Source organism: Pseudomonas bharatica CSV86 (genome assembly GCF_000319305.2).
Classification (GTDB): Bacteria; Pseudomonadota; Gammaproteobacteria; order Pseudomonadales; family Pseudomonadaceae; genus Aquipseudomonas; species Aquipseudomonas bharatica.
The window spans coordinates 2,843,103-2,900,773 of record NZ_AMWJ02000001.1 but is presented as its reverse complement, the minus strand read 5'-3'; the positions used below and the strand labels follow the sequence as shown (position 1 = coordinate 2,900,773).

Here is a 57,671-nt window from a genome sequence, read left to right as displayed (position 1 = left end):
GTAGCGGCGGCAAGCAGCTGGCTGGACGGGCCATTGCTCCAGGTCCGCGGCGGCAGGTCGAAGGGCGCCGCCGGATCGAGCAGTTCGCTGGATTGGCCCAGGCCGGTGCCGTCGGCTTCGAACAGTTGGCTGCTGCTGCCGAGGTTGAACAGGCTGGCGATCGCATCCAGGGTTTCGCCGCTGGCGGCCTGGTGCAGCAGGGGGCCCAGGTCGACGCTGTCGAGGGCGAAGGCCTGGCTGGCGTTGTCCTCGGCCAACACCTGCGGGGCGATCCCGAGCTTCACCGGCACACGGCTGCCCACCGCTGCGGTGTCCAACCGGCGTTGCAGGCCGGGATTGAGGAACAGCAGCTCGGCGCTGCTGGCGCCCAGGGCAAGGGCCACGCTTTCCACGGTATCCCCGGCGCGTACCGGATAGTCGATGGTGGCGCTGGCAAAGGTGGCCGCCAGTTGCGCCAGGGACTGGCCCTTGCCGCTGCCATTGTCGCCGACGCTGAGCGTGGTGCTGGCCAGCAGGTCTCCGGCTTCCTGCACCGCAGCCTTGGCCAGCATCAGGCAGTAGTCGCGGAAGATGAAGGTCGGGAAGGACTCGTAGCTGGCCGGGTCGTCCTCGGCCGGGCGCGGCCCGCTGGCGCCGCCCACCGGCAGGTACTGGCCCATGTAGCGGGCCAGGTCCCACTCGTACCAGGGCCCGACCGGATTGACCTCGGCGAAATTCAGCGTGCCACCCGGCGTACCGCTACGGGTCAGGCCCGGTGGCAGCGGTGCGACCATGCCGCCGACCTCGGTCACTGCGCCCGGGTCGGCGCCCAGCAGCAGGTGCAGGTTGGTGGCGAACAGGGTGTCCAGGTTGCTCCAGGCAAACGCTGCGTCGGCGCTTTGCGGATCGTCGAGCACCGCAGCCAGCAGGGCCAGCTGGCCGGCGGTCAGGCTATCGGTTGCGCTGCGCGGGCCATCGGGAATGGCGTACAGCGCATAGAGCAGCACGGTGCGCACCCACAGGTCCGGGGTCAGGCTGGCGGTGTCCTCGGCGCTGGCGGCCAGGGCGTGGTGCGACGCCGAGCGCCGGGCTTCGGCGCGGGCGTTGGGAGCCAGCGGATCGACCCCGGAGTTGGCGCAGAGGATGAAGGCGGCCCGGTAGTTCGGCGACGGGTCAGCCTCGGCCGGGCCGTTCCAGGACACCGGCAGCTCGCCGATGGAGATGCTTGGCAGCAGGTACAGCAAGGCGGTGCGCGGCTGGCCGTCCGGCCACTGGCTGCGGCCCGGGTTCCAGTCCCAGTCGCTGTCCTCGGTCTGCGCCAAGGTATTGGCCAGGCGCTTGCGCTCCAAGACCTGGTACAGGTGCTGGGCACCGAGCACTTGCAGGCGTTGCGCGCGATTGCGCCGTGCCCGCGGGCCCTGGCCGCCGGACAGGCTACCGGCGCGGCCCGGCGCCGTCAGCAGGCGAGCGTCCTGGAAGCCCTTGGGGTCGCCGCCCGGGGCGACGATCCAGGGCGTCTGCTGCACCGAACCGAGGGTGAAGGACAGTTCCAGGGACACATGGAAGCTGAAGGAGATCTTGATGAACAGGATCTTCACCTTGGCCTCGGCACGCACCGAAACCTTGAGGTCGAACTGCGTCGGCCGGTAGCACTCGAACAGCGCGCTGACCTGGGCATAGGCTTCCAGGCTGACCGACACCTTGATCACCTTGAAATCCACGTAGCCGTAGACCTTGCCGTGCAGTGCGGCGATGCCCAGCGCGCGGAAATACTGGGCCGATGGCAGCCCGGCGCTGGACGGGTTGAACCAGCCAAGCACGCCCTGGAAGATCACCTGCACCTCGACATAAGCGCCGCCGCCGAGGATCCCGGCACGGATCTCCTTGCCCACCCCCACCGCCAGGCCGATGCCCAGTTCCAGCACCGGCGAGAAGGTGCCGTTGCTGATGCGCGGCACCTGGCTCGAGGTGACGCCATCGAGCAGGCCGAAATACACCCCGCCGCGGCCGATGAACACGTAGGCCTGGACCGAGAACGAGCGGCTGAAGTCCTGGTTGTAGGGGAAGCCCAGGTCCACCTTGAAGTTGCCGTTGGTATAGACCTCGATCACCACGGTGCCGAGGGTCAGCGACGCGATGCCGATCTGGAAGGTGCGGAAGGCATCGGGCAGGCGCAGTTCAACGCGGAACATGCCGACGTCGTCGGAAATCTTCTTGTACAGGATTTCGAAGCGCAGCCCGGCGAGGCTGCCGGCCTTCTCGCCGTTGAGGCCCACCGACAGGCCATAGAGGATCGGGTCGTTGAACAGGAAACCGAGGTCCAGGGTATTGCCCATCAGACCGATGTCCAGGCCGATCAGCCATTGGCTGTCGGTGGAGAAGGCGATGCCGCTGCCGCCGGTGGTGGGCAGGTTGTCCGGGTTCTCCACTGGCTGCATGAACTGCTTGAGCAGGGCCAGGTTGCCGGCCACGGTATCCACCGGGTTCTGCAGGCGTATGCGCTGGCCGATACTGAGGTAGCGCAGTTCCACCAGGGCCGAGCCGGTGCCGGGTACCGCAGGCGGCGGGTCATTGACCACGTCCCAGGCCAGCGCATCGTCGCCGGTAAAGGATTTGCCCAGCAGCGTGCCTTCGAGGATCAGCTCGACCTTGCCGGCCCCGGCGCGGGTATAGCGCACGCCGATCGCCGAGAGGCTGCCGAAGCCGACGTCGACCTTGGCCTTGTAGACGAACTCGACCACATTGTTGGTCGGGTCGAGGGTGAAGACGAAGCTCGACAGCTCGATGCGCTTGAGCACGTCCCACGGCGCGTCCAGGGTGAAACCCAGGGTCGGCGCGGCCAGGTTGACCAGGTATTCGAGCATGTCGCCCAGGGTGGTGCCGCCCAGTTGTACCGAGATCACCTGGTGCCGCGGATTGCTGGTGCTGTCCTTGTCGCCGCGCCAGGCGGTGATGGCCTGGACCCAGATGGTATCGACGTACACCTTGAGCAGGTAGGTCGGCTCCTCGACGCCCACGTCCATGCCCACTTCGACGCCGATGCGGTTGATCGAGAACTCGCCGCTCAGGCGGCCGGAGGCGGGCTTGTCCGCCGCGGCGCCGCCGTCCCGGGCGATATCGATGCTGGCGGCCGCCGAGATCTTCAGCTCGGTGCCGAACAGGGTCGGGGTCCAGCGCATGGAGATGGTGCCGCCCAGCTCGTAGGATTTGTCGCCGGTGGAGAACCTGACGTCGAGGCGATCCACCATCAGCACCGGTACCGAGTCGGGGGCCTTGCCCAGGCCGAGGAACTGCGCGACCAGATCGGTGAGGTTGATGCTGGTGCCCTGGTAGAGGCCGCCGGCGAAAAGCCAGCCCTCGGGGGACTCCGGGTCCTGTACCGGGTAGTCGGCGCTGAAGACCAGGCGTGGGCTGTCGTAGTCGTCTTCGGCGGCAGCGGGGAAGAACGAGAACACGCCGTTCAGGCCCCCGCCGACCTTGCCGTTCTGGGCCTCGATCCAGAAACCGATGGCTTCCAGGCGCAGGGTGATAACCACCAGATTGATATCCCAGCCTTGGTTCAGGCTCGGGTCGTCATTTTCCGGATCACCGAAAACCACCAGCGTTTCTGCTGAATAGTTCTGCAGGAGGGGATCGGCGGCGAAGCCAAGCTCGCTGACTACGGCACTTTGCAGGCCGCCCACCGCGGGCCCCGGAGCACCGAAGAAATAACTGAAGGCTTGGCCAATGGGAATGTAGTCGCCGCTGCGCATCTGTCCCTGGATATACAACTGCGGCAGGCTGACCGAGACATCGATATCCACTTTCTGCCCGGTGTTGGCGTTCTCGCCGAAGCGCAGGGTGCCGAACACCGACCCGCTGACCGTACCGGTATCGCGCGTCGCACCGCCATCGGCACGAATTGCGCCCCAGCCCCAGACCCAGCGGGTGCCGACATCGTGCAGCGTGACGAAGGGCACCGGTGGCGACCACTGCTGGTCGGAGCCGATCGTTACCGCAAGGGCCTGGAGCTGGGGTATGCCGCCGCCTTCGGGCGAGGTGAAGGTCAGGTCCACCTCGCGGAACTTGAACGTTTCCAGCAACGGGAAGTTGTCCGGCAGGGGCAGGGCGGGCAGGCCGAAGATGGTGCTCAATTGCGCCATGCCGCGCACGATCGAGGCATGGGCTGGATCGAAGGTCGCGGTCAGGCGCCACTGCGGACCGGTGACCCGCAAGGGCGTATAGAGGTTAGCGACCAGGGCCGCGCTATCTCGTCCAAGACTGACGGTGCCGATCAGATTGATTACCGAGAAACTGCTGCGGTTCCACAGGGCTTCATCGAGGTCATCGCGTACCAGCAGTTCCAGCCCGAGATTATTCAGCGCCAGGGCCGATGGACCGCCGCCTGCAGGTGCCGGTGAGCCAACGTCCAGCGCGGGTGAGCCGGCCGCCCTGGCCAGCAGATCCATGACCGGTACGTCGGTCCAGGAGGCAGGCATTTTCACGCTGCCACTCAACGCCAGGGGCCAGGGTGCGAGCATGTCCAGTGACCCGGCGAAGGCATCGCTGGCCGGCAATCGCCCGGAGAGTGTCAGGCTTGCATCGCTGCGGCTGTCTGCCTGGAACACCGGAGCCTGCAAGGCCAGCCCTTGCAGGAACGAGGGTTTCCAGACCACTGAATTGCCGCCGTCGAGGGGAGCATCCTGGGTCTGCGGCAGGCAGTCGGGGTTGAAAAAGTCCGAAAAGGTCCAGCCTGTCGACGCGATCGCAAGGCTCAGCTGGAACAGGCCGCCGTCGCTGTCGGTCTGGGTGTAGAGCAACTGCCCGTGCACCTGGAAACGCATGCCTTGCGGGTCGCCGGGCTGACCGAAACGGCCGCTGCCGGTCAGGGTGACCCGGTCCAGGCCCTGGCTGAGGCTGACGCCGGACAGCAGCCAGGCAGCCTTGATACCGAACAACTCGAGCACACCCCGAAGTGGCGTAAGTGCGCTTTGCGTCGAGGCCTGCCAAAGATCGATGGCGTCGTCGTGGATCGAGGCGCTCAGCGCGGAGTAAACGGTGGCGACAGACATGGATTACCTCGGAGATAAAGGCTGGGACACGACGAATCAAGGGCGCGGTTTCAGGCGTCGCAGGCTGCGCTGGGGATGAGCTGGCGGGCGGGCAGCGCCGTCGCCGGGCGCGGGGGAACTGGCGCTGCCTGATGGGCGGCGGCGACTTCGCCAGCCAGTGGCAAGGCGGCGAAAGCCTCGGCGAGCTGTCTTGGGTTCTTCGGCAGGCGGTTGCTGGAAAAGCCGACGAACTTGATGTTGCGTTGATCCACCGAAGATTCCGCCGTGATCTCGTAGCCCCAGTTCATGCCTTCGGCGAACGCAGTGGTCGGTGCCGTCACGGTCTTCGCGGGAGGGAAGCTGAAGTTGCCCTTCTTGGTTTCACGTCCCCAATACAAAGTGGTGTAGTAGTTCTGGTCGGTTTGGTAGGTGTAGTTGGTATTAAGCGCACCCTGGGTGCTGGACAACGGTACGTCGAAGTAGGTCGAGACCAGGTGGTTGGGCTTCACGGAGTCGTCCGCCCACCATGGGCCGCGATGATCGGCAAACTGCAGGAAGGCGTTGATGGTGTCGAGGGAGGGATGGTCGTGGCTGGTGTCGGCGCTGACGATGATGGTTGCGCCATAGGTCAGCGAGGCAAAGGTCTTGACCACTTGCGCGGCCTGGTCGGTGATGAGTGCATCGGACAGCTTCAGGCCGAAGGTAGTGGAGCGGCTTCCGTGGTGCGGTGCCTGAAGCATGAAAGAACTGGATAGCCAGACCTCGCGCTCGAGGAAATGCCGATTGACGAATTGGAAGGTGGAAAAGGTCGCATCGCCGAATATCACCGCGCCGACGTTGTACATCTGCAGATAGATGCCTAGCGACGTCGAGTTGGCCAGGTTGCCGTCCGGCTCATCGTGGGCGGCATAGGCGACATCGACGTGCTCCCCCTGCTTGGTGTCGGACATCGGTGTATTCACTGCGATCACATAGGCATTCACGGTTTCATTGCCCCAGATCGAATGCCACTGTTGCGGATTGCCGCTGGGGAAACTGCTGGTGCCCACGGCGAAGTTGAGCACATGGGTGCTGGCATCCGGTGTGCGTTTTCCCAGTTCGCCCAGCACGTTGGCGGTTTTCTTGCCGGCGTACCAGCTGTAGCGGCCGCTATGGAATATCCAGCCGATCTTCATCTCCGGCAACTCCGCCAGCAGGCCGCGGATCAGGTTGATATGGTCGGCGTCCTTGTGCGAGAGAAAGACCGCATCCAGGTAGCCTTTGCCGTCGTCGCTGCGCTCGATGATCTGCTGCTTGAGAAACTGGATGGTCGGTTTGCCCGCCCGCCGCCGGGATTTGGTCGAGCCGAGGTCGAACAGGGCGTTGGCAATGACATCGTGCTCCTCGTCATAGCCTTCGAAGTAGGTACACATGCCTTGGCCGACATCCAGGCAGTACAAGCGTTGATAGCTCATGGGGCAGTATCCCTTGCCGTTACGCTTCAGATAACCGGCGGCGTACGCCGCCCGGAACGTGCGAGGCGCTTGCTGTCCGGCGCGCGCCGTGTCACCTGGCGCGGTGCCGGGGTCGCCAGCAACGCCTGCTGTTTCTTCTTGTCCTCGTCCTTGAGGTACGCCGCATACCAGCCCAGCGAGGTCTTCGGGCTGCCCGGTGCGCCGAACAGCATCAGGTCGGCATTGCCCGGCGGGAAGCTCCAGGCCAGCACCGAGAGGGCGAAGCGGCGCATGCGCAGCAGGTAGTTGAGGCGGTTGTCGCTGTCGCGCCAGGTTTCGAAAAGGAAGTTGCGAAAGCCCAGCTTGAGCACGCCCTGCAAGGGCAGGCTGCCGTTGAGGGCGTTGGACATGCCCAGCTTGATCCCGAGGTACACCGGCGGTTCGCCGGCCACCGGCTCCGGGCCCCAGGCGGCGAGCAGGGTGATCTTCAGGCCGATGGCGCCGCTGAGGGCGCCGAGGGTGCCCATGTCCAGCGCCAGGCTCAGGCCGAACCAGGGCGCGGCCAGCGGCTGCTGGTCCAGCGGTGCGCCGATCGAGGTGAAACCGAGGCTTTCCGGGGTTGCCCCTTGCGGCGGCTGGCCGGCCGGGGCCAGGTCGGGGGCGGCGACCAGGCCTTCGAGGCGCAGCGGGAAGTTCTCCACCAGCGACGCCGGTCGCGCCAGCGAGGCGCCGGGGCCGGTGTCGAAACCCACCCCGGCCTCGCCCGAGGTGAAGTGCTGCGCGGATGGGTCCTCCATGGCGAAGGACATCGCCACCACCAGGCCCTGGAAACTCAGGTAGCCATTGACCACGTCACCGGCGCCATAGCCGAACAGGTCGAACCCGGGGATCTCGACGAAGCCGAGGCGCCCGGACAGCACGAAATTGGCCGTGAGCAGGCCGTCCACCGGAGCAGCGGCGGTTTCCAGGCGACAGTCGCGGATATCGATGGACGACAGCGCCGCGCCATTGCTCTGGAACACGTTGTCACCGAGCAGGCTGAACGAGTAGCTGGGCTGGCCGCCGATACGCTGGTAGCTGCCGGTAAGGATCAGGTTGTTGCCGCGGGCGCGATCGACCTTGGCCAGCCACGAGGCGAACAGGCGGTTGACCATCAGCTCGGCTTCGGCGGAGAAGTCCACCACCCGTGCGTTGTCGAAGCGCACGCGCATGGACAGGGTCTTGTAGCCGAAAGGGATGGTGGTGGAGGCCACCAGGTCGTCCGGGTCGTTGTAGTCGATCAGGCCGAATGCTGCGGTCTGGCCCAGATCGATGACACCGTCGCGCGGCGTGTAGGGCGTCAGCGAGAAACCGATGTGGTGGGCATAGAAGCGTGAGCGGTCGACCCCGGCGGCCATGAAGCGCAGGGCCGAGGGCATGTCCTGGAAGTCGATCGGTGCATTGAGGAACAGCACGCCGTTCCACTGCGGGTTGTCCAGCACCTCGTGGTAGAACAGCACCAGCGGATCGGCGTCGCCGATGTCGGGGTCGAGCACGGCCAGGCGCGCCTTGGCGATCACCGCGTCGAGGGCGGCCCGGGTCGGTGCCAGGCTTCCGTCCGGGGCCTGCGCCACTTCCGGCCAGGACCAGGCGCCGGTGTCGGCCGCCAGCTCGGTGATGGCCCTGCCGCAGTATTTGAACAGCATCAGGGTCGGCGTCAGGGCGTCACTGCGCCAACTGCGCGGCGAGAGCTGGAAGGTCCAGCCTTCGATGTCCGCGCGCAGCAGGCCCGCTGCTGCCTGGGCCTGGGCCAGGTAGTCGCCGGCACTGGCCGCGACCGCTGCATCGAAGGCGGCTTCGTTGGGGAACTCCGGGTAGCCGAGGGCCTTCAGCGCCGTGTCGATCGCCTGGGCCTGGGCGACCGGCACCCCGGCGGCGAGCAGGCGCGGGACGGCGTTGGCGGCGGTCAACTGGTAGGCCACCGAGCTGCCCTGGTCCATGAAGGTATCGACATCGGCCACCACCATGAACAGCTGGTTGGATTGCAGGGCCGCCTGGAACGGCGGCTTGACCTCGGTGAGGATCAGTTGCCCGGTATCCGATTGCGGCATGTTGGCGAACAGCACCCCGGCCCAGGCGGATTGCGCCTGGTCGAGCACGGCGATCAGGCCGCTGGGGGTGACGCCCAAGGGCGGGGTATCCGCGGCATTGGCCTGGACACCCAGGCGCAGCCGGCCGGTGGGGGCCAGGCGCGGTGTGTCCAGTGGCGGCAGGCCGATCAGGCTGCGCCGGGTCGGTGCCAGGGCGGCGTCCTCCAGGCGCGCGGCCTGGTCGATGGCGCTGGCGGCGATGCGCCCGTACACACCCATGGGCCACACCGTTGGCGGGCTCTGCTGGCTGGCCTGCAGGGTCGGCAAGGTGGCGGCATTCATGTTCAGGTAGGCCAGGAAGCCCGCCACCGGTACCCGCGCCGCATTGAACAGCGGCGAGCGCGGTGGTTGTGCTTCGTAGCTGCGGCCATTGCCGCCATCGGAGAGCACGGTGGCCCAGGCGGTGGTGCCGAGATCGCTCAGGGTGCTGCCGCCGGCATCCTCGACAGCGGGCGGCAGGTAGGCCGCACCATTGGCCTGGAACAGCAGCAGCGAGGTGCCATCCTGCGGCAGCACTACGCTTTCGGTGCCGGAAACACCGAGGATCAGGCGGGTGTTGCCGTCGCTGCTGCGCGCCTGCTGGGGCGTGCCGAGGTCGAACAGGCCATCCGGCGCCAGGTGCCAGACCAGGCTGGCGCTGGCGGCATCGGGGGCGTCGAACAGCGGGGTGCGGCCGAAACTCAGGCGTGCGTCCGGCAGGTCGCCGCTGCCGGCGCGGGGCGTGGCCTGGGTGGCATGTCCGGTATTGCTGAGCTGGGCAAAGCCGAGGGTCGGTGCCTGGTTCCCGGCAGTGACGAAAACCAGCGCACTGCGCTGCGGCAACTCCGGGTTCAGTGGATCGAAGGCCAGGGTCAGGCCGAAGGGCGTGGCATCCAGTTGGCGGAACAGTGGCATGTCGATGATGCTGACTTCACCCACCGGGCTGTCGGCATCGGCCTCGCCGTAGCGCAGCATGACGCCGAGGCGCTGCATGTCGTCGGCATCGTCGCTGCCGCCATTGCCGGCACGGATGCCGAAGGTCAGGCAGCCGAGCTGTCCGCCGGCCAGTGGCAGCGGGCACTGCGTGTCGATCGGCGCATAGATCCCGCCAGGGGCGTTGAAGGCCAGGCCGTTGGCGGCGAACAGCAGGCTGTCGCTGCCTGCCTCGACCAGGGTCGCACCGCGTACGGTCACGGCGTAATCGCCGAGGGTGAATGCCGAGTCGCGGACCACGCGCCAGGTCCCGGCCGGGTCGCCGGCGCTGGCGGGCAGGGCGTCTATGCCGCGGGTCTGCCATTGGCTGGCCGGGTCCGCCGGGTTGCTGATCCACAGCAGGCGCAGCCAGCCCTTGGGCGACAGGCGCGGCCACAGGGCACGCAGGTCGCTGACGAAGCTCGCCGGATCGGCCGGCGCACTGCCCAGGAACAGATAGGCGCCGCCCAGGTCGGCCCAGGTCTGCGCCAGGCTGGCGCTGGCGCCAAGGTCGCTGCCGGGGCTGGCCAGATAGCCTGCCCAATACGCCTCCAGCCCGCTTTCGGCGAGGGTGGAAAGGCGGTACAGGCCCGCCGTGACTTGCTCGAACACCGGTACGCTCATGACGGCTCCCTGTCGCGAGGCGGTGAAGGGTCAGGGCTGGCGGGTGGTGACGCTGTCACCCGGCAGCAGCGGCACGGACAGTTGCGTCCAGCCCGGGCCGTAGTTGCCCAGCCCGCTCCAGTCCAGGCGCAGTGGCCAGGCCGTGGTACCCAGTGGCGCGTTTGCCGCCAGTACCGCCGCGCCCAGTCCACGCAACAGCTGCACGCCCTGCACCGGCAGCGACGCAGGCACCGGCATGCGTCCGGCCTGGGCCAGCAGGTTGGCCACGGTAGTACCGACCGGGACCACCAGCGGCGTGCCGTCGAGGGTCACCCGCAGGCATGCCCTGGGCACCACGCGGCCGCGGAAATAGGCGACCGGCACGCTACCGCCCGGCACATTGCCGGCACTGCTGAGGGCGGTGAAGCTGGGGGCGGCGGCGAGGGTGAAGTTGTTGGTCGTGGTGGTTACCGCCGGGTCGCTGGCACTGGCCAGCGCCGAGGGCGAGAACAGCCGGTAGAACGGCGTGACGAAGGCCGGGAAGTACAGGTCGGCGGCATCGGCGACCCCGCCCATTTGCTGGGTGGTGTCATGGGACGGGGGCGGGTTGACCGACAGCGCGCCGCCGCTGACCAGTTGGCCGATGAACGAGTCCCAACCGGTGCTGATGCCGCCGGAACTGTCGACGAACTGTCCCACCGGGTAGTCCACCGTCGGCCCGGTCACGTAGCCGTTGCTCCACTTCAAATCCGAGGTCGATTGGGAAATGGTCTGGAACGGGCTTGCGGCGACCCGCAGGATCATCCCCGGGCGCAGGTCCACCGAGCCGAGCGTGGCGCCGGTATCGGGCGACGGGAACGACAGGCCGAAGGCGTAGTACAGCGACTCCTCGAAGGTTTGTGGCATGGTCCGGGCCAGGGCGTCCTGCACGGCGATGATGCCCCAGGCGGCTGCACCGGCACTTTCCAGCGCCTGGAGAAAGGCCACGTAGGCCTTGAGCAGGCCGCTGCGGATGGGCTGGGTGTCGAAGGTCCAGGGCGAATCGGTGCCGCCGGAGGCGATCGCCAGGCTGTAGGGGTAGGTGCTGCCCGAGGCGGCCGACAGGGTGAAGGGGCCATTGCTGATGGGCAGGTTGGCGAGGCTGCCGGTCTTGCCGATCTGCGGCAGGTACAGGGTCAGCGCAGTGTCGGGTGCGGTGCCGCTGAGGGCGGTGCTCAGCGCTGCCGCCGGGATCAGGTGCGGGAAGCTGGTGGAGGCGGCCTGTGCCGAGGGAATGAAGGCGCTGCGGTACAGGTCCGGGGCCTGGCTGGCCGGGCCGATGTTGGCGATGCCCAGCACCGGCTGGTTGGCCTGGACCACCACGCTCAGGCCCGCCGCCGGGTTGCCCGGGGTATAGGCCCAGCTTTGTTCGAGCACCCCGGCGCTGGAGGTGAAGGCCTGGTCCACCGAGGTCGTGCCGTCCACGGTTTTCAGCACCGATACCCGGTAGCTCTGGCCGTCGCTCACCGCGCTCCAGCGGGCGCTGAGGGTGGCGCCGTCATACTCTACCCGCACATCCCGCACCGGCGTCGTGGCCAGGGCGAACGCTGCGCTGGCCGGGCCGACCAGGGTGCAGCCATCGACCACTCCGGCGCTGCGCAGGGTGGCCAGGGCCGGATTGCCGCCGCTGGCCAACTGCGCCGGGGTGAGGGTGGTGCTGGTGCCGGTCAGGTCCAGATGCTGGCCGCCGGGCAGGCTCAGGCGGTAGCCGGGCGCGCCACTCAGCGCGCCCCAGCTCAGGGTACCGCTGCCACTCACCGCATCGGTGTCCCAGCCGCTGATCTGCGGGATGCCCAACGGGACGCCGAGGGCGCTGGTGCAGGTGTTGCGCACCACGCCCCTGGCCGGTGCCAGGCCGACGCTCAGCGCCGCACCGGCGGCGTTGACCGGCAGGGCCAGGCGCGCGGTATTGCCATTGACCGCGAAGGTGCTGCCGACAATGCCGTCGAGCAGCAGGCTGACCGTGGTCAGCTCCGGGCTGGTCAGCGACGCCGGTGCTTGCCAGGTGATATCGAGACTGCCGCCATCGGCGCTGACCACCAGGCTGGTGAAGCTGGCGCTGCCGGTGATCAGCGGCAGCAGTTCGCCCTCGGCCCCGACGCCATCGCCGGCGTTGTTGGCGATGATCTGCGCCACCCAGGCCTGGGTAGTGTCCAGTGGTGCGCCCAGAGGGATGCTGCCCGAGGTGGCCCCGGCGTTGCTGACCGTGGCGGAAAAGCTCTGTCCGCTGGACAGCGACAGCGCCTGCAGGGTGTAACCGGTTACCGCCGGGTTATAGGGGATCACCCAGTCGAGCTTCAGGGCGCTGCCGTTGTAGTCCGCTGCCGTCAGCACCGGGCGGGTCGAAACGATGGCGGCGAGGGGACTGACCAGGCCGGCGCCGCTGGCGGTCAACGCCGTCACCGAGAGCTGGAAGCTGGCGCTGTCGGCCAGCGGCGCGGGCAGGGCGAGGGTGGCGTTGTTGGCGTTGGCCCCCGGTACTTCGACGCTGTAGCGGGTGCCACTGGCCGCATCGCTGGCACTCAGGCGGTAGCCGACGATCTGGCTGGCACCGCTACCGGTCCAGCGCGCGATGATGCGATTGCCGTCGCGATACAGGTTGGTCTTGCCCAGCACCGGACGGACCATCGAGGAGGGCGGGAAACTCGCGGCGGCAGAACGCGCGCTGGCACTGTTGGCACCGACCGCAGCGACGTACACCACCCATTCCGAGTTGTCGCCCAGGCCGCCGCCGAGCTGGGCGTTGTCGACCACTGCCGAACGGGCCCCGGTACCACTGACGGGAATGCTGTAGGTCGTGCCGATGCTCTGTGATACCACCACGATCTCGTAGCCGGCCGCCGCCTGCCACGAAGGTTGCCAGGTCACCTGCAGCGCATGGCCGTCGTACAGCGCCTCGTCCAGGGTCGGCGCCAGCGTCGGCAGCAGCACCGCTGCGCTGTTCTGCCCGGAACTGCTGCCCCACTGCGCCTGGACCACCACCTGCCAGGCGACGTCGGTATTCAGCGGCTGGCTCAGGGGCAGGTTGCCGATCCCGGTGTTCTGGCCCTGGAAAACCTGGCTTTGGTAGGCGACCACCGGCTCGCCGCCACCCAGCCAGGCTAGCTGGATGATATAGCCGGTGACCCCGGTATCGCTCGACGGGGTCCAGATTACCCGCACACTGTTGCCGTCGTAGATGGCGGACTGGATAACCGGATCGGTGCTGTTTTGCGCTTGCGCGTGGGCGGCCATGCGAGCCTCCGGAAGAAGGGCTGGAAAGAGGAAGCCGGACAAGAGGGGCGTCGGGGGATACGCGCGGACGCATCCCCGCTGGCGTCACGGGTCGGGGCTGTTGTCGAAATCCTGCAGCCATTCCTTGGGCAGGCTGGCGCGGATTTCGGCGCGGCTGCGCAGCGGCGTGCGTTCGCCCACCGAGGCCAGCGATTGCTGCATGTTGGCGTCGCCGGTGAGCAGGCCGCCGGCGTAGTAGGTACCGGAGGTTGGATAGGGCTGGGTCAGCAGGTTGTGCACCTTGCCCTTGTAGTCCTCCAGGGTCAGCAAGGTGACCCGGGCCTTGCCCTCCAGGCTGGCCAGTTCGTCGCCTACCCGCAGGTAGCGAGCCTGCAGGGGCAGGCCGTTGGCGAGGATCATCGGGTGGGTGCGGGTCACCAGGAGGTCATGGCCGGCATCGGTCTTGATGCGGATCATCGGATGGGGCTCGGTGCCCTGGGTGGTGCCGTGTACCTCGCTGGTCTTGCCGTCGGCGCTCTTCACCGACTCGCCGCCCTTGCCGGTGAAGGCCTCGACCGGGCGCTTGCTGCCGTCGGCCAGGGTGATCTCGGTGCCCTCGGCCAGGCAGCCCTGCATGATGTACAGCGGCGGAATGATGTTGACCCCCGGGGTGCCGAGGTAGGTGCGGTCACTGGTGAAGTTCAGGGTGCCGAACGGTGGCTCCTGGCCCTGGCTGCCGTTGAGCGCGACATAGGCGGTGACCCAGAGGTTGGCGGCGGTGCCGTCGTAGTAGTTGATGCAGTTGCCGGTGTTGGGGAAGGCCGAGGCCGGGTAGTTCCACGAGATGGTCTGGCCATTGGCCGTCCAGTATTGCTGTTCGAGCACCGTGCCTTGCTGGAAGTACACGTTGCAACCGCCGCCGGCGGGGTTCTGGATATAGATCGAGGTGACCCCGGCCGGTGGCGAGACCACGGTGTTGGCGAAGGTGGCCGATCCCGACAGCGGGAAGACGAAATTGGTCGGGTGCGCCGTGGAGTTCCAGTAATCGCATTCCTGCTGGCTGCCGCGGTACCAGCACAGCTTGATCGGCGTGGTGTTGGCCTTGGTGTTGGTGCAACTGGTCTCGTAGCTGCCGGTGCAGTTGCCGCTGGCGTTGCGCACGCAGTAGTTGGGCTGGTTGAGGCAGGCGCTGGTGGGGTTCAGGGTGTCCTGAAAGGTCTGCACGTAGACCACCGGCGGATCGGTCGGGCCGGCATTGGCCGGGTAGTAATAGAACAGGCCCTTGGCCTGGGTGGTCGGGTTACCGTCGGCGGCCGGCACCTGGCCTTCGACCTGCACGCGGAAATCCGTGCCCTGGCTGAACTGGCTGCCGGACTTGGTGGCGTAGACCTTGCCGGTCTCGACTTCGTACAGCTCCATGACGATGGAGGTCGAGGTGGTGCCGCCCGCCACCGAGGAAATACCCGTGGCCTGGTAGCCCGGCTGGGTGGCCGAGAGGGTCGCCCGGGCCTTGGCCGGGCTGCTGCCGGTGCCGTTGTCCTGGGAGAAGGTGGCGATGAAGTTGAGGTTCTGGATACCGTCGCTGGCGGCGGCGTTGACGGCCAGCGCCCGGTTGGGGCGGGTAGCGTTCTTCTGCAGCGCGGCAGTGGCGATGTCGCGGCCGTTTTCCAGGGTACGGAACAGTTGCGGTGAATTCTCCGGGGTTTTTCCGGCGCGCTTGAAGGTTTCCGTGATGTAGCGGTAATGCAGCGGATTGGCCAGGTCGAGGCGGTGCGGGATGCCCGGTTTTACCTCGGCGTCGAGGGCCTTCATGTCGGCCTGGGCCTCGGCCAGCAGCGCCTGGGGAGCGGCCAGGGCCGGGGTGGTCGCCACGGCGGCGAGCACGGCCAGCATGAGAAAAGCGTTACGCACAGCTCGAACGAAATCGCGAGTCGCCATGGTGATCTTCCCTGAGTGGTAGCTGGCGGCTCACTGGCAACGGGTACCAATTCCTTGTGAGCGCCGGGTGCTCGAACCATAGTTGCGGGCTGGGCAAATCGCAAATGATTATTTCGGCGTTTTTTATCCCGCCAAATAGCGTTGCGTGCTGAGCAAGTGCCCGGAAATGCGGGTTGTCGAGGAGTTTCGTGACTGATTGGTCAGATTCCGGAGGGTGCATGCCGGCCGCTTTTTCACGCCAGCATGCCCGTCAACCTTCCAGTGCCCGCCGTACCTTCTCGAGCAACTCGCTGATCTGGAACGGCTTGAACAGCATGTCCATCCCCGGCGCGAGGAAGGCCTGGCGGTTCAAGGCGGTTTGCGCATAACCGGTCATGAACAGCACCGGCAACCCGGCCCGCCAACCGCGCGCCACGTCCGCCAGTTCCCGCCCGCTCATGCGCGGCAGGCCGACATCGGTCAGCAGCAGGTCGATGGAGGCGTCGCGCTGCAGATGCTCCAGGGCCAGCTCGATGCTTTCCACCGTGGTGCAGCGATAGCCCGCGTCCAGCAGCACCTCGCTGACGAACAGGCGCACCGAGGCCATGTCCTCGACGATGAGGATATGCTCGCCCTGGCCCTGGGGATCGACGCTGCCCTGCGGCTCCGGCGGCAGGTCCGGTACGTCGCTGCCGGCCGGCAGCAGCAGGGTCACTTCGGTACCACGGCCGATGACGCTGCGGATATGCGCATCGCCGCCGGACTGGCGGGCGAAACCGTAGATGGTCGATAGCCCCAGCCCGGTGCCCTGGCCCAGCGGCTTGGTGGTGAAGAAGGGTTCGAAGACCTTGTCGATCACGCTGTGGTCGATGCCGATGCCGTCGTCGCGCACCGACAGCGAGACATAGGCGCCGTCCTGCATTTTCGGATTGCCACGTGAATAGGCAGCGTAGGTGCTGATCCAGATATGCCCGCCCTGGGGCAGGGCATCGCGGGCGTTGATCGCCAGGTTGAGCACCGCGCTTTCCAGTTGCACCGGGTCGACTAGGGCGATGGCCGGCTGGTTGGTCAGTTCCAGCGTGAGCACGATGCGTTCGCCGATGGTGCGGATCAGCAGCTCTTCCAGCGAACGCACATGCTCGTTGATGTCCACCGGCCGGGTGTCCAGCGGTTGCTGGCGGGCGAAGGCCAGCAGGCGGTGGGTCAGGGCGGCGGCGCTGGTGGCCGAGTTGAGCGCCGCCTCGGCGTAGATCTGCAGCTTGGGCGACGCCTGGGTGCCGGCCTGCTTGCGGATCAATTCGAGGCTAGTGATGATCCCGGTGAGCATGTTGTTGAAGTCATGGGCGATGCCGCCGGTGAGCTTGCCCAAGGCATCCATTTTCTGCGCCTGGAGCAGCTGCTCCTCGGTGCGTGCCCGTTCGGCGACTTCCTTGGCCAGCTGGATGTTGGCATCGTCCAGTTGGGCCCGGTGCGAGCGTTCGCGGTGGCGGTGTTCGGTGACGTCCTCGACGAACACCAGGCTGGAGCCGGGCGTACGGTACGGCGAGATCTGCCACTCGGTTTCGCGCAGCTCGCCCTTGACCCGCATGTTCAGGGTGCCTTTCCAGCGCTCGCCTTCGGCCAGGCGCAGGCGCAGTTCGCCGACCACCGAGGCGTCGTTGTCCTTCAGCGCCGCGTCCAGGGTCTGCGGGGCCTTGATGCCTTCGAGCAACTGGGTGAAGGCATGGTTGCACTCATGGATGTTGAGGCTGGCGTCGAGCACGGCGATGGGCGCCGAGACATTGGCGAAGATCTCGCGGAAGCGCGCCTCGCTTTCGCGCAGGGCGTTTTCCGTGTCGCGCACCCGCAGCAGGGTGCGCAGGGTGGCGAGCAGCACGTCGGGATCGATCGGGTGGATCAGGTAGGCATCGGCGCCGGCGTCGAGGCCGGTGATGATGTCGCCGGTCTGGATCGACGCCGCCGACACGTGGATCACCGGCAACAGCGCGGTACGCGGGTCGGCGCGCAGGTTGCGGACGATATCGAAGCCGCTCATGTCCGGCAGGTTGACGTCGAGGATCAGCGCATCCAGGCGCTCCTTCTCGATCAGCGCCAGGCCTTCGCCCCCGGTACCGGCCTCCAGCACCGTGTAGCCCTGGCGATCGAGGCGGCGGCGCAGGGCGTAGCGGGTGGCGCTGTTGTCATCGACGATCAGCAGGCGCAGGTTACGTTTCATCGACGGCCTCCGTGGCCATGGCCAGCGGGATGATGACGAAGAAGGTCGAGCCGACCCCGGGTTCGCTGCACAGCCCGACCTGGCCGCCGAGCAGCTCGGCGAAGCGCTTGCACAGCGACAGGCCGAGGCCGGTGCCGCGCAGGCGTTTCTGCAGGGGCGAGTCGACCTGGGAGAAGTCCTCGAACAGGGCACCGTGCAGTTCCGGGGAGATGCCGATGCCGGTGTCGCTGACCGCGAAGCGGATGCGGTCGTTGCCTTCCAGGCTGGCGGAGACCCGTACCTCACCGCTGGTGGTGAACTTCAGCGAGTTGGAAATGAAGTTGCGCAGGATCTGCGCGAGCTTCTTGTCGTCGGTGTAGAGCCGTGGCAGGCCGGTGGGCTCTTCGAAGATCAGGTCGACGTTGGTGCTGTTGACGATCGGCCGGAACATGCCGCGCAGGGCAGAGAACAGGTCGAGCATGTCGAACCAGCCAGGTGAGATGGTGATGCGTCCGGCTTCGATCTTGGCCAGGTCGAGCAGGTCGTCGACCATGTCGCTGAGTTCGCGGGTGGCCGTGCTGACGAAGGCCACCTGCTTGTGCTGCTCGGGGCTCAGGGGGCCGTCCAGCTCGTCGGCGAGCAGGCTGGTGATGCTCAGGATCGAGCCCAGAGGGGTGCGGAACTCGTGGCTCATGTAGGAGAGAAAACGGCTTTTCAGGTCCGAGGCCTGGCGCAGTTGTTCGGCCTGGGTGTCCAGCTCGGAGTACAGGGCCAGTACGCCCTGGTTGGTTTCGTCGAGTTCGGCACGCAAGGCATCGGCCTCGCCCTGCAGGCGCTCGAGCAGCGCACGCTGTTCGGCATTGAGGTTGGACAGGTCAGTCATCGACGGTCTCCAGGGCCACCACCAGAACGGTCACGTCGTCGCGACCACGGTTGAAATCACGGTGCAGCACGGTGGCGATCACCGCCGGGTGGCGCTGCAGCAGGCCGGGGTAATCGCGCAGGTTCCAGCGTGATTGCAGGCCGTCGCTGTGCAGGATCAGCAGGTTGCCGGTTACCCCAGCGTAGTCGAAGGTCTGCACCTTGCGGTACTGGGCGCCGACGATGCCCGGATGGGAGGTCAGGCCGCGGTTTTTCTCCGGGCTGACCAGGCTGGCGGCGATATTGCCGATGCCGGTGAAGTGCAGGTCGTCCCGTACCCCGTCGAACTGGGCGATGCCCACGGCGCCGCCACGGCTGTGGAGCATGGCTTCGTGCATGTCGGCAACCAGGCGCTCGGGGTCGGCGAAGGGCGTGCGGGCAAAGGCGGCGCGGCCGGCGAGGGCGGCCTGTTCGGCCTCGCTGCCATGGCCGAGGCCGTCCAGCACCAGGGCGCTGATCTGCGCGCCGCGCACCACCAGTTGCCAGGTATCGCCGCAGGCCGGGTCGTCGAGCAGCGAATGATGGCTGACGCCGAAGCGCAGGTCGCGCTTGCGCTTGCCCGGGCCGCCGTTGCGGTAGAAGCGCGCCAGCAGCACGGTGCCGCGTTGGTCGGCATACATGTCGAAGACATCGGCCTGGCGCTCCACCGCGCCCAGGCCGATGCCCTGGGTACCCCGGGTGGAATAGCCATCGGTCAGGCAGGTGTCGCGATCGAAGCCGCCGCCACGATCCACGGCCAGCACCTCGATGCCTGCGCCTTCGGGATGGGGCAGCGCGCGCAGGTGCAACTCGCCGCGGGCGGCATGCTTCAACAGGTTGCTGGCCAGTTCGGTGGTCACCAGGGCGACACGCCCGGCATCGCTTTCGTCCAGCCCTTGCTGCGTTGCCAGCTTCTGCGCGGTACGCCGGGCATGTCCGATCTGGGAATCTTCTTCGATCGCCACCACCAGGGTCGGCGATCCTTCAACGCTCAAGTCCATCGGGTGATCGTCACGCAGGTGCCCTCGCCGGGCGCGGTTTGCAGGTCGAATTCGTCCACCAGGCGCCGGGCCCCGGTGAGGCCCAGGCCGAGGCCGCCGCCGGAGGTCCAGCCGTCGGTCAGGGCCAGGCGCACATCGGGGATCCCCGGGCCCTGGTCGCGGAAGCTCAGGCGCAGGCCGACGCGGCCGATATCTTCCAGCACCTGCCAGTCCATATCGCCGCCACCGCCGTAGACCACGGTGTTGCGTGCCAGCTCGCTGACCGCAGTGACCAGCTTGGTCTGGTCGATCAGGCGCATGCCGCATTCGGTGGCCAGCTTGCGCGCGGTCTGCCGGGCCAGGACCACGTCCTGTTCCAGGCGTACCGGTTGGGTACCGCTGCTGCGCAGGTTCATGAGCGTTCCACCCGGTCGCGAAGTTTCTGCATGCCGCGCTCCACGTTCAGCGCCGTGCTGACCCCCGGCAGGGTCATGCCCAGCTCGACCAGGGTGATCGCCACCGAGGGCTGCATGCCCACCAGTACGGTCTGCGCGTCCATGATCCGCGAAAGCCCGGAAATGGTGCCGATCATCCGGCCGATGAAGGAATCGACCATGTCCAGCGCCGAGATGTCGATCAGCACGCCCTTGGCCGAGGTGCGGCTGATGCGTTCGGCCAGGTCTTCCTGGAGGTTGAGGGCGAGCTGGTCATGCATGTCGACCTGGATGGTCACCAGCAGGTACTCGCCCATTTGCAGGATCGGGATACGTTCCATGGGCTCAGCCCGCTTTCACGGTGCTGACGCCAAGGCGCGACAAGGCCAGCTTGAGGGCGTCGGCCAGGTTGGCCTTGGTGGTCACCCCTTGCAGGTCGAGGCCGAGGTGGACGATGGTCTGGGCGATCTGCGGACGCACCCCGCTGATGATGCAATCGGCGCCCATCAGGCGGATGGCGGTCACGGTCTTGAGCAGGTGCTGGGCGACCAGGGTGTCCACGGTGGGTACGCCAGTGATATCGACGATGGCGATTTCCGCGCCGGTATCGACGATGCGTTGCAACAGCGACTCCATCACCATCTGGGTGCGCTGGGAGTCCAGCGTGCCGATCATCGGCAGGGCAAGGATGCCGTCCCACAGCTTGACCACCGGCGTCGAGAGTTCCAGCAGCTCTTCCTGCTGGCGCTTGATCACCGCTTCGCGCGAGCGCTGGAAGGTGCGGATGGTATGCATGCCCAGGGCATCGAGCAGTTCCGAGACCACCCAAAGCTGTTCGGCCAGGGTCGCCGGTTCGTCGCTGAAATGCTTTTGCAGAAGCGCGAACAGCGGGCCCTTCAAGGTGAAGATGAACGAGGCCGTCTGTTGCGAGTCATGGCCGAGCAGGGCGCGGCTGTTGGAGAGTTTTTCGAGGAACAGGCGGATCTCGTCCCAGCCGGCTGTGCCGATGTTCTCCCCGGTCCTGCTTTGCAGGCTGCTGATCAGCAACTGCAGGAATTCCTGGGTCTGTTGCTGCAGCTCCTGTTCCTTCAGGTTGCGGGTGGCGCCTTTATCCTCGAGGTCCCGGGTCCACTCGGCGAGCAACTGGGTGCGCTGCGCCTGGATCGCTTCTAGCGTGCTGGAACTGAGTGCTGCCATGTGAGTGTCGCTCCTGGGATGGGGCCGGTTCTGTTGGATGAACTGCCGGCTTGTGGACAGTAGCACTGCCCTTGGAAAAATGTTTGGCGGATTGCCAGTATGCGGCGGATTGGAACTCCGATCCTTGCGTTGCGCAAATGGTTCCGTGGGGAAGCGGGGATTTTGTTCATATTTTGGCGGCTTGCCAAAAAACCTGTGGGAGCTGGCTTGCCAGCGATGAGTCCGGCACTGGCAGAGCCGTTGTCAAATCTGGCCAAATCGCTGGCAAGCCAGCTCCCACAGGGGCTTTGCAGCGCTGTCAATGATCGTGGATGCGCCCGGCGCGAACGGTCAGTGGCCAGGTCACCCGTCGCCGGGTCGCCGCATCGCCCCATTCCTCGCCCAGCGCCTGGGCCAGCACATCCACCGGGTTGATCCCCTGTGCCTGCTGCGCTGCCTTCACCGCCGACCAGGTGTTCAGGTAGCCGACCAGTTGCGCCAGGGTCCAGTGCATCTCGATCACTTGCGGCGGTATTTCGATCGGGGCGAAGGGAAACGGCAGCTCGCGGTAGCCGCTTTCCACATGGCGCCGCTCCGGCGGCCAATAGGGGGCGAGGGTCTGGTAATAGAACGCCTGCAGATGACGATCCAGTTCACCCTCCAGATGCAGCACGCCGTAGGTGATCAGGGCGATGGCCGCCTGGGGGCGGGCGATGCGCCGGGCTTCGGCGTAGAACGTGTCGAGGTCCAGCCAGTGGGCGGCCTGGGCCACGGTCACCAGGTCAACGCTGGCGTCAGGCAGGCCGCTGTCCTCGGCCAGGGCGGTGCGGTAGATCACGCCCTCGCGTGGTTCGGCGTCGGCGATCTGCGCGGCGCTGGCGTCGGTGGCTACCACTTCGTCGAAACGTTCGGCCAGCAGCACCGACAACTGCCCGGTGCCGCAGCCGCAGTCCAGCACCCGGCCGGTGCCGGGGCTGATGCTGGTCAGCTCATCGATCAGCTCCAGCGGGTAGCCCGGACGGTAGGCCGCGTAGCCGGCCGAGCCGCTGGAGAAATGATCCTTGAATGTCGCGCTTGTCATGAAACCGGCCTCTGTCTTTCTTTTTGGATGTGCCGATCCTAGCGAGTGGTTCCCTTGCCGAACATTCGACCTTTTTCTGCCCCGCTGCCGATAAAGACGATCAGCGGTCCTTCACCGCCCGCACATGCTTGACCAGCAGCTTCTCCAGTTGCTCCCACAGCGCCGGATCGGTGCTGAACGCCACGTTGAACCGCATCCACCCGGTCGCCTGGCTGTCGACCATGAACAACTGCCCGGGGCCGAGCATGATGCCCTGGTCCAGCGCATCGTCGAGCAGCGCGGCGCTGTCCGGGATGGCCGGATGGCGGGTCCAGATGTACATGCCTTCGTCGCTGTCGATGAAGCGCTCGAAGCCCAGCCGCGCCAGTTGCCGGCCCACCTCCTGGTGCGCCTCGGCCAGGCGCTGGCGCAGGCGCTTGAGGTGCTTGCGCCAGCGGCCGTCGGTGATCGCGGCATAGACCACCCGCTCCATCACCTGGGAGGTGGTCAGGCCCGAGCGCATCTTCAGTTGCAGCAACTGCTGCATCAGCTCCGGGTTGGCCAGCATGTAGCCGACCCGCACGTTGGGCGAGATGCTTTTGGAGTAGCTGCCGACATACACCACCTGTTGCAGCTGGTCGAGGCTGGTCAGGCAGGGCAGGGGCTCCTCGATCATGTCGGCGTAGAGGTTGTTCTCCACCAGGCGGAAGTCGTGCTGGGTCGCCAGTTGCAGCAGGCGGTGCAGTTGTACCAGCGGAGTACGGGTGCAGGTCGGGCTGTGCAGGTGCGGCTGAGTGAAGAACACGCTTGGCCGGTACTGCTCGAGCAGCCGTTGCAGGTGGTCCAGGTCGTAGCCGTTGGGCGTGCGCGGCACGCCCACCAGGGTCGCGCCCTGGAAGCGCAGGATGCTCATCAGGTTGGGGTAGCCCGGGTCGTCCACCAGCACCACGTCGCCCGGGCGCACCAGGGTGCGTACCGCCAGGTCCAGGGCCTGGCTGGCGCCGTGGGTGAGCATCAGCTGGTTCGGCGGCACCACGATGCGCAGGTCCTGCTGCAGGTTCTGCGCGGTCAGGGTGCGCAGTTCGGCCAGGCCCATGGGATCGCCGTAGCCGCTCAGTTCCAGCACGCTGCTGGCAACCTGGCGCAGCCCGCGGCGTAGGCCGTCCTCGAACATCCAGTCATTGGGCAGCCAGCCACAGCCGGGCTTGAACGCCAGTTGGCGGCTTTCGAAGATCTGTTGCAGGTACCACTCGGAATTGAACGCCGGCTTGGCCGTGTCCGGTTCGCTGGCCTGGGCCTCCAGCAGGTCGCCGGCGGCGCGGTTGACGAAGAAGCCGGCGGTGCCACGGCTGACCAGCAGGCCCTGGGCCACCAGGCGGTCGTAGGCTTCCACCACGGTGAAGGTGCTCACCGAGTATTTCGCGGCGAAGGCGCGGATCGACGGCACCTTGGCGCCTGGCTTGAGGGTCTGGTTCTCGATCGCGTCGCGCAGTCCGTTGATGATCTGGTTGACCAGGGGAGGCGAGGCGTCGGGGCGGAGTTCGAACATGGGAAAACGGTGCCTTCGGGTGAGCATAACGCCGGCCGCGCATGCGCTGTATTGCATTGGCGACCTGTACAGTGCTGTGACAATCAGTGGGCACTGTGCATGGCTCTTGAGGTCGGACATTTTTACATTAGGTATCAGTTACCGCTAGATCAAAGCCGTGAAGCTTCATGAACAACCGCTCGTCGAACCACAAATTCCCGAGGCGGGGCTCAGTCTCCGCGTCTCACTCGCTGTCGTCGTGCCCGCAAGGCCGGTGCGCAGTGTCTTCGCAGTAACTTTCCAGGCTTAGCGGACGAGCCTGGGCACGACAACACACTGCCAGCACATAGCCGTTCGTCGGCTCGGGCAGGGTCGTGCACGTCGAATCAGAGCAGCTGATGCAACAGGGGGCGCGATGCCATTTCGCGCCCCTGTCGAGTTTCCTTGGATAAAAAGAACACGGGGTAGACCACTGATGGACGCAACATCCACATCGACTTCGGCAGCGAAGTCGGAGCACGAGAGCAAGCTGGCGGCTTCGCTCAAATCGCGCCACCTGACCATGATGTCGATCGCCGGAGTGATCGGCGGGGCATTGTTCGTCGGTTCCGGCAGCGTGATCCACAGCGCCGGCCCGGCCGCCGTCCTGGCCTACCTGGCCGGCGGCATCCTGGTGGTGCTGATCATGCGCATGCTCGGTGAAATGGCGACGTCCTCGCCGGACACCGGCTCGTTCTCCACCTATGCCGAACGTGCCATCGGGCGCTGGGCGGGCTTCACCATCGGCTGGCTGTACTGGGGCTACTGGGTGATCCTGATGGCCTGGGAAGCCTATGTCGCCGGCAAGATCCTGCATGGCTGGTTCCCTTCGGTGAGCATCAACGAATTCGTGTTGATGGCCACCCTGGCGCTGATCTGCGTGAACTTCTTCAATGTCAAGCACTACGGCGAGTTCGAGTTCTGGTTCGCCCTGATCAAGGTGGTGGCCATCGTCTGCTTCCTGGTGGTGTGCACCGCGGCGGTGATGAACCTGTGGCCGACCGGTGAAGTCAGCGGCATGGCCAACCTCACTGCCCACGGCGGCTTCATGCCCAACGGCATCGAGTCCGTGGTAGTGGCGATGCTCGGTGCGATGTTCGCCTTCCTCGGTGCCGAAATCGTCACCATCGCCGCGTCCGAGTCCAAGGACCCGGCCGGTCAGATCGTCAAAGCCACCAACTCCGTGGTGTGGCGCGTGTGCCTGTTCTACATCGGCTCGATCTTCCTGATTGTCTGCCTGGTACCGTGGAACGACCCGCTGATGGGCACCTCGGGCTATGGCTCGTACCGCCGCACCCTGGAACTGCTGGGTATCCCGGGCGCCGAGTTCATGATGAACTTCGTGGTCCTGACCTCGGTCAGCAGCTGCCTGATCTCGGCCCACTACACCGCGTCGCGCATGCTGTTCTCCCTGGCCACCCGTGGCGACGCGCCGAAGATCTTCAAGATGACCCGCGCGGGCACCGGCGTACCGGTCTTCGCCATTATCGGCTCGTGCTCGATCGCGATCATCTGTGCCCTGATCAACTTCAACGAAGCCCTGCGTCCGAAGGATGTGCTGGACACCCTGATGAACACCACCGGCATGATCGCCATGCTCGTCTACCTGGTGATCGCCTGCTCGCAACTGAAGATGCGCCGCAAGCTGGAAGCCGAAGGCAAGCAGATCCGCCTGAAGATGTGGCTGTTCCCGTGGCTGACCTACCTGAGCATCGTGTTCATCGTTGGTTGCCTGGTGACCATGGCCTTCGTCGAGGAGTACCAGGTGCTGGTGGTTTCCACCGGTGTCGCGGCGATCGTCGTAGCGCTGATCGGTGTGATCGTGCACCAGCGCGCGCTGAAGCAGGCTGCTGCCTGATCGCCCACTGTGGGAGCTGGCTTGCCAGCTCCCACAGTGTTTTTTGCAGACCCTGCAATCTCAACGCTGCTTGACCATCGGACGCAATGTCGCAGGTCAGGATCAGGCGTTGTTCAACTGCCCGGCGGTGCTTTTGCTGCTGCGTCGGCGATACATCAGCAGCAGGAACACGAACCAGACCGGCATCGCCAGTAGCGCCGCGCGGGTATCGGCTTCCAGGGCCAGCAGGGACAGCACGAACAGCAGGAAGCCCAGCGTCGCCATCGCCATCGGCACGCCCCCCGGCAGCTTGAAGCTGGAACGTTGGTGCGCCGCCGGATTGGTGCGGCGATAGGCGAGATAGGCGATCAGGATCATCGACCAGGTGAACAGCACCAGCACTGCCGACACGGTGGAGATCAGGGTGAACACTCTCATCACTTCCGGAATCACGAACAGCAGGGTTAGCCCCACCAGCATGCACGCCCCCGAGAACAGCAAGCTGTAGACCGGCACGCTGAGTGTCGACAGGCGTCCGAAGATCCCCGGGGCATTGCGCCGTTCCGCCAGGCCGAAGAGCATCCGGCAACCGGAATACACGCCGCTGTTTGCCGAGGACGCCGCCGAGGTCAGCACCACGAAATTGATCATCCCGGCTGCGGCGGGGAAGCCGGCGAGCAGGAACAATTCAACGAAGGGGCTGCGGTTGGCCGGCACTTCGGCCCACGACACTACGCTGATGATGCACACCAGGGCGAGGATATAGAACAGCAGGATCCGTGCCGGAATGGTGTTGATTGCCTTGGGCAGGGTGCGTTCCGGGTTCTTCGCTTCGGCGGCGGTGGTGCCGATCAGCTCGGTGCCGGCGAAGGAGAACACGGCAATCTGGAAACCGGCGAAGAAGCCGCTGAGACCATGGGGAAGAATCGCCCCCGGCGTAGCCATATGCCCGAGCGACGCCTGTACGCCGTTGGGCGAGGTGAAGCCTGTGGCGATCATTACCAGGGCGGTGAGGATCAGGGCGATGATGGCGATGATCTTGATGATCGCGAACCAGAACTCCACCTCGCCGAAGATCCGTACCGCCAGCATGTTCAGGCCAAGCAGGAGGAACAGGGTGAAGAACGCCGGCATCCATGCCGGCAGGTCCGGGTACCAGTACTGCATGAAGCCGGCGACCACCACCACGTCGCCGACCACCGCCACGCTCCAGCTCAGCCAGTACGACCAGCTCAGCACGAAGCCGGCCCGTGGCCCGAGGTAGGCTGCGACGATATCGGCGAAAGACTTGAAGCGCAGGTCGCTGAGCAACAGCTCGCCCATGGCGCGCATCACGAAGTACAGGAAGAAACCGATGATGGCGTAGACCAGGATGATCGAGGTGCCGGCCAGGGCGATGATCTTGCCCGAGCCCATGAACAGCCCTGTGCCGATCGCCCCGCCGATGGAGATCAGCTGGATATGGCGGTTTTCCAGGGTGCGCTGCAGATGCCCTGCAGCCTCCGGGCGTGCGGATGACGTGTGCATTGATCGAACCTCTTTTTTGTTGTGGGTATACGGATTTAATGGTTGATGGGGCACCTTTACCCCACCAACCTGATACCATTATCAGATGGTTGATAGATCGACTCCGTAGTTGAGTTCCTCTGCGAAGTCCGGCAGTCCGTAACCGATGGTTTTCTTGTAGAAAGGAGAGACCTTCGCAGTCGGTGCCTTCTTCTTGTGCTTCGTGGTGTAGAGCATTCGTGCCCGCATCACCTCGAAGGAGTAACCGCGCCCTTCACGGTTCTTGTCCTTGGCCAGTCGGTTGATGGACTCCGTGTAAGCGTTGGTGACGGGCATGTCCGTCTCGAAGTAGGTCATGGTCTCTTCGCGCCAGTTTCCCACTGCCCTGACCAGATCGCTCCAGACTTCCTTTTGGCCCTTCGGGATGGTGGCTATCCACTCGTCCAGGGCGGCTTCTGCCTGGAGCCGTGTGGTGGCGTCCCAGATGCCGTAGAAGCGCTCCTTGTGCTCGTAGGCGGCCAGCAGTTGCGGGAACGCGCCTGTCCAGGTCTCCATGATGAGGCGCTCCCGGTCTGAGACTTCGTGAGCGCGTTTCAGCAGGATTTTCCGGTCTCCCTTGAGAGTCCGGCTCTGGGACGGTTTCAGCTCCTTTCTGAGGCCCTTGCGCACTCTCTCTAGGGCATCGTTGGCCATGCGCACCACATGGAACTTATCGACCACGATACGGGCCTGGGGCAGCACAGCCTTGACCGCTGCCCGGTAGGGGTTCCACATGTCCATGCTGACGATCTCGACCTTCTGCCGGTCTTTCAGCTTCATCAGGTAGTTGGTCACCACGTCCTGGCGGCGGGTGGCCAGCAGGTCGAGCAGGGTTCGCTCCTCAATGTTGGTCAGAATGCAGCGGTAGCGCTTGTTCAGGTATAGCTCGTCAATGCCCAGGATGCGGGGCGTCTCGAAGCGGTGCCAGCGCCCCAGGAACTCGGCGCGGGCGTTGAAGATGTCGCGCACCGTCTTCTCGTCCAGGCCGGTCTGTGCCGCCACAAAGGTGTAGGGGTGGTTGAAGGATTCCTTCTCCACGTACTCATGCAGCCGCAGTGTCATACGGAATCCGTCCACCATCTCCGGTAGCTGGGGCCTGAATGTTGTCTTGCAGGCCCGGCAGGTGTATCGGCGGCGGACCACCCAGAGAGTGACCCGCTTGCCGTGGATGGGCAGATCACGATAGGGAACGTCACGCTTGCCGAACCGCACGAACTCACCCTGCACGCCGCACCCCTCGCAGGCTACTGGTGTAGGTGCTTCAAGCCGAAAATGTATGTCTTCATTCTGCTCATCAGAATCCACCAACTGGTACCCAGGAAGGCTTAACGAATTAATCATCTCCCGCCTTGATCAGAAAAACAGGTAGGTGGCGTAACCGGCAATCATCGCCATAGCAAAAATGACTGCTAAAAACGCCGCTAAAAGCTTCAGCGTGAACAAAGAGCGCAACAGAATGAGCTCAGTCAGGCTGGCTCCGGCACTGCCGATGATCAACGCTAGCACCGTCCCGGCACCCACGCCTTTGGCCATCAGAGCCGCTGCCAGAGGTATGACGGCTTCAGCGCGAATATACAACGGCACGCCGATGACAGCGGCAACTGGAATGGCAAAGGGATTATCTGGGCCTGCATACTGCTCCAATAAGTCAGTGGGCATGAAACCATAGATCACGCTGCCAATCGCAATACCGATGAGCAGGTAAGGCAACACATCGATAAAGTCCGACCAAGCTTCCCGCCACACACCACTGTACTTCCCTTCTTTCTTAACCGTGACAGTGGGTTGACTGTCACAGCATTCGCTAGACGTAGAGACTGTTGTCTTCCTATCAGCCCCGCAAGAAGCCGTCTTCGGAGTGGTGTCGCAGCTGTTGGTGCCGCAACTCGATGCGGTCGATGTAGCACTGCACGGGCTTGCTGATGAACTACATCCACTGCTCTCTTGTGTCGCCGTCCGGCGCACATAACGCTCGAAGCCAAGCGTGTGAAGCAGCCATCCGGCACCTACCGCGACCACCAAAGCGGCGAGCACATAGATAGCAGTAAGTGTCCATCCAAACGTGGCAACCAGCAGGCCGACGACGATAGGATTCAGCAACGGAGATGAGAAAAGAAACACCATCATCGGCCCAAAACCGGCCCGTGCCCGAATCAACCCTTTCAACATGGGGATAGTCGAGCAACTACAGAAGGGCGTTATAGCTCCTAAACCAGCAGCAAGAAAATAGCCTCGCTTCCCACTGGAAGTCAGTAACGCTTCCACCTTGGATGGTGGGATGTGACGTTGAAGAACTCCGACCAGCAAGCTAATGCCAATGAATAAAACCGATAGCTCGATAGCGAGAAAGGCGAACATGCCTAGAGCGTCTTGGAGTTGAGATGACATTCAATATTACTCCTATATTTCTAGTATTGTCGAAATGATGTACGCAGCCTACTTGCGTTTATCCGACCTGTCAACTATAATTCTAGAAACATCGAATTATTGGGGCGTGCTATGGATCACGAAAAGGTTGCAGCCAGCTTAGCTGAGCTAGGGAATAGTCACCGACTGTCCGTGTTCCGCTTTCTGGTCAAAGCTGGCCATGATGGGGCTTCGGTCGGAGATATCCAGAAGGGGCTGGGTATTCCTGCTTCGACGCTATCACATCACCTTGCGCGCATGGCCAAGGTAGGGCTGATCCGGCAGGAGAAACATAGCCGCACGATTGTCTGTATACCCGAGTATGGGCACCTAGAGAATTTGATCGGTTTCTTACAAGAGGAATGTTGTGCAGGTGTCCGGATTGCGCATGAACCAGAACCGCTTTGACGCTTGCCCAGCTCTCGCTGTCCTCCCTAGTCAGCATCGCTATGAAGACTCAGGCGAAGGTGGAAACAGAAAATTGGCAGTAGAGTAGGCTGAAGAGGATCAATCAGATAATCCGCTGAGAAAGATTTTCTTCTTTACATCTTTGGCATTTTATCAACCAGAAATTCCGGATACCCTTTGTTGTTTTGCTGGATCGCTGAAGCCCCGCCGTGCGGGCGGGGCGGGGTACGTCAGGTGTTGGCTTCGAAGCCCTGCAGGGTATTCACCGCGTTGATGCCGATCTCGTCGACCATGTAGCCGCCTTCCATCACGAACAGGGTCGGCAGCCCGGCCCCGGCGATGCACTGGCCCATGCGCAGGAAGTCCTCGCTGGTCAGGCGGAAATGGCTGATGGGGTCGTCCTCGAAGGTGTCGACGCCGAGGGAGATGATCAGTTGCTCCGGACGGTAGGCGACGATCCGCGCCAGGGCATGCTCCAGCGCTTCGCGGAAGCGGCTCCATGTCGTGCCGCGGGCCAGCGGGTAGTTGGCGTTGCAGCCTTCGCCAGCACCGACGCCTGTTTCCTCGGCATAGCCGGAGAAGTAGGGGTAGGACACGTGCGGGTCGCCGTGGATCGAGGCGAAGAACACGTCCGGGCGGTCGTAGAAGATGTTCTGCGTGCCGTTGCCATGGTGGAAGTCCACATCGAGGATCGCCACCCGCTGCGAGCCCTGGGCCAGGCAGCGCTCGGCGGCGATGGCGGCGTTGTTCAGGTAGCAATAGCCACCCATGTATTCGCGCGCGGCGTGGTGTCCGGGTGGCCGGCACAGGGCGAAGGCGCTGTGATGGCCGTCGAGCACCTTGTCCATTGCGGTCAGCGCCACATCGGCACTGGCGCGCACCGCTTCCCAGGTGCCGGCGGTGATTGGCGAGCCGGCATCCATGGCATAGAAGCCCAGCTTGCCGTCGATGAAGCCCGGTTCCGGGGCACTGGCCAGGTCGCGCACCGGCCAGACCAGGGGCAGGGCGTCGTGGGTCTTGCCGGTGGCCGACCACTCGTCCCAGGCGTTTTCCAGAAAGCTTACATAGCGCTCGCTATGGGCGGCGACGTAGCAGGCGCGGTCATGACGCTGCTCGCCGATCACCTCGCCCAGGCCGCTGCTGCGCACCCGGGCCAGGACGGTCTCGGCCCGCTGCGGTTTTTCGAAGGACGGTGTCAGCGCGCCATCCTTGAGCTCGGTGCCGTGGTGCAGGCGGTGGCTGGAACTGAAAACGGTCAGCACGGGAGTGTCCTCTTCGGGGTGTTGTTGTGAAGACGATTTTCGCGCTGGATCCGGGAAATTGTTTTGCTTTATTTCCTGATAATCGGGTTAAGTGAGCAAATTCATTTCTAGAGGTGAGCGGTATGAGCAAAGACAGTTCTTTTGACTCGCTGGATGGTGTCGACCGTACCTTGCTGGGCCTGTTGCAGGACGACGGCACCCTGTCCAGTGCCGCCTTGGGCGAGCGCCTGTCGATGTCCGTCACGCCGTGCTGGCGGCGGCGCAAACGCCTGGAGGACCTGGGCATCATCCGTGACTACCAGGCCAATCTGGATCGCAGGAAGCTCGGCTATGACGTCATGGCCTTTGCCCAGGTGCGCTTCGGCAATGTCTCCGACAACGCCCCGGACCAGTTCGAACGGGCGATCAAGGCACTGCCCCAGGTGCTCTCGTGTCACAAGGTCACGGGGGAGGCGGATTATGTGCTGACGGTGGTGGCGACGGATCTGGAAAGCTACGGGCGCTTTGTCGAGGACGTGTTGCGGCGCCAGCCGGGGATTGCCTCGATCCAGTCGAGCCTGTCGTTGCGCGAGGTGAAGGCGGTGACGCGTTTGCCGGTGCCGGAATGAGGCGGGGCTGCGAGCTCTGGACTGCGGAACTGTTCGGGAGAGCTGTTGCCTGATATTGCTGGAAGTGATTTTCATTCGAACCTTCCACCGGATTTTGTCTAAGCTCTCAAGCGATTTTTTCTGCTAAACAAGGAACGCGCCCGATGAAAAAGTGGATTGCTTTGTCAGTAGCCCTGTGTGCCAGTGCCGCAGTGCAGGCCGCCGACTCGATCAAGGTCGAACTCAAGGAAGCCACCGCCCAGGGCGAGGGCAAGAGCGTCGGCTTCGTCACCATCACCGAAAGCCCGTACGGCGCGGTGTTCACCCCTGAACTGAACGGCGTGGCGCCGGGCGTGCATGGTTTCCACGTGCACGCCAACCCCAGCTGCGCGCCGACCGAGGCCGATGGCAAGCCGGTACCGGCCGGCGGCGCCGGTGGCCACTGGGATCCGAAGAACACCGGCAAGCACAGCTTCCCGTGGGATGACGGCGGCCATCTGGGCGACCTGCCGGCTCTGATCGTTACCGCCGACGGCAAGGCTTCGCAGCCGCTGCTGGCGCCGAAGATCAAGAAGCTGGACGAGCTGAAGGGGCATGCGCTGATGATTCATGCCGGTGGGGACAACCACTCGGATCATCCGGCACCGCTGGGTGGCGGGGCGGCTCGGTTTGCTTGTGGGGTGATCAAATAAGCCTGGTGTAGACATGAAGATCCCGGTCATCTGGCCGGGATTTTTTTTGGGTTTTGCGGGCCTCATCGCTGGCAAGCCAGCTCCCACAGGTTCAGCAGCGACCCGGACCTTGTGGGAGCTGGCTTGCCAGCGATGAGGCCCTGGAGGACACCAGAACATCAGGCCACTGCCAACCTCCGCCCAGGCACCGCCTCCAGCAATTCCCGGGTATAGCTGGCCTGCGGCTGCTCCAGCACCCGACCTGCCTCCCCTTGCTCCACCACCTGCCCCTGCTTGAGCACTACCACCTGGTGCGCCAGGCTGGCGACCACCGCCAGGTCATGGGACACCAGCACGTAAGCCACGCCCAGTTCCGCCTGCAATTCCCGCAGCAGGTCGAGGATCTGCGCCTGCACCGAGACGTCCAGCGCCGACACCGGCTCGTCGAGCAGCAACAGGTCGGGCTTCAAGGCCAGTGCCCGGGCAATGGCCACGCGCTGGCGCTGGCCGCCGGACAGCTCGCGGGGCAGGCGGTCCAGGTAGCTGGCCGGCAACTGCACCTGCTCCATCAGGCGCCGCGCCGCCTGTTCCAGCTCGCGACCCTTGAGCCGGCCGAAGGACACCAGCGGCTCGACCACGCTTTGGTAGATGCTGAACTTCGGGTCCAGCGCGGCGAACGGATTCTGCTGCACCAGTTGCATGCGCTGGCGCAGCGGCCTGAACGCCTTCCAGCTCAAGCCGCCGATATCCTGCCCGGCAAAACGCACCCGGCCCGAGCTGGGTTGCTCCAGCCCGAGCGCAATCCGCAGGCTGGTGCTCTTGCCCGAACCCGACTCGCCGACGATGGCCAGCGTCTGCCCCGGGTAGACCTCCAGGCTCAAGTCCTGCAGTGCCTGGAAGTGCTGCCCGTGCGGTAGCTGGAAGCGCTTGCCGACCCCTTCGAACTCCAGTAGCGGCTGTGCGCCGAGGGTTGAAACCGACACCGGCCGTGGCGTTTCACCAAAGGCTGGCGCTGCTGCCAGCAGATCGCGGGTGTAGCTGTGGCCGGGCGCTGAAAGCACCTTGCTGGCGACGCCGCTTTCCACCAACTCGCCCTGGCGCATCACCAGCACCCGGTCGGCACGATCCGCCGCCACACCCAGGTCATGGGTGATGATCACCAAGGCGATGCCGCGGGCTTTCACCAGTTGCTCCAGGTGATCGAGGATGCGCTTCTGCACCGTGACATCCAGGGCGCTGGTAGGCTCGTCGGCGATGATCAGCCGGGGCTCGCCGGCCAGGGCGATGGCGATCAGCACGCGCTGGCGCATGCCGCCGGACAGCTCATGGGGGTACTGGGCCGCCCGCAGGGCCGGGTTGTCGAGCCCTACCTGTTCGAGCAGTTCCAGCACATCCGCGTCCAGGCCCGGATAGCGTTTGCCATGGCGCAGGACCAGGCTCTCGGCGATCTGCTTGCCGATGCTCAGGGTCGGGTTGAGGCTGACCATCGGATCCTGCGGCACCAACCCGACCACCCGGCCGCGCAGTTGCTGTTTGCTGCGCTCGCTGGCGTGGCTGATGTCGTGATCGGTCACCTTCAGCACCCCGCCATCGATCCGTGCCGTCGCCGGCAACAGGCCGAGCAGGGCGCTGGCGATGGTGGTCTTGCCCGAACCGGATTCACCGACGATGGCCAGGGTTTCCCCTGGGTCCAGATGAAAGCTCACCCCACGCACCGCCTCGGTAACGCGGCCGGCACTGTGGTAACTGACCCGCAGGTCCTGCACGTCGATCAGGCGGCTCATCGCTGGATCTCCTCGAAGGTGCGGGCGATATGGTTGAGGCTGAACACCACCAGCACCAGGAACAGCCCCGGCAGCAGCGAGACCCAGGGTGCGGTGATGAGGAAGTGGCGACCGTTGGCGATCAGCGTGCCCCATTCGGCGGCGGGCGGTGCGGCGCCGAAGCCGAGGAAGCTGAGGCCGGCGGTGGCGAGGATCGCCGCGCCGATATCCAGGGTCGCGAGCACCGCCACCGGCCCCCAGGCATTGGGCAGCACATGGCGCAGCAAGGTCCGGCCCCAGCTTGCGCCGCCCAGGCGCGCGGCCTCGACGTAGGGCAGGGTCTTGATCCGCAGCACCTCGGCGCGGGTGGTGCGGGCGAAGCCGGGAATGATGCCGACGCCCACGGCGATTGCCACCGGAATGGTGCCGAAGCCGATCGCGGTGACGATGGCCAGCGCGAGCAGCAGGCCGGGCAGGGCCAGCAGCACATCCACCAGGCGCATGATCAGCGCGTCCACGCGTCCGCCGATAAAGCCCGAGACGATGCCCAGGCCCAGGCCGCTGACCAGCGCCAGCCCGACCGCGAGCAGCGCCGCCTCCACCGACAGGCGCGCGCCATACAGCACCCGCGTGTACAGGTCGCGCCCCAGCTCGTCGGTGCCGAACCAGTGCGCGGCACTCGGTGGCAGCAGTTTGGCCGAGGGCTGCGTGGCGTAGGGATCGACCTGGGTGAACAGGCCGGGCCAGAGCGCGGCCGCCAGGGTAAACAGCACCAGGACCAGGGCCACGACGAAGCCCGGCCGGCGCAGCAGCGGCCCGGCCTGGTCCAGCAAGCGTTGCAGGCGCCGCCGCGGGCGCCACTGGGAGGCCTCGCCGGCCACGGGGATCAGGCGTTGCAATACGGTCATCTCAGCTCACCTTGGGCGCATGGGTAATGCGCGGATCGAGGATGGGGTAGAGCAGGTCCACCAGCAGGTTGACCAGCACGAAGGCGGCAGCGGACACCGTCACCACCGCCAGTACCAGCGGGATGTCCTGGCGCAGCACCGCCTCCTGCACCAGCCGGCCGACGCCGTTGCGGGCGAAGATGGTTTCCACCAGCACGGCACCGGACACGGTGTTGCCCACCTGCAGGCCGATCAGCGTCAGCAGCGGCAGGGCGGCATTGCGCAGGCCGTGGCGGGCCTGTACCTGGGCGCGGCTGAGGCCCTTGGCGTAGGCGGTGACGATGTAGGGCTCGCGCCAGACATCCTGGAAGCCGCGTTGCAGCACCTGGGCGTAGACCGCCGCGCTGGGAATGGCCAGGGTCACCGCCGGCAGTACCAGGCTGTCGAAGCCGGTGCTGCCGGTGGCCGGGAACCAGCCCAGGCCGAAGGCGAAGATCTGAATCAGCAGCAGGCCCATCCAGAACACCGGCACGGAAAAGCCCAGCGCCGGCAGACGCGACAGCGCGGTCTTCAAGGGTTGCCAGCGCACGTAGGCGGCCAGGTACGCCAGGCCCACGCCGCCGATCAGCGACAGGACGATGGCGAACCCGGCCAGGGCCAGGGTTTGCGGCAGGCGTTCGGCGAGGATCGCGGTGACCGGGCGGTTCAGGGTCAGTGACTGGCCCAGGTCGCCTTGCAATACGCCGAGCAGCAGGTTGACGTAGCGCTCCAGCAAGCCCTGGTCCAGCCCGTAATAGGCCTTGGCTTTCGCCAGTTGCTCCGGCGACAGCGCATCGATCTCCATGCCCGAGGCGCTGAGCATGATGCTCAGCGGATCACCCGGCAGCAGGTAGAGAATGAAGTAGGTAATGCTGTACGCCCCCACAGCACCAGGGCGGCCTGGGCAATGCGGCCGAGCAGGTAGCGGCTCATGGCTTGACCTCGATGTCGTTGAGGAAGGCAAAGCCCTCGGCGCTCCAGCGGAAGTTCTGCACGCGCTTGGAGGTGGCCGCCTGCCACACCCGCTCGTACACCGGGATTGCCGAGCCCTGGTCGATCAGCAGGTCCTGCAGTTGGCCGTAGGCGTCGGCGCGCTGCTGCGGTGCGGTGGCGGTGAGGCCGGCGTCGAACAGGTTCTGCGCCACGGGCAGCACGTTCGGTGCGTAGGTGTTGGTGGCCAGGGTCGAGCTGTTGGCGCTGCGCGGGTCGAGGATGGTCTGCAGGATGATCGGGTCGGCCCGGGTCATGTAGGTGTAGGTCAGGTCATAGTTGCCGGCGGCGTTGTTCGCGGCCCACTCGGCGGTGGTCTGCACCTTGAGCTTGAGTTCGATGCCGAGCTTGCGCAGTTGGTCCTGGATCAGCACGTCGCCGGGGGTTTCCTTGCCGGCCAGGTTGTATAGCAGGACCAGGCGCTTGCCGTCCTTGTAGCGGTAGTTGTCCTGGCCCAGCGTCCAGCCGGCCTCGTCCAGCAGCCGGGCCGCGCCTTGCGGGTCGTAGGCCAGTTTGTCGCCCTGGCTGCGGAAGTACGGGGTGGTCACATCGTAGACGCCGTCCACCACCGGGAAGGCTTCGTTGTAGACGGTGCTGGCGTAGCTCTTGCGGTCGATGGCCTTTTGCAGGGCCAGGCGTACCTTCTGGTCGGCGAGGATGCGGTTGTCGCGGGTATTGGGGTAGAGGTTCCAGGCCGGGCCCGGCAGCGAGCGGCTCTGGATGGTCGCGTCGTTGCGCTGGAACAGTTGCAGGTCGACCTCGGAGAACGGCACCCGCGGCCAGAGGATATCCACCTTGCCCTGCAGGAACAGGCCGTTGCGCACGCTTTCCTCGGGTACGTAGCTGACCTCGATGGCCGACAGGTGCGCGTCGCCCTTGTTCTGCACGTTGGCCGAGGCCCAGGCGTAGCCTTCGCGACGGACCAGGCGCAGGCCGCTTTCCGGGGTGTAGTGGTCGATCTTGAACGGGCCGGTGCCGATCACCGCGCCCAGGGAGCGTTCCTTGGCGGTCTTGCGGTACGACTCGGGGGCCAGGATCGACAGGTTGGTGGTGGAGGTGGCCTGGAGGAAGCCCGCGTTGGGTTTGCTCAGCACCAGCTTGATGCTGTGCGGGTCGAGGATCTCGGCGTGGTCGTAGCCGGCCAGGTAGGTGGCGCCGAAGGTGCTCGGCAGCTCGGCGGCGAAGGCCTTGTTGCTGTCGAAGGCGGTCTTGACCGCTTGCGCGTCGAACGCCTCGCCGTTGCTGAAGGTCACGCCTTTACGCAGGTAGAAGGTGTACTCCCGGGCATCCGGGCTGATCTCCCAGCGTTCGGCCAGCCACGGAATGATCTGCCCGGTCTGCGGGTCCTGGTCGGTCAGGGCCTCGACCACGTTGCGCAGCACCACCCGGTGCTCCAGCCAGTAGACCTGGAACGGATCGATGCTGACCAGTTGGGTGTTGTCGTTGAAAAAGGCGATCTTCAGGGTGCTCGCCGCCTTTGCGTCCGGTTGCGAAGGCGAGCAGCCGGACAGTCCCAGGGCAAGCAGGATGGCCGCGCTGGCCAGGGTTCGTTGCAGTCTCATGGGCGATTCCTCGTTCCGTTGTCGGAGCAGGGCCGCGCCGCATCCCGGCGGCGCGGCCGGGTGGGTCAGAAGTCGTAGGCGATCTTGCTGTACCAATAGCCACCACCAGGGTGGAATGGCGGGTTGCCGTAGGGTGCCAGGCCCAGCGGGCTGTACACCGCATGCTTGTCCGGGCGCACGTCGAACAGGTTGGTGGCGCCGATGCTGACGGTCAGTTGGTCGAAGAAGGTGTAGGCCACGTCCAGGTCGGTGATCCATTTGGCGCCGAAGCTGCGATCGCCGCTGGGGTTGACCGCAAGGGTCTTGACGCTGCCGTAGCGGGTGGTCTGCAGGTTGACCGCAAGGTTGTCGACCTTCCAGTTGGCGCCGAGGATCCACTTGGTTTCCGGGCTGGCCACGGTCAGGTCGCCCTCGCGGTCGCGGCCCACCAGGGTTACCCCGGAGCCGGCCAGCGACGTCGGTGTGTCGCGCACGTCCTCGATGCTGGTCTTGTTCCAGTTGAACGCCAGGCTCCAGCGCACGTCGCCCCAGGCGCCGAAGTCGGTGCTGTGGTCGGCGACGATGTCCAGGCCCTTGGTACGGGTGTCGTAGGCGTTGGTGTAGTAGTTGACCCAGGTGCCCGGGGCCACGCCCTGGCTTTGCAGGATCGAGGTGATCACGCCGTTGCCCTGGTCGTAGATGTTGCTGGTCAGGGTGATGCGGTCGTCGATGTCGATCAGGTAGGCGTCGGCGGTGATGCTGGTGCGCGGTGCCGGTTGCCAGGTCACGCCCAGGCCGAGGTTGCGCGATTTCTCCGGCTTGAGCTTGTCACCGCCGAGGGCGGCGGCCAGGCTGCTGTCGGACGGGGTCAGGCGGGTCACTGCCGGAACTACGTTGCCATTGACGTCGGTGGCGACGCGGTTGTCGGCCACGGTGTAGCCGATCTGGGTCAGGGACGGCGCGCGGAAGCCGGTACCCACGGTGCCACGCACGGCCCATTGGTCGGTCAGCTCGTAGCGCGAGTTGAGCTTGAGGCCGAAGGTATTGCCGGAATCGTCGTCGTAGTGCTCGACGCGCCCGGCGAGGTCGAGGAACCAGCGCTCGGTGAGGTCGAAGCCCAGGTCAAGGTAGGCCGCGTAGTTGTTGCGGATCAGGCTGACTTCGTCTTCCGGGCGCAGGGTCACGGCGGCCTGGGCCCCGGAGGCGGCGGGGTAGCTGCCGGTGATGTATGCCTCGGGGTCGCCGGCGAAGGTGCTGAAGCGCTCCCAGCGGTGTTCCAGGCCGGCCGACACCTGCACCGGCGAGGTCAGGCCGAACAGGCTGTCGTAGCGCCGGGTCAGGTCGAAGTTGTTGACCCACTGTTCGAAGCGGAAGGTCGCCAGGTTGTCGAAGCTGGTCGGGCTGGCGGTGCCCAGGGACGGGTTGATGTTGAAGTCGCTGGAGTGGTGGATATTGTTGCGCCCGTAGGTGGTGCTCAGGTCCCAGTGCCAGTCGGCGCGTTCGCCCTTGCCGCCGAAGAGGAACTGGTAGTCGCGGTCCTTGATGTTGTTCAGCGGGTAGTAGCCGTCGGGGAACAGCTCGGGCACCGCGGCGGTGCCGGTGGGCAGGCGGAAGTAGTTGTAGGCCTCGGCATCGCGTTCGCCGTAGGTGGCGTAGGAGTACAGGGTCAGGGCGTCCAGCGGCAGTTCGGCGTTGTAGGCGAGGTTGAAGGCCTTGATCTCGGGGTCACCGTTCTTGATCGCAACGCGGTCCCAGGCTGCTTCCTTCACCGGGTCGCGGAAGGCCCTCACGCTACTGTCGGCCTTGCCGTTCCAGGCGGCATCGCCGCGTTTGCGCGCATCGGCGGAGAGGTGCAGGAAGCCGCTTTCACCCAGCTTGAAGCCCTGGTCTCCGGCGACCTTGATGGTTTCGCCCTGGCCGGAGTAGAGCTTGCCGTAGCTGCTCTCGACATGCCCGCCGGAGGCGCTGGTCTTGAGGATGATGTTGATCACCCCGGCCACTGCATCGGAGCCGTACTGGGCGGCGGCGCTGTCCTTGAGCACTTCGATGTGGTCCACGGCGCTGACCGGGATCAGGTCGATATCCACCGCGTTGGCGCCGCTGTTGTCGATGTTGCCGCGCTGGCCCACCGCGCCGTTGTGCCGACGCTTGCCGTTGACCAGCACCAGGGTGTAGGCCGGGCCCAGGCTGCGGTTGCTCAGGGGTCGGGTCACCGAGTTGTAGCCGGCGATGTTGGTGCCGAAGTTGAATGACGGCAGCAGGCGTGAGATGGCTTCGGAGAGTTCGGCGCGACCGGTCCTGAGCAGTTGCTCGCTGTTGATCACATCGATCGGCGCCGGGCTGTCGGCCACCGTGCGTTCCTGGCCGCGAATGCCGGTGGAGATTACGGTCACGGTGTCCAGGTGGGTATCGTTGCTGGCGGCCACGACCTGGGGCGCGAGTCCGGCCAGGAGCAGGGCGGTGGTCAGGGCGCTGAAGGGGAAATGCTTGGGCATGCGGGCTTGGTCCATCGAAGCTGGCACTGGCCCTGGGTGTGGGTGCAGGTGGATCGCCTGGGGTGTTTTGAAGGAATGACGAGATCGTCTGGGGTTGATCTTATTTTTATAAGAAATTGATTGGAAATTCTTTTTTGGAATATAAATATTATTCTTTTTTTGAATTATAAATAATTATAAATATGCAAAAAATGATTATTAATGAGTTGCAAAAAACCCTGTGGGAGCTGGCTTGCCAGCGATGAGGCCAGTAAGAACACCGTTGTTCTCTAGGGCCCTATCGCTGGCAAGCCAGCTCCCACAGGGACTGTTGTCAGGGGATTGGATAGGTGGTGTGTCAGATCACGAAGAACCCATGGGTCCCATCCCGTCCCAGCTGCTCCACCAGGCCGAACTCCCAGTCCAGGTACCCCTGCATCGCCTCGCGCGGGTTATCCGTGCCTTCATAGGGCCGGCGATAACGGTCGCTGCGCGGTACCGCCAGGCTGGTTTCGCCATGCTCCAGCGGTCGGCCTTCGGCGATCCAGCGTCCGGTGCCGCCTTCGAGCAGGAATACCGGCTTGCGCGTCAGCGCCTGCAGGTCCACGGCGGCGAAGCGCGCCAGCAGGCTGCTGCCGCAGGTCACCACGTAGCGCTCGGCCACCGGCAGTTTTTCCAGGGCCTGGGCCAGTTGTGCACGAATCGCCCAATGCGCGCCGGGGATATGCCGCTGTACATAGTTGGCGCTGGTGGTGAAATCCAGCAGTACGGTGTCGCCAGCGTCCAGCCATTGCTGCAATTCACCGCCCTGGATCGACGGTGGCTGCGGCAGTTCCGGCAGTGGCGCCTGCCAGTCGCCGGTCTCGCTGAAATCGCTCTTGCGCAGACCGTCCAGTACCGCCACCTCCCAGCCCATCTGGGCCAGCCAGGAAGCGCTCATGTTGGCGCGCACGCCATCGTCGTCCACCAGCACGATACGCGCGCCGCGTACGCTGGCGTTGTGGTCGGTTTCCTGGACCAGTTGCCCGCCCGGCGTTGAACGGCTGCCGGGCAGGTGGCCGCGAGCGTATTCCTCGGGGGTGCGCACGTCGAACAGGTAGGTGGTGCGATGAGCCTCTGCCTGCCATGCCGCCAGGGTGTCCCTGGAAATGCGTGCCACCCCGGCCTTGTCCGCTACCGCACGGGCCCGGCGTGCGGCGCTGGCGCGCGTCTCGTCGCCGACCTCGGCGAAGCGTTGCGATTGGCCATGGGCCAGTTGCTGCCCGGCCAGGGTCCAGCCAATGGTGCCGTTGCGCAAGGCCGAGACCGGGTTGGGAATGCCGGCGTTGACCAGCGACTGGGTGCCGATGATGCTGCGGGTGCGGCCGGCGCAGTTGACGATGACGCGGGTGTTCGGGTCCGGCGCCAGTTCGGCCACGCGCAACACCAGTTCCGCCCCCGGCACGCTGATGCCACCGGGAATGCTCATGGTCTGGTATTCATCGAAACGGCGGGCATCGAGCACCACTACATCGGCGTTTTCATCGAGCAACTGCTGGACCTCTTCGGCGGCCAGCGACGGCGTATGACGCTTGGCTTCTACCAGCTCGCCAAAGGCCTTGCTCGGCACATTGACGTCGCGAAACAGCTCGCCGCCGGCCTCGCGCCAGCCTGCCAGGCCGCCTTCGAGCAGGGCCACGTTGCTGTAGCCCAGCTCGCGCAGGCGCTCGGCGGCCAGCGCGGCAAGGCCTTCGCCATCGTCGTAGACCGTCACCTGGGTATCGCGGCGCGGCACCCGGGCATAGATCTCGATTTCCAGTTTCGACAGGGGAATATTGGCCGCGAAAAGCGGGTGCTCCAGGGCGAAGGGCGCTTCTTCGCGCACATCGATCAGGGCCAGTTCGTCCTTGGCCAGCAGGTGCTGGCGCAGCTCGGCGTAGGAGCGGGTAGTCGCGGTGCTCATGGGGCAGGGTTCTCTTTGGACAGGTCCCAGATATTGGGCAGGCGGGTGTTGGAATAGCCGGAGATAAAGGGTTTCTCGCTGCCGTCGGCGAGGTACACGGCACGTTTTACCGCGCCGATGTTGGCGCCATACACGTGGATGCTGATGGATACCTGGTCATCGTGGGCATTGCGCACTTCATGGATATCGCCAATACGCGGCGACACCGCTTCGACCTGCCCGGGCTCCAGGCGCACGGCGTCGCCCGCCGGAATCAGCGCGCCGCTTTCGGTACGGGCGAAGCCCTGGGAATACTCGGCGCCGCGCAGCATGCCGATCAGGCCCCAGACCCGGTGATCGTGGATCGGCGTGCGCTGCCCCGGGCCCCAGACGAAACTCACCACCGAAAAGCGCTGGCGTGAATCGGCGTGCAGGAGGAACTGCTGATAACGCTCGGGGCTGGGTTGGGCCAGCTCCGGGGGCAGCCAGTCATCATGGGCTACCAATTGCTGCAACAGGTTCTGCCCGCGATCGAGGATGGCGGCTTCTTCGTGTTCCTGCTCCAGCAGTTCGGCCAGGTCGCCGATGAACCGGCGCAGGCGGTCGAGACGTAGGGGATGGGTCATTTTTCAAGGCTCAGGCTGCGGTTTCAAGGAACCCTAGCAACGGCAGGATCATTCTCAAAATTCGAATTCCGCATAAGCTAATATGCGAAACAAGAATTTTAAAGATAAAAGATTATTCTTTATCTTTTGAATTAGCTTATGCCGGAAAAGAATTTCACAGCGGACGGTGCGACCGTTAGCTTATAAGCGATCGTTTTGAACATCCCCGTTCCTATAACCGTCCGCCTTCAGGGAGATCCAGCATGAGCGTGCAATTCATCGGCATGATCGGCCATCGGCTGTCATCGGAAACCATCGACGCCAGCGGCCCGATCTTCGACAAGGCGTACATCACCCGTTTCGCCCAGGTGCATGAAGAGGCGGGTTTCGACCGTGTCCTGGTGGGCTATTGGTCCGATCAGCCGGACGGCTTCCTGGTCACCGCCCTGGCCGGGCTGGCGACGTCCAGGATCCACTTCCTGCTTGCCCACCGCCCGGGCTTCGTCGCCCCGACCCTGGCCGCACGCAAGCTGGCGACCCTTGAGCACCTGCTCGATGGGCGCCTGGCCCTGCATGTGATCAGCGGCGGCAACGACGTCGAGCAGCGCAAGGACGGCGACTACCTCGAGCACGACCAGCGCTACGCCCGCACCGACGAGTTCCTCGAGGTGGTGCGCAAGGTCTGGATCGAGGAACGTCCATTCGACCACGCGGGTACCTATTACCAGGCAGAAAAAGCCTTCTCGGCGATCAAGCCCCTGCAGAAACCCCACTTGCCGGTGTATTTCGGCGGTTCTTCGGCGGCCGCGCTGCAGGTCGCCGGCAAGCATGCCGATGTCTTCGCCCTGTGGGGCGAATCGCTGGAGCAGACCCGCGAGACCATCGCCGCGGTGCGTGCCGAGGCGGCTCGCCATGGTCGCGAGATCGAGTTCAGCGTGTCGTTCCGGCCGATCATCGCCGCCACCGAGGAGGCCGCCTGGGCCAAGGCCGAAAGCATTCTTGGCACGGCGCGCCAGCGTATCGAGCGCTCCGGCCCGGTGATCGCCAACAAGCCGCAGAGCGTCGGCGCCCAGCGCCTGCTCGACACCGTGGCCAAGGGCGAGCGGGTCGATGAACGGCTATGGACCGGGATCGCCGGGCTGGTCGGCGGCGGGCACAACTCCACCGCGCTGGTGGGCACCCCGAGCAGGTGGCGGATGCCTTGCTGGCCTACTACGACCTGGGCGTGAAAACCTTCCTGATCCGTGGCTTCGACCCGGTGGTCGATGCCGAGGACTATGGCCGCGAATTGCTGCCGCTGACTCGGGCCAAGGTCGCTGCCCGACTGGCCTGATCCATTCCATTCAGCCCCCACGAGACCGCACGCGCGGATCGTCAACCACAGTGCCGGACACTGGCACCTGGAGAGACCCGTGCGTACCCGACTGATTCCCGATGCCCGCGAATTGCTGGCCGGCCTGCTGTTTCTCGGCTTCGGCCTGGCCGGCCTGTTGATCGGCCGCGACTACGCCAGCGGCACTGCCATGCGCATGGGCGCCGGTTACTTCCCCTGGTTGGTCAGCCTGGCGCTGTGTGTGCTGGGGGCGGTCCTGCTGGTACGCGGCCTGGCGTCGTCGCGGGAAAGGGTGGCGCTGGGCGAGCTGTTCCAGGCCCGGCCCGGGCTGTCCATAGGCGGCAGCGTGGTGGCCTTCGCCCTGTTGCTGCCAAGCCTGGGCCTGGCCCTGTCAACCCTTCTCATGACCCTGCTCAGCGGCCTGGCCCGGCGCCGCGCCCACCTTGGCGAACTGACCGTGCTCGGTTGCGTGCTGGGGCTGTTCAGCGTGGCGGTGTTTGCCTGGGGCCTGGGCCTCAACCTGCCGGCCTGGCCGGTCTGAGGGCGCGCCATGGAACTGCTCGATCACCTGGCGATCGGCCTGCAAGCGGCCTTTACCCTGAACAACCTGCTGTACTGCTTCGTCGGCGTCACCCTCGGCACTCTGGTCGGCGTCCTGCCGGGGCTGGGGCCGGTGGCGACCATCGCCATGCTGCTGCCGATCACCTACGGCCTGACCCCGTCGGCGGCGTTGATCATGCTCTCCGGTATCTACTACGGCGCCCAGTATGGAGGCTCGACCACCGCGATCCTGGTTAACCTGCCCGGGGAGTCCTCCTCGGTGGTGACCTGTCTCGACGGCCATGCCATGGCGCGCAAGGGCAGGGCGGGAGCGGCGCTGGCCATCGCGGCGATCGGTTCGTTCGTTGCCGGCAGCCTGGCGATCCTGCTGCTGGCCGCCGCTGCCACGCCATTGGCGGAAGCCGCCTTGAAATTCGGCCCTGCAGAATATTTTTCGCTGATGCTGCTGGGCTTGGTAGCGGCCATCGTCCTGGCCCAAGGCGACGTACTCAAGGCCATCGCCATGACCTTGCTCGGGCTGCTGCTAGGGCTGGTCGGCACCGATGTGAATTCCGGGGTCGAGCGCTTTACCTTCGGCATACCCGAGTTGAGCGACGGCATCAGCTTCGTGGTGATCTCGATGGGCATCTTCGGTATCGCCGAGATCATCGCCAACCTCGAGCGCGATCACGGCGGCAAGGCCCAGGTGGCCCGGGTCGGCAGCCTGATGCCGTCGCGGGACGACTACCGGCGCAGCTGGAAACCGATCCTGCGGGGCACCGGGCTCGGTTCGCTGCTGGGCATCTTGCCCGGCGGCGGGGCGATGCTCGGCTCCTTCGCCTCGTACATGATCGAAAAACGCCTGGCCAGGGAGCCGGAGCGCTTCGGCCAGGGCGCTATCGAAGGGGTTGCCGGGCCCGAGTCGGCCAACAATGCCGGGGCGCAGACGTCCTTCATCCCCATGCTGGTGCTGGGCCTGCCGTCCAACGCGGTGATGGCGCTGATGGCCGGGGCGATGATGATCCACGGTATCGTCCCCGGCCCCCAGGTGATCGACGAACGCCCCGAGCTGTTCTGGGGCCTGATCGTCAGCATGTGGCTGGGCAACCTGTTGCTGCTGGTGCTCAACCTGCCGTTGGTGGGCATCTGGGTACGCCTGCTGGCGGTGCCGTATCGCCTGCTGTACCCGTCGATCCTGCTGTTCTGCTGCATTGGCGTGTACAGCGTCAACAACAGCCTGTTCGACGTGCTGCTGACCGTGGCCTTCGGCTTGCTCGGCTACCTGTTCATCAAGCTGCGCTGCGAGCCGGCACCGCTGCTGCTGGGCTACCTGCTCGGCCCGCTGATGGAAGAGAACCTGCGCCGGGCGATGCTGCTGTCCCGTGGCGATCCCACGGTGTTCTTCACCCGGCCCTTGAGCCTGACCCTGCTGATCGTCACCGCATTGGTGGTGCTGTTGATGTGCTCGCCACGCTTGCGCGCCACCCGCCAGGTGGCCTTCAGCGAAGACTGACTTTCTTCTCCCCCTCGTCCAGGAATTGCTCCATGAAACTTGCCCGTTCCGTCACCTTCGCCCTGGCCGCCCTGGCCCTGGGCATCACCGGCCTGGCCCAGGCCGACAACTACCCGAGTCGACCGCTGACCCTGGTGGTGCCATTCCCGCCCGGTGGTGCGGCGGACACCATCGGCCGTTACTACGCCGAGCAGCTTTCCACATCGCTGGGCCAGCCGGTGGTGGTGGACAACAAGCCCGGCGCCGGCACGGCGATCGCCGCCGAAGCGGTGGCCAAGGCCAAGCCCGATGGCTACACCCTATCCCTGGCCACGGCCGGACAACTGGCCATCCTGCCGAACCTGCAAAAGGACCTGCGCTACGACCCGGTCAAAGACTTCGTGCCGGTGGCGGTGGTGGCCTCGGTGCCGAACGTGGTGGCGGTGCAGGCATCGAGCAAGATCGACTCGCTGCCGGCGCTGATCGCCGAGGCCAAGGCCAGGCCGGGGGCGTTGAGCTACTCGTCGTGCGGCAATGGCACGCTTTGCCATCTCTCCGGTGAGCTGCTCAAGCACCTGTCCGGCACCGACCTGCTGCATGTGCCCTACAAAGGCAGCGCTCCGGCAGTGACCGGCCTGCTCGGCGGCGAAGTGGACGTGGCGGTGGACACCCTCACCGTCCTCGCCCCGCAGATCCAGGCCGGCAAGCTCAAGGGCCTGGTGCTCACCAGCGCCGAGCGCTCGCCGCTGCTGCCCGGCGTGCCCAGCGCCACCGAAGCCGGGTTGCCGGGGTTCGTCGCCTCGGGCTGGTTCGGCATCGTATTGCCCAAGGGCGCGGCGCCGGAACTGGTGGAAAAGTTGAGCGGGGCCATTGGCGTTATCGCCAGGTCACCGCAAACCGCCGAGCGCTTTGCCCAGAACGGCATCAGCGTCGAGCAGGGCACGCCTGCCGGATTCGCCGAATTGATCGCCGAGGATGGCAAGCGCTGGGGCGAGGTGATCGAGGCGGGGAAAATCACCCTGGAATGATGGGGCGATAAATGCCCTTGCAGGCCGTGTGGTCGCGCGCAGAACAGATCGCGGTGAGGATCGGTGCCTGCTGTTCCAAAAAACACTGCAGGCCCTGTGGGAGCTGGCTTGCCAGCGATGAGGCCAGATCAGGCAACATCACTGCCCTTGCCGGCCCTATCGCTGGCAAGCCAGCTCCCACAGTGATTTGTGCAAGCCGCTGATGTTCAGGCCAATGTCAAGTGAACTGGCTGCCGGCGGAGCGGGTTGCACAATTCCTGAAGTGAGCCGGGAACCCTGTGGGAGCTGGCTTGCCAGCGATGAGGCCAGATCAGGCAACATCACTGCCCTTGCCGGCCCTATCGCTGGCAAGCCAGCTCCCACAGTGATTTGTGCAAGCCGCTGATGTTCAGGCCAATGTCAAGTGAACTGGCTGCCGGCGGAGCGGGTTGCACAATTCCTGAAGTGAGCCGGGAACCCTGTGGGAGCTGGCTTGCCAGCGATGAGGCCAGATCAGGCAACATCACTGCCCTTGCCGGCCCTATCGCTGACAAGCCAGCTCCCACCGTGATTTGTGCAAGCCGCTGATGTTCAGGCCAATGTCAAGTGAACTGGCTGCCGGCGGAGCGGGTTGCACAATTCCTGAAGTGAGCCGAGAACCCTGTGGGAGCTGGCTTGCCAGCGATGAGGCCAGATCAGGCAACATCACTGCTCTTGCCGGCCCTATCGCTGGCAAGCCAGCTCCCACAGTGATTTGTGCAAGCCGCTGATGTTCAGGCCAATGTCAAGTGAACTGGCTGCCGGCGGAGCGGGTTGCACAACTCCTGAGGTGAGCCGAGAACCCTGTGGGAGCTGGCTTGCCAGCGATGAGGCCAGATCAGGCAACATCACTGCTCTTGCCGGCCCTATCGCTGGCAAGCCAGCTCCCACAGGGATCACCTGAAATCATCTGTCAGGCCATCTCCACCTTCACCGGCTGCGCCCTTGTCTTGCACAGCGGCACCAGCCGCGAGCCGCTGTAACGGCTCTGGCGAAACAGCTTCCAGCGCCCGAACAGCCCGTACACGTGCATTACCCGGCCTTGCTCCTGGTAACCCATGCGCAGGTGCAGCTTGAGGGCCGGCACGTTGTGGGTTTCCACCACATCCACCACCCGGCTGCAGCCACGTGCCTGCATGGCTTGCCATAGGCCGACCTGGGCATCCACCGAGAGTCGGGTGCCGAAATAGGCGGGGATCATTTCCCCACCGAATTCGAAGAAGTCCCCCGGCGCCACCGGGAAGGTGCAGCCGTAGTAATGACGGTCGTGATAGTCGCGGGTACTGGCCCAGATAAAGGCCACCGCGTCGCCCGTGTCATCCAGGTACATGTGCCCGACATGCCCTTCGCGGGCCAGTTCGCGCATGGTCCCGACGCGATCGCCGAAATGACGGGCGAAGGCATCGGCATTGGCTTCGGTGATGGTCTCCAGGCGCACCGGCGGGTGGTCCTTGAGGCTGTGCGGGCCGACCGGCGTCGCCAGGTCGCGCTCCATCCACAGCAGCTCCCAGTGGAAAAATACGTGGCGGCGCCACAGGGTGAGGAGGGTGCGGCGCAGTCCCTTGCGCTGGAGTCGGGCGATCAGGGCGTGCATAGAGCCTCCGCAACAGGCTGCTTGAGGAAGTGAAGTTTTTTCAGGTATAGCGCAGCGGCGTTGGGCTCCGTCAAAAAGCCATCACGGTAGTTGTTTCAATATGTGTATGAGTGGCTTCTTTCGCTCTATTCCGATGCTTTCAGCGGCGATGAATAATTTTCCGCAGCGGCGCAGAAAACTGGCGGAATTCTGGCGCCTGGTTTTAGCGTCCAAGACAAAAGCCTGTGCCAGGCGTTTGCGACAGGGGGTTGGCTCACGTAGACTCCGGCCATCATTCCTACAAAGACCGTAAGGCACATCCGACCCTCAGGGTCATGGATGCCTTCGTCACGTCCGCGATTCAGCCTTTCCAGGAGCCTTTCCCCGCGCATGATCAGCCCCACAGAAACCCGCAGCGGCAGCTGGCTCAGTGTCTTCGCCCTGGCCCTCGGCGCCTTTATCTTCAACACCACCGAATTCGTCCCGGTGGCGTTGCTCAGCGATATCGGGCGCAGTTTCGATATGCCGGCGTCCCAGGTCGGATTGATGCTCACGGTGTATGCCTGGGTGGTGTCGCTGACGTCGCTGCCGATGATGCTGCTGACCCGCAATATCGAGCGCCGCCGCTTGCTGGGCCTGCTGTTCGTGCTGTTCAGCGTCAGCCATGTGCTGTCGAGCATGGCCACCAGCTTCGGCATGCTGCTGGTCAGCCGGGTCGGCATCGCCCTGGCCCATGCGGTGTTCTGGTCGATCACCGCGTCGCTGGCGGTGCGCGTGGCGCCGCCGGGCAAGCAGGCCAAGGCCCTGGGGTTGCTGGCGACCGGCACCACCCTGGCGATGGTCCTCGGCATCCCGCTCGGCCGGGTGGTGGGTGAAGCGCTGGGCTGGCGCACCACCTTCCTCGGGATCGCCGTGGTCTCGGTGGCGACGCTGCTGTGGCTGCTGCGTTCGCTGCCGCTGCTGCCAAGCCAGAACTCCGGCTCGCTGCGCAGCCTGCCGATCCTGCTCAAGCGTCCGGCGCTGATGTCGGTGTACGCCCTGGTGGTGCTGGTGATCACCGCGCAGTTCACCGGCTACAGCTATATCGAGCCGTTCGCCCGGGAAGTGGCGGCGCTGAGCAGCGAGATGACCACCATCCTGTTGCTGGTATTTGGTGGTGCAGGGATCTTCGGCTCGTTCCTGTTCAGCCACTTCAGCGAGCGTTTCCCGAGCGGTTTCCTGATCGCCGCCATCGCCGCGCTGGCCGTTTCCCTGTCGTTGCTGCTGCCGCTGGCCGGGGTGCCGTGGTTGCTTTGCGCCCTGTGCGCGCTGTGGGGCATGGCGATCATGTGCTTCAGCCTGGCCTTGCAGTCCAAGGTGCTGCAATTGGCGTCGGATGCTACGGACGTGGCCATGGCCATGTTCTCCGGCCTGTACAACGTTGGTATCGGCGGCGGGGCGCTGCTGGGCAGCATCGTGGTGAGCCAGGTCGGCCTGGCCTGGATCGGTGGCGTCGGCGGTTCGCTGGCCGTGGCCGGCCTGGTCCTGTGCCTGTACGCCACCTGGCGGTTCTTCGGGGTTCAGCAGGGTCTCAGCGAGCGCTCGGTGAAGTAGCGCTCCAGCGCGGCGGTGGAAGAAGACGCCTCGGCCAGCGCCACATAGCTGTCGGGGCGGATCAGGTAGAACGCGTTGCGCGCCAGCCCGGCGGCTTCGTGGGCCGGGCTCCAGGCGAACACCTGCAAGGGGATCTGCCGCGCCGCGCACCAGCCCGTCAGGTCTTTGCCGGCAAGCCCATAGACATGCACCTGCCAGCAGGGCCGTGCCAGTTCGGCGAAGTTGTCTGCCGTCTCATCATGGGCCCAGGGCAGCCGATCGCCGCCATGCACGTGCCCGGCCGTGCCGAAACTCAGGGGCATCAGGCGGTAATTAAGGCCGATCTGCGACAGCGTGCGGAACATGAAGCTGCGCACCTTGCCCATCGCCATCAGCCGCGACAGCAGCACCGGTGCCAGGCGCGTGCGCAGCAGATTGGCGACACGGCCATTGGCGCTGACGAAGTTGAAGACCTGGTCGGTAGTGGCGACCAGGCGTTCGGCAAACGCCTTGCGCTCGATCTCGAAGCTGTCGAGCAGTTCGTCGGTGGCCTTGCCGTGCAATACGCTGGCGAGCTTCCAGGCCAGGTTGATGGCGTCGCCGATCCCGGTGTTCATGCCCTGGCCGCCGGCCGGGCTGTGCACGTGGGCGGCGTCGCCGAGCAGGAAGGCGCGGTGGCGACGGAACTGCTGGGCCACGCGGTGGTGCACACGGTAGGTGGAGAACCAGTTGACCTGTTCGACCTGGAGCTGCATGTGCTCGATGGCGCGGCTGCTGACATCCTCGAAGGTGAGGTTTTCCACATGTTCGGCACGCTCGTCGCGCACCGTGCCGATCAGCCGTGCGCGGCCCGTTCCGGCCAGCGGGAAGACCGCGACGAAGTCCGCCTCGTCAAGGTCCACGTGCAGTTCGCCGTCCAGCGCCGGCCCCGAGGCCTGCACGTCGGCAACATAGAACACCTGCTGGTAGGTGCCGCCGGGGAAGCCGATGCCGAGGGCCTTGCGCACCGCCGAACGGGCCCCGTCGCAGCCGGCCAGGTAAGGTACGCGACAGTCTTCTTCGTGGCCATCGGGCAGGCGCAAGCGGGCCACGGCCTGCTCTTCATCCTGGCTCAGTTCGAGTAGTTCGGTGTTCCACTGCACCTCGACGCCGAAGCCTTGCAGGCGCTCGATCAGCAGCTTCTCGTGTTCGTCCTGCGGGTAGATTTCCAGGAAGGGGTAGGGCGTCATGCCAGCGCCGATGTTCTGCAAGGACAGCTTCGCCGCCTTTTGCCCCCTGACCCACAGATTGGCCGCCGGCACCTGATGGCCGCGCTCGACCACCGTGTCGGCCAGGTCCAGCTGGCGATACAGTTCCAGGGTGCGCGCCTGGACCGCCAGGGCGCGGGAGGTGGTGCCGGGGCCGGTCGCCTTGTCGACGATGCGCACCTTGACGCCCAGCCTGCTCAACCATAGGGCAAGCACCAGGCCCGTGGGGCCGGCGCCGATGATCAGGACTTCTGTGTCATTCATGCCACGCTCTCCTGGTGATTGTCAGGAGAGTGTAGAGGTGGGCGTCAGTCTTCGCCGAAGCTGGCGAGGAGGAACGCTTGCACCGTTGTCAGGATTTCCCGCGATAGCGCGTCATCCGCGCAGGCCCGGGACAGGCCAAGGGCGCCGACCATGGCGCTGAAGGCGACCATGGCCTGCTTGCGCTTTTCCTCATCATCACCGCCGAGCAGGCGGGCGATACCCTTGATGTTGGCGCGCAGCTTGTTGGTGTACAGCTCGCGGGCCTCGCCCTCGACCCTACCGATATCGCTGACCAGCGCACCGACCGCGCACCCGGTGCCGACGCCGTCGCGGTGCTCGGGGCTCAGGTATTCGCTGACCAGGGTGGGGAAATTCGCCCGGTGGCTACGTTGCGGGTCTTCCGAGCGCTTGAACGCCGCGTCCAGCGCCTCCGCCACCAATTGGTCGCGGGAGTCGAAATGCTTGTAGAAGCCGCCATGGGTCAGGCCGGCTTCCTTCATCAGGTTGGCAATGCTCAGGCCGTCGAGGCCCAGCTCGCAGAAACGCTCGGCGGCGATGGCGACGATACGTTCGTGGGTGCTCTGCTTGCTGGCTTGGGAATGGCCCATGGTGGCGGTCTCCTGCGTGGTCCGGGGGCGGATGATAGCACCGCCCCGAGCTGCGGCTTACCAGGTCTCCCCGAATGGTCGCACTTCGCTCAGGAAACTCCAGGCGCTGCGGGGTTGCTGGATCAGATGGCCGACCTCGCCGGCGATATCGTCCGGCTGGATAAAGAACGCATCCGGCTTGGTCGGGTGCATCTTGCGTGTCCATTCCACATCGATCACCGCGTCGATCACCAGGTAGGCCACGTGCACACCCTTGGGGCCCAGGTCGCGGGCGATCGACTCGCTGAGAATGCGCTGCGCCGCCTTGGTTGGAGCAAAGGCGGCGAAATGGCCCTTGCCGCGCAAGGCCGAGGTGTTGCCGGTGACGATGATCGCGCCCTGGCCCTTTTCCACCATTGCCGGCGACAGCGTGCGGGCCAGTTGCAGCAGGGCCATGACATTGGTGTGGAAGTTGGTTTCCAGGGCCTGCGGATCGATTTCGCGGAAATTGCCGAAGGTGGCACCGACGGCGTTATGCACCAGCACATCGGCGTCGCCCAGCTCGGCCTGGATCTGCTCCAGCGTGCGCTGCAGTTGCGCGCTATCGCTGACGTCCACCGGGAAAGCATGGGTGTCCGCCAGTTCGCCCTGCAGGGCGGCGAGGCGTTCGGCGTTGCGCGCCAGCATGGCCACGCGGTAGCCGTCGGCCACCAGGCGACGGACGATGGAGGCGCCGGTACCCGGGCCGACGCCGGTGACGATGGCAAGTTTCTTGATGGTCATGGTTCAGGCTCCTTTGGATTGGGCAATGGCGGCGCGGACGAAATCGAGGCGGTCGTTGCCGAAGAACATTTCGTCATCGCAGAAAAAGGTCGGCACGCCAAAAACGCCGCGCTCGATGGCGAGCGCGTTATTGGCGGCCAGGCGTTCGCGCACGTGCGGGCTGTCGGCGAGCTGCCAGAGGTCGGCATCTAGCTCCAGGTTACGCAGGAACGCCTCCCGGCCTTGCGTGCTGGCCAGGTCGTCGCTGCCGGCCCAGACCGCCGCGAACAGGGCAGGGTGCAGGGTTTCGAACACCCCGGCCTGCTGGGCGGCGACGGCAAGGCGCACCAGCAGGGCGTTATCCAGCCGTCCTTCTCGCATGGCCTGGAACAAGGCGCGATTGGGGGCGAAAGGCACCTGGTAAAGGGCTGCCCAACGGGCCGCGTCGATGCCGGAATAACGGGCCTTCGGTGGGCACGCGGGCGAGGGCTGGTTACCGATCTGCTTCATCACGAAGAGGATATCGACCGGCAGGTACTCGACAGGATGGTCGAGGCCGGGCAGGCGTGTGTTGGCGAGATAGGCGTAGGGACTGGTGTAGTCGAAGACGGATTGGAGATTCATGGATCCCGGTCCTGTGGCGGGTGGGTTGGGGTCTTGCTGGTGTGGATGTTAGTTATCATCCAGCAAGGATGTCAATTGACATCTTCGGCAGCGTTCCTCTTCTGCTGAGTCATTCCTCTGCCATGTGTTAGCGCCTGGTCAACAGCACCCGATAAGGCGGTCTGGGCCTGGTGTGGCGACGCGACGGCGATCCGTCGGGTAATAGCCGGGTGTGCTTCGTCGTCGAAAAACCGCTTTCAGACCAGCAGTTCCAGCGTGTCGAACAACACGGTGTCCTGCGCTCGTGATGAGCGCGAGCGCCGGCGGATCGTCTGGAGCAGGCAGTCGACGAAGACCTGGGCGGCCGCCCCGAGCTGCGCATTGCGCGGCGTCACGATGCCGATGGTGTCGGTGGCGAACTCCTCGGCCAGGTCCAGGCGAACGATACGCTCCTTGTACATAGGCACCGTCAGCATGGGCTTGGGGCAGTAACCCAGCATATCGGTCTGCTCCATCAGCGAGAGCATCAACTGCAGCGACTGGGCACGCTGGATCTGGTTGATCGGGATCTGTGCATCATGCTGCCAGAAGAGTTCGCGCATGAAATCGTCCTGGCTGGTGTCCGGATAATTGACCACCCAGTCCTGGTCCAGCAGTTCGTGGATCGAGCGGCTCGCCATTCGCGGATGGCCTTTGCGGGCGATGACCGACATTTCATACGACAACAGGGGTTCGCAGGAGAACTCCGGTCGTGGCAGCAAGGCGGAGACCAGGCCTATGGCGAAATCCATGGTGCCTTCGCGCAGTCGTGGCAGGGTCACGGCCATCAGGCCTTCGAATATCTCCAGGCGAATGCCCGGCATCTGCTGACGAAAAAGGCACACCGCTTCCGGCAGCAAGGTCATGCCCATCCAGGGCGAGATCCCGAAACGCAAATGACCTTCGGTCTCGCCCCTCAGGTGGGCCAGTTCCTGCTGCGCGCGCCCCATTTGCTCGAGCATCTGCCGGGCGTGGGTCAGCAGCGACCTGCCATAGCGGGTCAAGCCCACGCCGCTGGCATTTCGGTTGAGCAAGGGTAACTGCAACTCGCCCTCAAGCTCGCGCAGCGCCTTGGCCGCCGCAGTCTGGGAGATACCGAGCTTGCGTGCGGCGGCGCGGATGCTGCCGTTGTCGGCAATGGACACAAGGGCCTGGAGTTGGTGCAGTTTCATGAGGCGAGGACGTTCCGGCGTAAACCCCTGGTTTTCAGGCCAACCTCTTTGCGGCTGCCCGGGGTGCGGGGTGGTTTTTTATGATGGCCGCAAGCATGCCCAGCCATGCGCAGAACAACAAGAAGGAAACCTCATGAGCCACTTTGCAGTACTTCCTGGTATCAAGGCCATCGAAGAAGAAATGATCGGCGTGCGTCGGCACCTGCATGCCCATCCTGAATTGAGTTTCGAGGAATTCGCCACCAGTGACCTGGTTGCGTCGAAGCTCCAGGAATGGGGCTATGACGTTCACCGCGGTATCGGCAGGACCGGCGTAGTCGGCCAGCTGAAACGCGGTAGCGGCCAGCGCCGGATCGGCCTGCGTGCCGATATGGACGCTCTGCCGATCGAGGAGCTTACCGGGCTGCCCTATGCCAGCCGCTTCGAGGGAAAGATGCATGCCTGCGGTCATGACGGGCACACCGCAATGCTGCTTGCGGCGGCCAGGTACCTCGCTGCCGACGGCAACTTCGATGGCACCCTGAACGTGATTTTCCAGCCCGCCGAGGAGGGTGACGGCGGCGCGCGCAGCATGTTGGAGGACGGGCTGTTCGAACGCTTTCCCTGTGATGCGGTATTCGCGATGCACAACATGCCCGGCCTCGCGGTCGGTACGTTCGGCTTTCGCACCGGGCCGTTCATGGCCTCGACCGATACGGTCACCATCGACATCCACGGCGTCGGCGGCCATGGTGCCATGCCGCACAAGGCCGTGGATGCGATCCTGGCGGGCTCGGCGATCGTCATGGCCCTGCAAAGCGTGGTAGCCAGGAATATCGACCCGCTGGACTGCGGTGTGATCTCGGTCGGTGCATTCAACGCTGGCCACGCGCCCAATGTGATACCCGAACACTGCCGGCTGCAATTGAGCGTGCGGGCCCTGAAGACCGAGGTGCGCGACGAGCTCATTGAGCGCATCACACGGATCGCGCAGGCCCAGGCCGAGAGTTTCGGTGCCCGGGCCAGTGTGGCTGTGGACGAGTCGCAGCGCTTCCCGGCGCTGTTCAATCATGAACAACCCACCGCGTTCGCGCGTCAGGTTGCGCTCGATTGGATCGGCGCCGATTCAGTGGTCGCCGAAATCCAGCCACTGACCGGCAGCGAGGATTTCGCCGTGATCCTGGAGCACTGCCCGGGTTGTTATCTGGTCATCGGCAATGGCGACGGCGAGGGGGGCTGCATGGTGCATAACCCCGGCTACGACTTCAACGACGAAGCCCTGGCGCTTGGCGCCAGCTATTGGGTACGCCTGGTCGAAACCTTCCTGGCCTGAATGCCGCCACTTGCCAGCCTCGCGGCAGCGCGAGGCGGAGGACCTGTCATGTCTGCAACCGTTACCCAGGCGGCCGGCGCCGCACCGGTTTCCCGAGCGTTGACCTCGCGAGCCATCGCGGCGATCACCATCGGCTCGGCGCTGGAGTTCTTCGAGTTTTCCGTCTTCAGTTTTTTCGCGACCCTTATCGGCCGCCAGTATTTCCCGGCGCAGAGCGAGCTGAGCCAGCTGTTGCTGGCCCTGGCTACCTTCGGGCTGGGTTTTGTCATGCGCCCTTTGGGCGGCATCGTCATCGGCGCCTATGCCGACCGTGCCGGACGCAAGCCGGCGATGCTGCTGACCCTGAGCCTGATGGCGCTGGGCTCGGCGGTACTGGCGACTGCGCCGACCTATGCCCAGATCGGCCTTGCCGCGCCGGTGCTGGTGGTGTTGGCCCGGCTTATCCAGGGCTTTGCCATCGGTGGCGAAGTCGGAGCGTCCACTGCGATGCTCATGGAATATGCCGGCGACCATAACCGTGGTTTCTACGGCAGCTGGCAGTTCTTCAGCCAGGGGCTGAGCTTTCTTCTCGGCTCGGCCATCAGCCTGGCCCTGACCACCGGCCTGGACCCCGAAGCGCTGGAAAGCTGGGGCTGGCGCGTGCCCTTTGCCGTAGGCCTGTTCATCCTGCCCATCGGCGTTTACATGCGTCGTCACCTCCAGGAAACCGCCGGGCAGCGCGAAGACCAGGACGAAACCACTCCGGTACTGCAGCAGATCGTCACCCGGCACCGTCGCACGCTGGTGGCCGGGGTGCTGATGGCCATCGGCGGCACTGCCAGTAGCTACATCGTGCTCGACTACATGACCAACTACACGGTCGCCATCCTCAAGCTGCCCATGCAGACCGGCATCGGTGCGTCCTGCCTGGGGGCTGCGGTGCAGATCGTCCTGTCGCTGTGGGCGGGGCGTCTGAGCGACCGCATTGGACGGCGTCGCACCATCGCCATGGGCAGCATCCCGATGCTGTTGCTGATCTACCCGGCATTCATGCTGATGACCCACTTCCCGACCCTCGGCACGCTGCTGTTCGTGTCCTTCGCCACCACCTTCCTGCTCGTACTGATCACCGTGCCGTCGATGGTCATGCTGACCGAGATGTTCCCTCGCTCGCTCCGCGCCACCGGGCTGTCGCTGGTGTACTGCCTGGGCGTGTGCATCTTCGGCGGCTTCGCGCAGTTCTTCGCCACCGGCCTGATCGACCTGACCGGCGACAAGCACGCACCGGCGCTCTACGTGATGCTCTGCCTGTGCGCCACCCTGGCGGGCCTGGCGATGGTCAAGGAAACCGTCGGCAGGCGGCTCGACTGAGCCGTTCGCGCAACAGGCAACACCCGCTTTCTCGACAACAACAAAAATGACGATGGATTCCTGGTGGGTAGATTCATGACAACCTTAACGGCCGGCTGGCCGCTCGTGCTCGCGTGTCCGCTGTTGTTCAGCGCGTACTCGCAGGCTGCAAACGGCTTTATCGAAGACAGTCATCTGGTGATCGGCAGCAGGTCCACGGTGCTCAATAGCCAGATGAAAGGGGACGGACACCAGCGTT

Annotated in this window: 40 protein-coding genes and 2 pseudogenes (2 of these 42 cut by a window edge); 12 read left to right on the top strand and 30 right to left on the bottom strand. The window is 65.1% G+C overall.

Annotated features, from left to right (window positions below):
* The 13 genes from CSV86_RS31930 to CSV86_RS12800 form a co-directional block, all read right to left on the bottom strand.
* A protein-coding gene (locus CSV86_RS31930) for a lytic transglycosylase domain-containing protein (protein ID WP_240160422.1) crosses the window boundary here: on the bottom strand, window positions 1–5,030 show its 5' portion. Its footprint begins 1,630 nt before the window's first position; 5,030 of the gene's 6,660 nt are visible here — the first part of the coding sequence; its start codon is at window positions 5,028–5,030; its stop codon lies off the left edge, out of view.
* Window positions 5,031–5,080: 50 nt separating this feature from the next.
* Window positions 5,081–6,463 carry a ComEC/Rec2 family competence protein gene (locus CSV86_RS12855; RefSeq protein WP_170394646.1) on the bottom strand — a complete coding sequence of 461 codons (1,383 nt, stop codon included), beginning with the start codon at window positions 6,461–6,463 and terminating at the stop codon, window positions 5,081–5,083.
* Window positions 6,464–6,489: 26 nt separating this feature from the next.
* Window positions 6,490–10,146, bottom strand: a complete 3,657-nt coding sequence (locus tag CSV86_RS12850; protein WP_009401537.1) for a hemagglutinin protein — start codon at window positions 10,144–10,146, stop codon at window positions 6,490–6,492.
* 30 nt (window positions 10,147–10,176) lie between these two features.
* The gene (locus CSV86_RS12845; protein ID WP_009401536.1) at window positions 10,177–13,398 is read right to left on the bottom strand and encodes a hypothetical protein; all 3,222 of its coding nucleotides are present in this window, start codon (window positions 13,396–13,398) and stop codon (window positions 10,177–10,179) included.
* An 84-nt stretch (window positions 13,399–13,482) separates the two neighbouring features.
* On the bottom strand, window positions 13,483–15,315 hold the full coding sequence (locus tag CSV86_RS12840) for a Hint domain-containing protein (RefSeq protein ID WP_037060811.1): 1,833 nt from the start codon (window positions 15,313–15,315) through the stop codon (window positions 13,483–13,485).
* A gap of 250 nt (window positions 15,316–15,565) precedes the next feature.
* The gene (locus tag CSV86_RS12835) at window positions 15,566–17,509 is read right to left on the bottom strand and encodes a PAS domain-containing hybrid sensor histidine kinase/response regulator (protein WP_009401534.1); all 1,944 of its coding nucleotides are present in this window, start codon (window positions 17,507–17,509) and stop codon (window positions 15,566–15,568) included.
* On the bottom strand, window positions 17,499–18,371 hold the full coding sequence (locus CSV86_RS12830; protein ID WP_009401532.1) for a sensor histidine kinase: 873 nt from the start codon (window positions 18,369–18,371) through the stop codon (window positions 17,499–17,501). Before CSV86_RS12830 ends, CSV86_RS12835 begins: the two co-directional genes overlap by 11 nt.
* Entirely contained in the window at window positions 18,364–19,389 is a 1,026-nt protein-coding gene (locus CSV86_RS12825; RefSeq protein WP_009401529.1) for an ATP-binding protein, read from the bottom strand. The genes CSV86_RS12830 and CSV86_RS12825 overlap by 8 nt, the downstream gene beginning before the upstream one ends.
* Window positions 19,380–19,784: an anti-sigma regulatory factor gene (locus tag CSV86_RS12820; protein WP_009401528.1), complete on the bottom strand. Its 405-nt coding sequence runs from the start codon at window positions 19,782–19,784 to the stop codon at window positions 19,380–19,382. Before CSV86_RS12820 ends, CSV86_RS12825 begins: the two co-directional genes overlap by 10 nt.
* Entirely contained in the window at window positions 19,781–20,143 is a 363-nt protein-coding gene (locus CSV86_RS12815) for an STAS domain-containing protein (protein WP_009401527.1), read from the bottom strand. Before CSV86_RS12815 ends, CSV86_RS12820 begins: the two co-directional genes overlap by 4 nt.
* 4 nt (window positions 20,144–20,147) lie before the next feature.
* Window positions 20,148–20,999 (bottom strand): STAS domain-containing protein, encoded by an 852-nt coding sequence (locus CSV86_RS12810; RefSeq protein WP_009401526.1) that lies wholly within the window; start codon window positions 20,997–20,999, stop codon window positions 20,148–20,150.
* Between the two features lie 298 nt (window positions 21,000–21,297).
* Window positions 21,298–22,059, bottom strand: a complete 762-nt coding sequence (locus CSV86_RS12805) for a class I SAM-dependent methyltransferase (RefSeq protein WP_009401522.1) — start codon at window positions 22,057–22,059, stop codon at window positions 21,298–21,300.
* A gap of 100 nt (window positions 22,060–22,159) precedes the next feature.
* Window positions 22,160–23,587: an aminotransferase-like domain-containing protein gene (locus CSV86_RS12800; protein ID WP_009401521.1), complete on the bottom strand. Its 1,428-nt coding sequence runs from the start codon at window positions 23,585–23,587 to the stop codon at window positions 22,160–22,162.
* Window positions 23,588–24,041: 454 nt separating this feature from the next.
* Here CSV86_RS12800 and CSV86_RS12795 point away from each other — a divergent pair, with 454 nt between their 5' ends.
* Window positions 24,042–25,463 carry an amino acid permease gene (locus CSV86_RS12795; protein ID WP_009401519.1) on the top strand — a complete coding sequence of 474 codons (1,422 nt, stop codon included), beginning with the start codon at window positions 24,042–24,044 and terminating at the stop codon, window positions 25,461–25,463.
* A 102-nt stretch (window positions 25,464–25,565) separates the two neighbouring features.
* On the opposite strand, the gene CSV86_RS12790 is transcribed toward CSV86_RS12795, so the two are convergent.
* The 3 genes from CSV86_RS12790 to CSV86_RS12780 all read right to left on the bottom strand — a co-directional run bounded on the left by CSV86_RS12790 (window position 25,566) and on the right by CSV86_RS12780 (window position 29,345).
* A complete protein-coding gene (locus CSV86_RS12790) occupies window positions 25,566–26,969 on the bottom strand; it encodes an amino acid permease (protein WP_009401517.1) in 1,404 nt (467 codons plus the stop codon).
* Between the two features lie 81 nt (window positions 26,970–27,050).
* A complete protein-coding gene (locus CSV86_RS12785) occupies window positions 27,051–28,328 on the bottom strand; it encodes an ISL3 family transposase (protein ID WP_000610830.1) in 1,278 nt (425 codons plus the stop codon).
* Window positions 28,329–28,340: 12 nt separating this feature from the next.
* Window positions 28,341–29,345 carry a permease gene (locus CSV86_RS12780; protein ID WP_040363373.1) on the bottom strand — a complete coding sequence of 335 codons (1,005 nt, stop codon included), beginning with the start codon at window positions 29,343–29,345 and terminating at the stop codon, window positions 28,341–28,343.
* A 141-nt stretch (window positions 29,346–29,486) separates the two neighbouring features.
* On the opposite strand from CSV86_RS12780, the gene CSV86_RS12775 reads away from it, so the two are divergent.
* Window positions 29,487–29,801: an ArsR/SmtB family transcription factor gene (locus CSV86_RS12775; protein ID WP_000349485.1), complete on the top strand. Its 315-nt coding sequence runs from the start codon at window positions 29,487–29,489 to the stop codon at window positions 29,799–29,801.
* A 230-nt stretch (window positions 29,802–30,031) separates the two neighbouring features.
* On the opposite strand, the gene CSV86_RS12770 is transcribed toward CSV86_RS12775, so the two are convergent.
* Window positions 30,032–31,063: a histone deacetylase family protein gene (locus CSV86_RS12770; protein ID WP_009401199.1), complete on the bottom strand. Its 1,032-nt coding sequence runs from the start codon at window positions 31,061–31,063 to the stop codon at window positions 30,032–30,034.
* Between the two features lie 122 nt (window positions 31,064–31,185).
* Here CSV86_RS12770 and CSV86_RS12765 point away from each other — a divergent pair, with 122 nt between their 5' ends.
* Entirely contained in the window at window positions 31,186–31,671 is a 486-nt protein-coding gene (locus CSV86_RS12765; protein ID WP_009401200.1) for an Lrp/AsnC family transcriptional regulator, read from the top strand.
* Between the two features lie 143 nt (window positions 31,672–31,814).
* Window positions 31,815–32,342 (top strand): superoxide dismutase family protein, encoded by a 528-nt coding sequence (sodC, locus tag CSV86_RS12760; RefSeq protein WP_009401201.1) that lies wholly within the window; start codon window positions 31,815–31,817, stop codon window positions 32,340–32,342.
* A gap of 158 nt (window positions 32,343–32,500) precedes the next feature.
* On the opposite strand, the gene CSV86_RS12755 is transcribed toward sodC, so the two are convergent.
* The 7 genes and pseudogenes from CSV86_RS12755 to CSV86_RS12725 all read right to left on the bottom strand — a co-directional run bounded on the left by CSV86_RS12755 (window position 32,501) and on the right by CSV86_RS12725 (window position 42,562).
* Window positions 32,501–34,105: a dipeptide ABC transporter ATP-binding protein gene (locus CSV86_RS12755; RefSeq protein WP_009401203.1), complete on the bottom strand. Its 1,605-nt coding sequence runs from the start codon at window positions 34,103–34,105 to the stop codon at window positions 32,501–32,503.
* Window positions 34,102–34,992 carry an ABC transporter permease gene (locus CSV86_RS12750; RefSeq protein WP_009401264.1) on the bottom strand — a complete coding sequence of 297 codons (891 nt, stop codon included), beginning with the start codon at window positions 34,990–34,992 and terminating at the stop codon, window positions 34,102–34,104. The genes CSV86_RS12755 and CSV86_RS12750 overlap by 4 nt, the downstream gene beginning before the upstream one ends.
* Window position 34,993: 1 nt before the next feature.
* Window positions 34,994–35,943 (bottom strand): annotated as a pseudogene (locus CSV86_RS12745) (ABC transporter permease).
* Entirely contained in the window at window positions 35,940–37,562 is a 1,623-nt protein-coding gene (locus CSV86_RS12740) for an ABC transporter substrate-binding protein (RefSeq protein WP_009401267.1), read from the bottom strand. Before CSV86_RS12740 ends, CSV86_RS12745 begins: the two are co-directional and overlap by 4 nt.
* 65 nt (window positions 37,563–37,627) lie before the next feature.
* The gene (locus tag CSV86_RS12735; protein ID WP_009401269.1) at window positions 37,628–40,036 is read right to left on the bottom strand and encodes a TonB-dependent receptor plug domain-containing protein; all 2,409 of its coding nucleotides are present in this window, start codon (window positions 40,034–40,036) and stop codon (window positions 37,628–37,630) included.
* Between the two features lie 337 nt (window positions 40,037–40,373).
* Window positions 40,374–41,957: a rhodanese-related sulfurtransferase gene (locus tag CSV86_RS12730; RefSeq protein WP_009401384.1), complete on the bottom strand. Its 1,584-nt coding sequence runs from the start codon at window positions 41,955–41,957 to the stop codon at window positions 40,374–40,376.
* Window positions 41,954–42,562, bottom strand: a complete 609-nt coding sequence (locus CSV86_RS12725; protein WP_009401386.1) for a cysteine dioxygenase family protein — start codon at window positions 42,560–42,562, stop codon at window positions 41,954–41,956. The genes CSV86_RS12730 and CSV86_RS12725 overlap by 4 nt, the downstream gene beginning before the upstream one ends.
* Window positions 42,563–42,804: 242 nt before the next feature.
* On the opposite strand from CSV86_RS12725, the pseudogene CSV86_RS12720 reads away from it, so the two are divergent.
* From CSV86_RS12720 to CSV86_RS12705, 4 genes and pseudogenes are all read left to right on the top strand, one after another.
* Window positions 42,805–43,874: pseudogene (locus CSV86_RS12720) on the top strand (LLM class flavin-dependent oxidoreductase).
* A 79-nt stretch (window positions 43,875–43,953) separates the two neighbouring features.
* Complete coding sequence (locus CSV86_RS12715) at window positions 43,954–44,415, top strand: tripartite tricarboxylate transporter TctB family protein (RefSeq protein ID WP_009401390.1); 462 nt, start codon at window positions 43,954–43,956, stop codon at window positions 44,413–44,415.
* Between the two features lie 9 nt (window positions 44,416–44,424).
* The gene (locus tag CSV86_RS12710; protein ID WP_009401392.1) at window positions 44,425–45,927 is read left to right on the top strand and encodes a tripartite tricarboxylate transporter permease; all 1,503 of its coding nucleotides are present in this window, start codon (window positions 44,425–44,427) and stop codon (window positions 45,925–45,927) included.
* Window positions 45,928–45,959: 32 nt separating this feature from the next.
* The gene (locus CSV86_RS12705; protein ID WP_009401394.1) at window positions 45,960–46,934 is read left to right on the top strand and encodes a Bug family tripartite tricarboxylate transporter substrate binding protein; all 975 of its coding nucleotides are present in this window, start codon (window positions 45,960–45,962) and stop codon (window positions 46,932–46,934) included.
* 931 nt (window positions 46,935–47,865) lie between these two features.
* Here CSV86_RS12705 and CSV86_RS12700 read toward each other — a convergent pair.
* Window positions 47,866–48,546: a GNAT family N-acetyltransferase gene (locus CSV86_RS12700; protein ID WP_009401396.1), complete on the bottom strand. Its 681-nt coding sequence runs from the start codon at window positions 48,544–48,546 to the stop codon at window positions 47,866–47,868.
* 369 nt (window positions 48,547–48,915) lie between these two features.
* Here CSV86_RS12700 and CSV86_RS12695 point away from each other — a divergent pair, with 369 nt between their 5' ends.
* Complete coding sequence (locus CSV86_RS12695; RefSeq protein WP_009401398.1) at window positions 48,916–50,118, top strand: sugar transporter; 1,203 nt, start codon at window positions 48,916–48,918, stop codon at window positions 50,116–50,118.
* Here CSV86_RS12695 and CSV86_RS12690 read toward each other — a convergent pair.
* The 5 genes from CSV86_RS12690 to CSV86_RS12670 form a co-directional block, all read right to left on the bottom strand.
* On the bottom strand, window positions 50,085–51,608 hold the full coding sequence (locus CSV86_RS12690) for an FAD-dependent oxidoreductase (RefSeq protein ID WP_009401400.1): 1,524 nt from the start codon (window positions 51,606–51,608) through the stop codon (window positions 50,085–50,087). The two genes, CSV86_RS12695 and CSV86_RS12690, sit on opposite strands and share 34 nt — an antisense overlap.
* A gap of 44 nt (window positions 51,609–51,652) precedes the next feature.
* A complete protein-coding gene (locus tag CSV86_RS12685) occupies window positions 51,653–52,216 on the bottom strand; it encodes a TetR/AcrR family transcriptional regulator (RefSeq protein WP_009401401.1) in 564 nt (187 codons plus the stop codon).
* A gap of 57 nt (window positions 52,217–52,273) precedes the next feature.
* Window positions 52,274–52,978, bottom strand: coding sequence for an SDR family NAD(P)-dependent oxidoreductase (locus tag CSV86_RS12680; protein ID WP_009401404.1), 705 nt, complete (start codon window positions 52,976–52,978; stop codon window positions 52,274–52,276).
* A 3-nt stretch (window positions 52,979–52,981) separates the two neighbouring features.
* Window positions 52,982–53,581: a 2-hydroxychromene-2-carboxylate isomerase gene (locus tag CSV86_RS12675; RefSeq protein WP_009401405.1), complete on the bottom strand. Its 600-nt coding sequence runs from the start codon at window positions 53,579–53,581 to the stop codon at window positions 52,982–52,984.
* Between the two features lie 236 nt (window positions 53,582–53,817).
* Entirely contained in the window at window positions 53,818–54,771 is a 954-nt protein-coding gene (locus CSV86_RS12670) for a LysR family transcriptional regulator (protein WP_009401406.1), read from the bottom strand.
* Window positions 54,772–54,904: 133 nt separating this feature from the next.
* Here CSV86_RS12670 and CSV86_RS12665 point away from each other — a divergent pair, with 133 nt between their 5' ends.
* From CSV86_RS12665 to CSV86_RS12655, 3 genes are all read left to right on the top strand, one after another.
* Entirely contained in the window at window positions 54,905–56,083 is a 1,179-nt protein-coding gene (locus CSV86_RS12665; protein WP_009401407.1) for a M20 aminoacylase family protein, read from the top strand.
* Between the two features lie 48 nt (window positions 56,084–56,131).
* A complete protein-coding gene (locus CSV86_RS12660; protein WP_009401408.1) occupies window positions 56,132–57,433 on the top strand; it encodes an MFS transporter in 1,302 nt (433 codons plus the stop codon).
* Window positions 57,434–57,508: 75 nt separating this feature from the next.
* Window positions 57,509–57,671: the 5' end (the start) of an OprD family outer membrane porin gene (locus CSV86_RS12655; protein WP_009401412.1), read on the top strand. The gene runs 1,154 nt beyond the window's last position; the window shows 163 of its 1,317 coding nt (coding positions 1–163); its start codon is at window positions 57,509–57,511; its stop codon lies off the right edge, out of view.

What these genes read in the sequence shown, in the direction of transcription:
- CSV86_RS12855 (WP_170394646.1), bottom strand. Translation starts at nt 6,463, where the DNA reads ATGAGCTATCAACGCTTGTACTGCCTGGATGTCGGCCAAGGCATGTGT.
- CSV86_RS12850 (WP_009401537.1), bottom strand. Translation starts at nt 10,146, where the DNA reads ATGAGCGTACCGGTGTTCGAGCAAGTCACGGCGGGCCTGTACCGCCTT.
- CSV86_RS12845 (WP_009401536.1), bottom strand. Translation starts at nt 13,398, where the DNA reads ATGGCCGCCCACGCGCAAGCGCAAAACAGCACCGATCCGGTTATCCAG.
- CSV86_RS12840 (WP_037060811.1), bottom strand. Translation starts at nt 15,315, where the DNA reads ATGGCGACTCGCGATTTCGTTCGAGCTGTGCGTAACGCTTTTCTCATG.
- CSV86_RS12835 (WP_009401534.1), bottom strand. Translation starts at nt 17,509, where the DNA reads ATGAAACGTAACCTGCGCCTGCTGATCGTCGATGACAACAGCGCCACC.
- CSV86_RS12830 (WP_009401532.1), bottom strand. Translation starts at nt 18,371, where the DNA reads ATGACTGACCTGTCCAACCTCAATGCCGAACAGCGTGCGCTGCTCGAG.
- CSV86_RS12825 (WP_009401529.1), bottom strand. Translation starts at nt 19,389, where the DNA reads ATGGACTTGAGCGTTGAAGGATCGCCGACCCTGGTGGTGGCGATCGAA.
- CSV86_RS12820 (WP_009401528.1), bottom strand. Translation starts at nt 19,784, where the DNA reads ATGAACCTGCGCAGCAGCGGTACCCAACCGGTACGCCTGGAACAGGAC.
- CSV86_RS12815 (WP_009401527.1), bottom strand. Translation starts at nt 20,143, where the DNA reads ATGGAACGTATCCCGATCCTGCAAATGGGCGAGTACCTGCTGGTGACC.
- CSV86_RS12810 (WP_009401526.1), bottom strand. Translation starts at nt 20,999, where the DNA reads ATGGCAGCACTCAGTTCCAGCACGCTAGAAGCGATCCAGGCGCAGCGC.
- CSV86_RS12805 (WP_009401522.1), bottom strand. Translation starts at nt 22,059, where the DNA reads ATGACAAGCGCGACATTCAAGGATCATTTCTCCAGCGGCTCGGCCGGC.
- CSV86_RS12800 (WP_009401521.1), bottom strand. Translation starts at nt 23,587, where the DNA reads ATGTTCGAACTCCGCCCCGACGCCTCGCCTCCCCTGGTCAACCAGATC.
- CSV86_RS12795 (WP_009401519.1), top strand. Translation starts at nt 24,042, where the DNA reads ATGGACGCAACATCCACATCGACTTCGGCAGCGAAGTCGGAGCACGAG.
- CSV86_RS12790 (WP_009401517.1), bottom strand. Translation starts at nt 26,969, where the DNA reads ATGCACACGTCATCCGCACGCCCGGAGGCTGCAGGGCATCTGCAGCGC.
- CSV86_RS12785 (WP_000610830.1), bottom strand. Translation starts at nt 28,328, where the DNA reads ATGATTAATTCGTTAAGCCTTCCTGGGTACCAGTTGGTGGATTCTGAT.
- CSV86_RS12780 (WP_040363373.1), bottom strand. Translation starts at nt 29,345, where the DNA reads ATGTTCGCCTTTCTCGCTATCGAGCTATCGGTTTTATTCATTGGCATT.
- CSV86_RS12775 (WP_000349485.1), top strand. Translation starts at nt 29,487, where the DNA reads ATGGATCACGAAAAGGTTGCAGCCAGCTTAGCTGAGCTAGGGAATAGT.
- CSV86_RS12765 (WP_009401200.1), top strand. Translation starts at nt 31,186, where the DNA reads ATGAGCAAAGACAGTTCTTTTGACTCGCTGGATGGTGTCGACCGTACC.
- sodC (WP_009401201.1), top strand. Translation starts at nt 31,815, where the DNA reads ATGAAAAAGTGGATTGCTTTGTCAGTAGCCCTGTGTGCCAGTGCCGCA.
- CSV86_RS12755 (WP_009401203.1), bottom strand. Translation starts at nt 34,105, where the DNA reads ATGAGCCGCCTGATCGACGTGCAGGACCTGCGGGTCAGTTACCACAGT.
- CSV86_RS12750 (WP_009401264.1), bottom strand. Translation starts at nt 34,992, where the DNA reads ATGACCGTATTGCAACGCCTGATCCCCGTGGCCGGCGAGGCCTCCCAG.
- CSV86_RS12740 (WP_009401267.1), bottom strand. Translation starts at nt 37,562, where the DNA reads ATGAGACTGCAACGAACCCTGGCCAGCGCGGCCATCCTGCTTGCCCTG.
- CSV86_RS12735 (WP_009401269.1), bottom strand. Translation starts at nt 40,036, where the DNA reads ATGCCCAAGCATTTCCCCTTCAGCGCCCTGACCACCGCCCTGCTCCTG.
- CSV86_RS12730 (WP_009401384.1), bottom strand. Translation starts at nt 41,957, where the DNA reads ATGAGCACCGCGACTACCCGCTCCTACGCCGAGCTGCGCCAGCACCTG.
- CSV86_RS12725 (WP_009401386.1), bottom strand. Translation starts at nt 42,562, where the DNA reads ATGACCCATCCCCTACGTCTCGACCGCCTGCGCCGGTTCATCGGCGAC.
- CSV86_RS12710 (WP_009401392.1), top strand. Translation starts at nt 44,425, where the DNA reads ATGGAACTGCTCGATCACCTGGCGATCGGCCTGCAAGCGGCCTTTACC.
- CSV86_RS12705 (WP_009401394.1), top strand. Translation starts at nt 45,960, where the DNA reads ATGAAACTTGCCCGTTCCGTCACCTTCGCCCTGGCCGCCCTGGCCCTG.
- CSV86_RS12700 (WP_009401396.1), bottom strand. Translation starts at nt 48,546, where the DNA reads ATGCACGCCCTGATCGCCCGACTCCAGCGCAAGGGACTGCGCCGCACC.
- CSV86_RS12695 (WP_009401398.1), top strand. Translation starts at nt 48,916, where the DNA reads ATGATCAGCCCCACAGAAACCCGCAGCGGCAGCTGGCTCAGTGTCTTC.
- CSV86_RS12690 (WP_009401400.1), bottom strand. Translation starts at nt 51,608, where the DNA reads ATGAATGACACAGAAGTCCTGATCATCGGCGCCGGCCCCACGGGCCTG.
- CSV86_RS12685 (WP_009401401.1), bottom strand. Translation starts at nt 52,216, where the DNA reads ATGGGCCATTCCCAAGCCAGCAAGCAGAGCACCCACGAACGTATCGTC.
- CSV86_RS12680 (WP_009401404.1), bottom strand. Translation starts at nt 52,978, where the DNA reads ATGACCATCAAGAAACTTGCCATCGTCACCGGCGTCGGCCCGGGTACC.
- CSV86_RS12675 (WP_009401405.1), bottom strand. Translation starts at nt 53,581, where the DNA reads ATGAATCTCCAATCCGTCTTCGACTACACCAGTCCCTACGCCTATCTC.
- CSV86_RS12670 (WP_009401406.1), bottom strand. Translation starts at nt 54,771, where the DNA reads ATGAAACTGCACCAACTCCAGGCCCTTGTGTCCATTGCCGACAACGGC.
- CSV86_RS12665 (WP_009401407.1), top strand. Translation starts at nt 54,905, where the DNA reads ATGAGCCACTTTGCAGTACTTCCTGGTATCAAGGCCATCGAAGAAGAA.
- CSV86_RS12660 (WP_009401408.1), top strand. Translation starts at nt 56,132, where the DNA reads ATGTCTGCAACCGTTACCCAGGCGGCCGGCGCCGCACCGGTTTCCCGA.